The organism is Lawsonibacter faecis (genome assembly GCF_014287675.1).
GTDB classification, from domain to species: Bacteria; Bacillota; Clostridia; order Oscillospirales; family Oscillospiraceae; genus Pseudoflavonifractor; species Pseudoflavonifractor faecis.
On record NZ_JACOPQ010000004.1, the window covers coordinates 229,392 to 287,062 of the forward strand.

Genomic DNA, 57,671 nt, shown 5'->3' on the forward strand with positions numbered 1-57,671 from the left:
GGCACCACCCGGTTGGAGGCGCTGATCCAGTAGGTCCCCTCCATGCCCAGGGGGAGAAGGGCATAAACCGCCAGGAAGACATACCCCGTGCCGAAGTACTCGCCCCAGACCCGCCGAAAGAGGCAGGCGGAGGCGGCGTACAGCGCGGAGATGAGGGCCACGGCGGCAATCATGCAGGGCCAGAAGTGGGACCAGAAGGCATAGTCCATCACAGACGCCAGGGGCCGCGAGGCCAGCAGGCCCATGTCCAGCACGATGCGGGTAAAGCTGTAGAAGACGGGCTGGTTGTACATCTGGATATAGTCGTCCAGCTGGGGGAAATACTCCAGCCCGTAATAGCAGAAGCGGAGGAAGACCAGGGCGAAAATCAGCAGGAAGAGGAGCACGGGGCGCTCCCGTTCCCAAAGCTTTCCGCCCCGCCGGGTCAGGGTGTTTTTCATGTCCGGTCCACCTGCCGCCGGATGCGCAGCATGTCACGGAACATCCGCAGGCTGTCCCGCAGGACGTTGACCTTGGAGTCCCGGTGGTTGACGATGGTTACCGCCTCCTGCTCCACCCGCAGGCCCATACGCTTGGCCCGGAGGAGGACCTCGAAGTCAAAGGCGAAGCCGTCGGTGGTGCATTTGGAAAATATCGCCCGGGCGGCGTCACGGGTGAAGCCCTTGATGCCGCACTGAGTGTCGTAATTCATGCCCGCCACCATGCGGGTCAGCAGGCTGAAGCACTTGGAGGCCATGAGCCGCAGGGGCGGATAATCCCGGTAGCCGTCGCCGTTCAGCTTCCGGGAGCCCACCACCAGATCGGCCCCGGTCTCCTCGAATTTGGAGAGCATGTCCGGGATATTCTCCAGGCCGTAGGCCAGGTCCGCGTCGGTGTGGAACACATACTCGCCCCTGGCCGCCAGCATACCCGTACGCACCGCGCAGCCCTTGCCCCGGTTGGGGCGGTAGCCCAGCGCCCGGACATGCTCGCTTTCAAAGGGCCGCACCAGGTCGGCCATGCCGTCGGTGCTGCCGTCGTCCACCACGATTAGCTCGTACTCCGGATCGATGTCCGCCAGCCGGGCGGTGACGGTGCGCAGAGTCGCCTCAATAATGGCGCTCTCATTATAGGCGGGGATGACCAGTGACAGTTTCACGCCCGCGCCTCCTTCCGTGCGTCCCTGAGGCCGCAAAAATACACGTAATTTGACAATTTACCATTTTATCCGCTGGCCCCCGGAATGTCAAGGAGCCGATGTCCTAATATACATTGCATAATTCTACCCGATATGTTACACTATTTTCCGTATGCGGGGGAAAAATCTGAGTTCTCCCCTTGATTTGGGGTCGCGCCGGCCGGACGGGCACGGCGTTTGGGGTGCAAAGAGTTCTTTTCGCCTGTGGGGACCTTGAATCAGTGCCAAACGTGCGAAGAGAAAGGAACATACAATGGAAATCAACGGCGAGCAGGTAAACGAGGTCGTTACCTATGCGGAAATGAACCTGTCCCCGGAAATTATGCGGGCCATCGACAAGAAGGGCTACATCCAGGCCACCCCGGTCCAGGCCGGGGCCATCCCCTGCTTCATGGAGTGGAAGGACGTGATTGCCAAGGCGCCCACAGGCACGGGCAAGACCTTCGCTTTCGGCATCCCCATGGTGGAGCATGTGAACCCGGAGAGCGACGACGTGCAGGCCCTGGTGCTGGCGCCCACCCGGGAGCTGGCCATCCAGATTCAGGAGGAGCTGCGGGACCTGTGCGAATTCAAGGAGGGGGTCCGCTCGGTGTGCCTCTACGGCGGCGCGCCCATCGACAAGCAGATTACCACCCTCAAGAAGCACCCTCAGATCGTGGTGGCCACCCCCGGCCGCCTGATGGACCACATGAAGCGCCGCACCGTCAAGCTCAGCGAGGTGCAGACCGTGGTGCTGGACGAGGCCGACCGGATGCTGGATATGGGCTTCATCGCCGACGTGACCCGCATCCTCGACCAGATCAAGCACCGCAGGAACCTGGGCATGTTCTCCGCCACCATCTCCCGGGAGGTGATGGACATCTCCTGGGTGTACCAGCGCGACCCGGTGGAGATCACCGTCCAGGCCGACGAGGAGAACCGGCCCGACATCCAGCAGTACCGCATAGACCTGAACGACCGGGGCCAGAAGCTGGACACCATGGTGGCCCTTCTCACCCATGGGGAGTACGAGCGGGCCATCGCCTTCTGCAATACCAAAAACATGACCGACCGGCTCACGGGCCTTCTGCAGATGAAGGGGATCTCCGCCGAGGCCATCCACGGGGACATCCAGCAGCGCATCCGGGAGAAGACCCTGGGCAAGTTTAAGGACGGACAGCTGCGGGTGCTGGTGGCCACCGACGTGGCCGCCCGGGGCCTGGACATCGACGACGTGGACGCGGTGTTCAATTACGACGTGCCAGACGAAATTGAGTACTATATCCACCGCATCGGCCGGACCGGACGCGCCAAGCGCCACGGGGTGGCCTACTCCCTGGTGGCCAATGTCACCGAGGCCATCCGGATGGACGAGATCGCCAAGAATACCAAGTCGGACATCACCATCCTGAAGTATGATAAGCACGGCGCGCTCCTGCCCGCGGACGGCAGCGAGGTGCCCGATCCCAGAAAGTAAGTGGCCCGGCGCCGGAGGAGGCCTCCTCCGGCGCCGGTTTTTGCTTGGGGGCCGGGCCTGGGATGCGGGCGGCTGCACCCCGAAATGCGCCTGCGGGCGCCGCCGCCCCTTTGGCCGCCGAGACGCGTGTTTCCCCACCGCACTATTTTTAAAAATATTCATAGATTCTTAGGATTTCTTTCCAAGCCATGTGATATAATCGCCTCAATAGATTTCGCACGAAAGAAAAGGAGCGACTGGCTTTGGAATATCGGGAACTCTCCTGGCACGAGCGGGGCCGCCTCTGGCTCCGGCTGAGCGTCCGCCTGGCGCTGACGGTGCTGGTGCTGCTGGCTGTCTTTTTCCTGGGGCCGCCCCTGGCCTCCCTCTTCATGCCCTTTCTGCTGGCACTGGTGATGGCCTGGGTTCTCAACCCCATGATAAAGAAAATTCAGCGGCGGCTGCGCCTCTCCCGCGGCGTACTGTCCCTGGTGCTTATCACGCTCCTTTTTGCCATCGCCGGGGGCGTGCTGGCGGCCCTGGTGTACAGCATCGCCACGGAGCTCGCCTCCCTGGCCTCCAACTGGCAGACCATCTGGGCCAGCCTCCTGGATGTCATCCGTGAGCTGGAGCAGTTCCTCTCCGACCTCTTCGCCCGGCTCCCCGACCAGGTGGGCCAGGCGGCCAACGGCCTGCTGGAGGAGCTGGTGGCCTGGCTCCAGGAGACGGTGCCCGGTATGCTGACCCGGGTGGGCAGCGCGGCGGGGTCCTTTGCGTTCAGCCTGCCCAGCTTTGTCATCGCACTGGTCATTTTTATCATGGCCTCCTATTTCATCACCTCCGACTACCCCCGCCTGCGGGTGATGTTGACCGGCCGGCTCTCCCCCGGCCTCCATTCTTTCCTGGGCAATGTGAAGCGCACGGCGGTGGCGGCCTTCGGCGGGTATGTGAAGGCCCAGCTTATTTTGTCGGCGGTGATTTTCTTCATTCTGCTCGTCGGCTTCGTGGTCATCCGCCAGCCCTACTCGGTGCTGCTGGCCTTCCTGCTGGCGGTGTTGGACTTCATTCCCATCATCGGGTCGGGCACCGTCATGGTGCCCTGGGCGGTCATCGACGTGTTCACCGGGGACTGGCGGCATGCGGTGGAGCTGATGGTCATCTGGGGCGTGGTGGCCCTCTTCCGTCGGGCGGCCGAGCCCAAGGTGGTGGGGGACCAGACCGGGCTATCCCCCATTCTGTCCCTCATGAGCATCTACGTGGGCATGAAGCTGGGGGGCGTCCTGGGTATGATTCTGGGGCCGGTGCTGTGCATGGTGGTTCTCAATATCGGCAAGCTTGGCACCCTTGACGGGGTGCTGGGAGATTTGCGCCTGGCCGCCGGGGATATTTCCGCTCTCCTCAAAAACCGTCCCGCGCCGGATGGGAAAAAGACGGACGGGGATGCGGACGGACCGTGAACCGTCTTACGCGGAGACGGGGAACTGCTTGCGCCGCACCGCAGAGAGAACGGAGAATAGGCGCGGCCAAGAGGAGCCGTCGCGCCGTGTACAAGGCAGAAAGCCGCTATCCCTTGGGGGATGGCGGCTTTTCTTTAAAACCGTTAAAGGTAAAGTTCAAACTTCATTTTATGTTTCTTCATTTTTTGGACATAAATCCCGGTTATGATAACACCCGTAGAGAAAAGAGCGGGCCGGTACGCCCGCAGAAAGTGATCCCACTTTTTAAAGGAGCGATTCGTATGTATTACAGCGATTACAATAACCGGCCCGACCCGAACGAGCCCATCGAGACCACCGCCTACCGCGTGGAGGCCGCCGAGACCATGGGCGGCAAGCCCAAGAAGAAAAAGCACATGGGCGCCAAGATTACCGCCCTCTGCCTGAGCTGCGCCCTGCTGGGCGGCTTCGCCGGGAGCGGCGCCATGCTGGCCTTCGGCGGCGGCGGTGGGGGCAGCACCACCGTCTACGAGGGCGACCACGCCCCCACCATCGTAAACGTCTCCAACGTGACCCAGTCCGAGCCCCTCTCCGCCGCGCAGATCTACGCCACCTATGTGGGCTCCACCGTGGGCATCACCACGGAGATCACCACCACCAACATCTTCGGCCAGACCGTCCAGAACGCCGCCTCCGGATCCGGCTTCGTCATCACCTCCGACGGGTACATCGTCACCAACTGGCATGTCATCGACGAGGCGAGCAACATCAAGGTCACCTTTATTGACGGCAAGAGCTACGACGCCAAGCTGGTGGGCGGCGACGAGGAGAACGACATCGCCGTGCTGAAAATCGACGCCGCCGGCCTTACCCCCGTGGTCATCGGCAGCTCCGACGCGCTGGTGGTGGGCGACCAGGTGTACGCCATCGGCAACCCCCTGGGCGAACTGACCTACTCCATGACCGGCGGCATCGTCTCCGCCCTCAACCGCAACGTCACCATGTCCGACGGCCGCAGGATGAACTACGTCCAGACCGATACCGCCATCAACTCCGGCAACTCCGGCGGCGCGCTCTTTAACCAGTACGGCCAGGTGGTGGGCATCGTCTCCGCCAAGCTGTCCAGCAGCGGCTCCGGCTCCTCCGCCAGCGTGGAGGGCCTTGGCTTCGCCATCCCCATTGACGACGTGAAGAGCATGATCACCGACATCATTGAACACGGCTACATCACCGGCCGACCCTATCTGGGCATCGTGGGCCAGAGCGTCAGCGGCGAGGCCGTTCGCTACGGCACCCCCGCGGGCACCTATGTTATGGGCGTGGTGGAGGGCTCCGGCGCAGCCAAGGCCGGCATCCAGAAGGAGGACATCATCACCCGGATTGACGACAAGGAGATCACCTCCATGGACGACCTCCAGAACGCCCAGAAGGACTACAAGGCGGGCGACACCGCCGTGTTCACCCTCTACCGCGACGGGGAGAAGACCCAGGTCACCGTGACCTTCAGCGAGCGCAACTCCGAGATGGAGGCGGCCGGCTCCGCCCTCCAGGAGCAGATCAACCAGGAGCTGCAGGAGCAGTACCAGCAGCAATATCAGCAGCAGCAACAGCAGCAGAGCGGCGGCTATTGGCCGTTTGGCTGGTAATCAATCGAAACAGCGTTCCCGCGAGAGCGGGGACGCTGTTTTTTATGGCATTGAGCGGGGAAAGCTAGGGGAGCGCAGATACCATTCCGCCGCACAAAGTTTTCATTGACAAAGCAAACTGTAATTAATATAATTACAGAAAGGGGGCCGGACAGCCAAAGTGTCCGCCCTGTACCGGAAAAAGGAGAATGACAATATGAATAAGCTTTACGACATCGGGCTGGTGGGTCTTTCGGTCATGGGCCGCAGCCTGGCGCTCAATATGGCGGACCACGGCTTCCGTGTGGCGGGCTACAACCGCAGCCCGGAGGTGACGGACCGGGTGCTGCGGGAGCATCCCCACGAAAACCTGTCCGGGTTTTACAGCCTGGAGGCGCTGGTCTCCGCGCTGGAGCGCCCCAGGAAGGTGTTTTTGATGATCCAGGCCGGGCCGGCGGTGGATGCGGTGCTGGAGCAGCTCCTTCCCCTCCTGGAGCGGGGGGATGTTGTCATGGACGGGGGCAACTCCTATTTTGAGGACACGAACCGCCGGGCCGAAACGCTGGCGGAGGCGGGGATACACTACTTCGGCGTGGGCGTCTCCGGCGGCGAGGAGGGAGCCCGCCGGGGTCCCTCCGTCATGCCCGGCGGACCCCGGGAGGCTTACGGCGCGGTGCGCCCCATCCTGGAGGCCGTCGCGGCCCGGGCGGAGGACGACAAGCCCTGCTGTGCCTACATCGGCCCCGGAGGCGCGGGGCACTATGTCAAAATGGTCCACAACGGCATTGAGTATGCCGATATGCAGCTCATCGCCGAGGCCTATCTCCTGCTGAAATACGCGGGGGGCTTCACCAACCGGGAGCTGGCCGAGACCTTCGCCGCCTGGGACCGGGGGGAGCTGCACAGCTACCTCATCGGCATCACCGCCGATATCTTCACCCGGCAGGACGACCTGGCCACCGGGGACCTCATCGACCACATCCTCGACAGCGCCGGCCAGAAGGGCACCGGCCGGTGGACCAGTATCGAGTCCCTGCGGCAGGGGGTGGACGTGTCCATGATCACTGCCGCCTGCAGCGCCCGGGTCATGTCCAACCACCTGGAGCGGCGGGCCCGGGCGGGCGGGCGTATCGCCGCGGTCCCCGTCACGGGCGTGGATAACAAGTCCGCCTTCGCGGAGACCGTGCGCCAGGCCCTCTACACCGGTAAGATCATCGCCTATGCCCAGGGCTTCTCCCTCCTGGCGGACGCCTCCGGGCGGTTTGGCTGGGGCCTCAATCTGGGGGAGATCGCCTCCATCTTCCGGGCGGGGTGCATCATCCAGGCGGCCTTTCTGGGGGACATCACCGCCGCCTACCGGGCGGACCCGGCGCTGGAGAGCCTGCTCCTGGCCCCCTTCTTCCTGGACCGGGTGAACGAGCGGCAGGAACACCTGCGCCGGGCTGCCGCGGCCGCCGTCCTGGGCGGCATCCCGGCTCCCGCCCTCACAAACGCCGCGGCCTACCTGGACGGCTTCCGGGCCCGCGCCTGCGGGGCCAACCTCATCCAGGCCCAGCGGGACTGCTTCGGCGCCCACACCTATGAGCGCGCCGACCGTCCGGGGAGCTTCCACTACGATTGGAGAAAGACGCCATGAACATCTCCACCAATATCACCATCTTCGGCGGCACGGGGGACCTGACCTTCCGCAAGCTCCTCCCCGCGCTCTACACCATGTTTCTGGCGGGCAAGCTCCCGGCGGGCAGCCGGATTGTGGCCGTGGGCCGCCGGGACTACAGCGACGGGGCGTACCGCGTCCTGGCGGAGGACTGGGTGAAGAGGTTCAGCCGCCTGCCTTACACGGAGGAGCGGTTTGCCGATTTCGCGCAAAGGCTGGTCTATTTTCGGATGGACCTCTCCAATCAGACCGACTATGGGCGGCTGGACGCGTTTTTTGCACAGGATACGGTGGAAAACCACCTCTTTTACCTGGCCGTGGCCCCCAGGTATTTCGCCGTCATCACCGAGGGACTCAAGCGGGTGCGGGGCGCGCGGGCGGGCAAGGTCATGCTGGAGAAGCCCTTCGGCGAGAGCCTGGACGCCGCCCGGACCCTGAACGAGGAGCTGGAGGGCTATTTCGGCCCGGAGCGCATCTACCGCATCGACCACTACCTGGGCAAGGAGATGGTCCGCAACATCCAGGCCATCCGCTTTGCAAACCCCATCTTTACCGACGTGTGGAACGCACGCTCCATCGAGGCGGTGCAGATCTCCGCGTTGGAGGAGGTGGGCGTGGAGACCAGGGGCGGCTACTACGACGCCAGCGGGGCGCTGAAGGATATGGTACAAAACCACCTCTTCCAAATTCTCTCCATCGTGGCCATGGAGCGCCCCGGGGAGCTCAGCAGCGCGCAGATGCACACCGGGCAGCTGGACGTGCTGCGCGCCCTCCGCCCGCCGAAGGAGTACGACATCTGCGATACCCTGGTGCTGGGACAGTACGAGGGCTACCGGGAGGAGCCTCTGGTGGCGGCGGACTCCGCCACCGAGACCTTTGCGGCGATGCGGCTTTTTATCGACAACGGGCGCTGGCGGGGCACGCCCTTTTATATCCGCACGGGAAAGAAGACCGGCGTGCGGCAGATGGAGGTCTCCATCGTGTTCCGGGCGCCCCGGCCCGGAGTGGAGCCCAACATCCTCATCATCAAAATCCAGCCCACTGAGGGCGTATACCTCCAGTTCAACATTAAGCGCCCCGGGGATACCGACGACCTCATCCCCGCCAAGATGGACTTCTGCCAGAACTGCAATCTCATTCACCAGCTCAACACCCCCGAGGCTTATGAGCGGCTCATCACCGCCTGTATCGCCGGCGAGCGGTTCTGGTTCTCACAGTGGGACCAGATAGAGCTGAGCTGGAACTATATCGAGGGGCTGAAGCGGCGACACAGGGAGGCCGGACTGCCGGTCCTGCCCTATGCGCCCGGCTCCCGGGGGCCGGACGCCGCGCAGACGCTGCTGGGCCGGACGGGCCGCCGCTGGTACGAATAGCAGCTTCGCCGGTTCGTTTGCCGCGCCGCCTGATTTGAGGCGGCGCGGCATTTATAAAAATTTAGAACAAATGTTTGCGATTTGCAAAATTCTATGATATACTGCAAGCGTACCAATTTAACCATGCACCCATAAGGAGGGTCTGCCATGAAAAACCTGTCACCCAAACAGCAGCAGATCTACGACTATATCATCGCCTTTCAGGCGGACCACGGCTACCCCCCCTCGGTCCGCGAGATTGGCGAGGCGGTGGGGCTGAAATCCCCCTCCACCGTCCACTTCCATCTGAAGGGGCTGGAGGAGAAGGGCCTCATCACCAAGGCGGAGGGCAAGACACGGGCCATCACCGTGAGCGGCCCCGTGCCCCGTCCCGTGGCCGAGGAGCTGGACGGCCGGGCGGGCCGGGTGCCCGTGGTGGGCAGCGTGGCGGCCGGGTCCCCCATCCTGGCCCAGGAGTGTATTGAGGACTATCTCACCTTCGACACCGGCGGACAGGCCGGGGAGCACTTTGCCCTGCGGGTCCGGGGCGAGTCCATGCTCCACGCGGGCATCCTGCCCGACGATCTGGTGGTGGTGCACCGCCAGCAGGATGCCCACAGCGGCGAGATCGTGGTAGCCCTCTTTGAGGACGAAGCCACGGTGAAGACCCTCCGCCGCAAGGACGGCCATACATGGCTCATGCCTGAAAACCCGGATTACGAGCCCATCGACGGCACCTACGCCGAGATTATCGGCAAGGTGGTCGCCGTCGTCAGAAAGTACTGAGATGCGCCGAGCGTCCGGGAACTCCACAGGGATACGACTTTAGAGTGTCCGCCGTCTGAGACATGGAATGAGGAATCGGATATGACGCCGAAAATAGATCACATTGAAATCACCGTCGCCGATCTGGACCGGGCCGAACGGTTTTACGACGTCCTCCTCCCCCTGCTGGGCTTCGACCTGAAGGACAAGGGACGGGGCGAGTTCCCGGCGTATGAGCATGTGGAGCTCGACTACGGCACGGCGGACTTCAGCCTGGGGCTGGTCTGTCCCCGGCCCGCCCTCCGGGAGGAGGCGGTCTGCCGCCGGAAGCCGGGCGCGCTCCACCACCTGGCCTTCCGGGCAGAGTCCGACGCGGAGGTGGACAGGCTCTACGAGCAGGTGCGGGCCATCGAGGGCGTGACCATCGTCTCACCGCCGGGGCGCTACCCCGAGTACACCCCGGATTACTACGCCTTTTTCTTTAAGGACACCGAGGGCATCAAGCTGGAAATTGTCCATTTTGAAAGGCCCGCGTACTATTGAACGGGGCGCTGGGCGGCGGAGAGGAAAAGAAGCTGCCGGGCGCGGGAAGCGACCCATCAAATAGTGGGGGAATTCCTATGAATTTGGTTGCATTTCAAACGCCTTATGGTAAAATGGGATTGGCGGAGGAGAACGGCGCGCTGGTACACCTCTACCTCCCAAACGAGGGCATGCCCCGCATCGCAGAGCATGAGACGGCGCTCCTGGCGGATGGTAAGGGGCAGCTCATGGAATACTTTGCGGGGAAGCGGACGGTGTTCAAGCTGCCTCTGGCCCCGGAGGGGACCGCCTTTCGCAAAAAGGTCTGGGCGGCCCTGCTGGACATCCCCTATGGCGGGACCATATCCTACGGGGAGCTGGCCCGCCGGGTGGACAACCCCAGGGGCGTCCGGGCGGTGGGCCAGGCCAACCACCACAACCCCATCCCCATCCTCATCCCCTGCCACCGGGTGGTGGGGGCGGACGGGAGCCTCACCGGGTACGGCGGGGGCGTGGAGCTGAAGCGGGCCCTGCTGGCCCTGGAAAAGCGCGCATAGATCGGACGCGCGGACAGCGCGGGATGAAAGGAGCCTTTTATGAAGCAATTAATCGCAGCGGGCAACCTGTTTCTTAAAAAGATGGATCTGACGGATATGGCACTGGTGAAGCTGTGCACCGGCTCCCTGGGCGTCCTGCTGGGCCTGCGGGCCGCCAGGAAGCACCGGAAGGGCGCAGGCTTCGCGGCGGGCGTGATGTTCGTGCTGACTCTGCTGCCGCTGCTGGCCAAGTGGATCAACGCGGTCACCAACGCTGACGAGGAGGACTGAGCGTGGCGAAACGGGAAAAACGTTTTCAGGTGGTGCTGAATGAATCCCCCGCCGGGGGACTTGGCATGGCCACCACCATTTTTCTGGACACACAGACCGGCGTGCAGTATCTGCAGGTCGTCAGCGGTTACGGCGGCGGTCTCACTCCCCTGCTGGACCGGGACGGCAGGCCCGTCATCTGGGATCTGGATCACCTGGAGGATGAGCGGTGAAGCTGGTTTCCTGGAATGTGAACGGGCTGCGCGCCTGCCTGGGGAAGGGCTTTCTGGAATCCTTTGCCGCGCTGGATGCGGACGTCTTCTGCCTGCAGGAGACCAAGATGCAGCCCGGCCAGGCCGAGGTGGACCTGCCCGGCTACGTGCAGTATTGGAACAGCGCCGTGAAGAAGGGGTACTCCGGCACGGCGGTGTTTACACGCGTGAAGCCCCTGGCGGTGACCTACGGCATCGGCTCCTCCGAGCACGACGGCGAGGGCCGGGCCATCACATTGGAGTTTGACAACTTTTTTCTGGTCAACTGCTACGTGCCCAACGCCCAGCGGGATCTGACGCGGCTATCGTTCCGTATGGCGTGGGAGGACGAGCTGCGCGCCTACCTCAAGGGACTGGACGGCAGGAAGCCGGTGATTTACTGCGGGGACCTGAATGTGGCCCATGAGGAGATTGACCTCAAGAATCCCAAGTCCAACCGGGGCAACGCCGGGTTCAGCGACGAGGAGCGGGGCAAGATGACCGAGCTGCTGGCCGCTGGATTTGTGGACACCTTTCGGTATCTCTATCCCGAGGCCGCCGGAGCCTACTCCTGGTGGAGCTATATGTACCATGCCCGGGAGAACAACGCGGGGTGGCGCATCGACTACTTCATCGTCTCCGAGTCCATCAAGGATGCGGTTAACGACAGTGTAATCCACCCCGAGATTATGGGCAGCGACCACTGCCCGGTGGAATTGGATATTTTCTAGTTGCCTCTTTTAAAGTCCCCGGCGCGTACGCGCCGGGGACTTTTTGCACAAAGCGGTACGGCAAAGGAATGGAACGGACTTTACCGGTTACGGGTCCCTCGGAAAGCCCCTGCGGCTTTGTGGGGAGAGGAGGGGCAAGGCAGTGGAATGAGGAATGCCCTCTCTCGCAGGGCGCTTAGAATGGAACGGACTTTGCCGGTTGGGGGCCCCACAAAGCCCATGGGCTTTGTGGGGAGAGGAGGGGCAAGGCAGTGGAATGAGGAATGCCCTCTCTCGCAGGGCGCTTAGAATGGAACGGACTTTGCCGGCTGGGGGCCCCACAAAGCCCATGGGCTTTGTGGGGAGAGGAGGGGCAAGGCAGTGGAATGAGAAATGCCCTCTCCCGCAGGGCGCTTAGAATGGAACGGACTTTGCCGGTTGGGGGCCCCACAAAGCCCATGGGCTTTGTGGGGAGAGGAGGGGCAAGGCAGTGGAATGAGGAATGCCCTCTTCCGCAGGGCGTTGCGAATGGAACGGACTTTGCCCCGACGACGTATTGCGTCTCAGCCTAAAATCCGCTATAATAGCGCTGACAAACTGCCGCAAGACCAATGCTTCCATGAGAGAGGATGCTGTATTTGAGAAGGATACCCTACATCCCTCTGGCCGCAGTGCTGCTGGTGCTGGCGATCCTCTGCGGGGGCTGCGGCCGGAGCGGCGACGCGCAGGCCGGCCCCGCGGTCCTCGGCGCGGAGGAGCGTGCGGAGGCAGCCGCGCTGCTGGACGCGCAGCTGGGGCTTTTGAAGGACGAGATTAACGACACGGAGTATGAGCGCTGCCTCGCCTTTATGGAGACGCTCTATCCCCTGCGCCGGGACCGGCTGGAGCAGGACCGCTACGAGAAGTCGGCCGAGGAACGCCGCATGGTGGAGCGTCTCAACCAGCTCTATGAGCGCTACACCGCTAAATACCTGGGCGACGGCGGCACGTGGGGGTACGGGAATCCCTCCCAGCGGGTTCTGGCCGAGTACCGCGTCAGCGGGGACGGGAGCATCCGGGCGGACGGCTGGAGCCAGATCCGGGAGACCGGCGGCTGGACGGAGGAGGACTATCTGGATCTCTGGGACCAGATGCTCAGCATCCTTCCCGACGGGGCCTGGCGGGATTTCTCCCGCTTTATCGTGTTTACCGACGGCGAAGACGAGACCCTGGCCTACGTGACTCAGGCGGACAGCGCAGGCGAGCGGTGGGAGATTGCCGTGGACCCCGCCGACGCGGAGGACAGCGACTGGTTTATCGAGACGGTGCTCCACGAGTACACCCACTACCTGACCCTCAACGCCGGTCAGGCGGACTACACCAGCCGGCAGACCGGGTCCACCTACAACGAGGAGGGCATGGTCACCTACGCAGACTCCTACCTCAACGCCTTCTATCAGGCGTTTTGGGCCGACTACCTGGACGACCGGCTGGCCAACATGGACTCCTACAACTTCTTTCTCCGGCATGAGGATGACTTCGTTACCGACTACGCCTCCACCGACCCGGCGGAGGACATCGCCGAGAGCTTTACCTATTTCGTCCTGCAGGACAGGCAGAGAGGGGATGCGGTGTGGGAGCGGAAGCTGAATTTTTTTTATGATTACCGGGAACTGGTGGACTTTCGCAGCGAGGTCCGGGCGCGGCTTGGACTGGAATAGAGCCGACCGGCGGACGCAGCGCCACCGGCAATTGCGGTAAGAAGAAATCAAGCGCCGTGGAACCCAGGTTCCACGGCGCTTCGCGCTCTTTAATACCGGTTTACCCACCCGGAGATCAGGAGCGTGGGCACCAGCCACATAACCATGAAGATCAGCAGATTGGCGGGGGAAAGGGAGGAGTAGGCCCCCACAAAGGTGAGGTAAAAGGCCAGCAGCACCCCCACGGCGGAGCCGGCGGAGGCCAGGCCCGCGGTGATCCGCACCGCCAGCCTCAGCCGCTTGCCGCCCACCACCGCCTCGGAGAAGGGGCCCAGCCCCTCCCGGCAGAGGACGGCGGAGAGGACCTCGCTGTGCTCCTGGTCGGGGTCGGACAGCTCCAGCCGCCGCTCAATGGCCGGAAACTCCATCTTTTCCACCGGCAGCTTAAACCGCTGGCGGAGCATGGCGGGGATGAGGTTAAAGTCCCGGGTGGCCAGCACGGGCCCCACCTTGTTGCGGATGAGGGCCGTCAGGGACGGGCGTACCACGCCGTGGAGATTGTAGCTCAGGGCGAAAATCCCGGCCAACTCCCCCTCGATGGCGCAGAATACGGCGTTTTTCACGTTCAGCCCCTGGGGAAGCCCAATCTCCATCAGGTGCATAAAGGCCGCGGAGCCCACCAGCACCTGGTCTCCCCGGATGACGGCGGCCATGCCGCCCTCGTACTGGGCGAAGTGCTCGCTGCGGCGGTAAATCGCGCCCTGGGAGCGGAGCAGATCATGAAAAATCTTATCGAGGCCGCAGCCCGAGTCACGGATGAGGGTGGCCGCGCAGGCCACCACCTTCTCCACCGGGAAGTCCCCGAAGACCTTAATGCCGTTCATGGAGACCGAGCCGGGAGGAAAGAGATCGATATCGGTGAGGAGAATCCCCGCGCCGCCCCCGGTACCCACCACGCCGTCCCACCCGGCGATGGCCGCGCCGCTCTTGGAGAGGCGCTGGCACAGAGTATTCCAGGGGATGCCATAGCAGAGAGCGGCGGAGAAGGAGGCCGCGGCGGTGAGGGTGGCGGAGAGGCACCAGAGCAGATGCTGGGGCTGCTTCTGCCCCAGGGAGGCGGTGATGGAGAAGAGGAGAGCGGCGATGAGGAGCAGCGGCGCGGTGACGCGGAAAATCCGCTGGGCCCCGTCGGGCGCCTGAATCTGGCTGCCGAAGCCCGCAGGCTCGCCGGACCACTTGGCGTAGGCGTCCCGACCGTTCCACTTGCCCTCGTCCAGAGTGACGAGGTAGGGCTCCTGGGCGGAGGCCGCCGTGCGGCAGGCGCTGCGGGAGCCGCGCCGCTTTAAGTAGGTGCCCCACATGGTGAGGCCCAGGGCCAGGGCGGAGATGGCGCAGTAGGGCATCTGCTCCTCCCGCCCGCCCAGGCTGATCATGGTCAGCGCATCGGCCAGGGTGGCCGCGCAGGCCAGGGAGACCAGAGTGTCCATGCCGATGCCCAGCTGGAAAATGCGCAGCAGCCCGGCCAGGAAGGTGTCCACGCCCAACAGCATGGCGCAGCCCAGCATCCCCGCCAGGGTGTATACCCGCAGCTCGTAGGACTCGCCCAGGGGACCGGGCAGGGGGAATTTAAAGAAGGGGGCCAGAGTCAGGTAGAGCAGCGGCAGGGCCAGCAGCAGCACCAGGACGCCCCGCAGGCGCAGGAAGCTCAGACCCCGGTTATAGCGCTTGTAGAGGTCCGCGGGCGGCAGATCAGGGGCCGGAGGCAGGGCACGGCGGGATCTGCGGCGGCGCATGGGCGCGTCAACGTCCTCGCTGTCCACGCCGGGGAGGTACTTCTCCGCCTTGCGGACGTCCTCGTCGTCCTCCACGCCCTCCTCTTCAAACATATGCTCGGCGTAGTCGTCCGCCTTCCGGCGGAGCTTGTTAATCCCGGCCTGGAGGGGGCTCTCCTCCTCCGGCCCGTCCGGCGGAGCGGAGGCGGTCTCCTCCTCGCCGGGGAAGTCCACCACCTTTTCGTCCGGGGCCTTCCCCTCAGAAGGGGTCGGCCGGGGCTTGTTCCGCGCCGAGGGCGGAGAGACGGCGCCCGGCGCGCCGTCCCCGGCCTCCGGTTCCTGCGGCGCAGGCTGGCGGGGCGCGGCCTTCCCCGGGAAATCCACCACATTGTCGATGGCGCCCTCCCGCCTGGGGGGACGGTGCGGCCGGGGCAGATCCTTCTGGGGGATGACCGGCAGGGGTATGGTGTTGTCCATCTCCTCCCCGCCGCCGCGGCCCTTGTACTCGGCCAGAATTTCCTCCAGGGAGAACGCCTCTCCGTCCGGGTGGCCTTTATTCAGTTGGTCGTCCCGGTCTTTCGGCATAAAACTCGTCCTTTGCGATGTGTCGGGTCTTAATAAGATGGTTTGGATGGCGGATACCTACCCCAGCCGCTGGCGGACTGCTTCATAGAGCATAATGGCTGCGGCGGCGCTGGCGTTGAGGGAGTTGAGCTTGCCCCGCATGGGTATACTGACCTTGAAGTCGCACTGCTCGGACACCAGGCGGCCCATGCCCTCCCCCTCGCTGCCGATGACAATGGCGGCGGGGCCCTTCAGGTCGGCCCTGTAGAGGCTGGTATCCCCGTCGGCGGCGGTGCCGAAAATCCACAGGCCCTCGTCCTTCAACTCCTTCAAAAGTGCGGTCAGGTTGGGCACCCGTGCCACGGGCACATGGGCCACGGCCCCGGCGGAGGTCTTTGCCACGATGGCGGTGAGGCCGGCGGAGCGGCGCTTGGGGATGATGACCCCGTGGGCCCCGGCGCACTCGGCCGTGCGGATGACCGCCCCCAGATTGTGGGGGTCGGAGAGCTCGTCGCAGACCACCACGAGGGGGGCTTCTCCCCTCTCCCTGGCGGCGTTTAATATATCGTCCACGCTGGCGTACTCCCGGACGGCCGCCACGGCGATGACGCCCTGGTGGGCGTGGGTGCGGCTCATGCCGTCCAGCTTGCGCCGGTCGGCCTCCACCACCACGACGCCCCTGTCCCGGGCGGTGGAGGCGATATGGCCCAGGGTGGCGTCGGTCTCGCCCCGGGCGATAAAAATCTTGTCGATGGTGGTCCCGGCCCGGAGGGCCTCGATGACCGCGTTGCGGCCCTCGATAATGCCGTCGGCCTCAGCCTCGGCGTCCGGTCTGCGGGGGGTGTTCTCTCTCATGGGGCGTCCTGCCTTTCTTCCACTGGGGTACTGTCCATAGATAGTAGAAGTATACCACAGTTGAGCCATAAGAGAAAGACGAAAATGCGCATTTCACAGGGAAAGATTCCAGCGGCGGCGGGATGGTTTTCATAGAAAGTTTACACCTTTCGCCCCCCTCCTTCCTTGTATTTCATAGTCCGGTGTGGTACAATACGACAAAACTGCAAGGGACGGAAACGCCCTGTTTTCAGCGGTAGAAATAAGGAGGGCAAGCATTTGAAGCCCGATAATCAAAATAACAACGGCAACAAAAACGGCGGCCCAGGCAATAAGAAGAGCTGGATCGGCCTGGTATCCATACTCCTGTGGGCCCTGATCCTCACGCTGCTGCTCCAGTCCGCCATCGGCATGTTCAAGAGCGCCAACACGGTGGAGGTGGACTACTCCACCTTCCGCGAGTGGGTGCGGCAGGACTTCGTTGCGGAGGTGAAGACCGAGAGCAACCAGTACGTTATCACCCTGAAGGACAACGTGGCGGTCACCGAGCAGGACGGCCAGTTCCTCCTCTCCTGGAAGGAGGAGGAGCCCCAGCCCAGCGAAGCGCCCCAGGAGACAACCCCCGCCGATACCGCTGTCCCGGATGCGGCGGTGAACCCCTGGATGAATGGGCAGACCGCCGAGGCCAAGGCGTCCAAGCTGAAATTCGTCACCGCGCCCACCATCTCCACCGACGGCCTCACCGATCTGCTGGATGAGCACGGCGTCAAGTACGGCACCGACATTGTCCAGGAGTCCTCCATGCTGATGAGTATGCTCATCAGCTATGTGGTGCCCATCCTGATTATGGTGGTGGGCATGGTCTTCCTCTTCCGGTTTATGTCCAACAAGATGGGCGGCGCCGGCGGCCTGGGCGGCGTGGGCAAGGCCAACGCCAAGGTCTATGTGGAGAAGAAAACCGGCGTCACATTCAAGGATGTGGCCGGCCAGGACGAGGCCAAGGAGTCCCTGGTGGAGATCATCGACTTCCTCCACAACCCCCAGAAATACACCGAGATCGGCGCCAAGCTGCCCAAGGGCGCGCTGCTGGTGGGCCCTCCGGGCACCGGCAAGACCCTGCTGGCCAAGGCGGTGGCCGGCGAGGCCAACGTGCCCTTCTTCTCCATCTCCGGCTCCGACTTCGTAGAGATGTTTGTGGGCGTGGGCGCGTCCCGTGTCCGCGACCTCTTCAAGGAGGCCAGCAAGATGGCCCCCTGCATCGTCTTCATCGACGAGATCGACACCATCGGCAAATCCCGCGACAACCGCATGGGCGGCAACGACGAGCGGGAGCAGACCCTCAACCAGCTCCTGGCCGAGATGGACGGCTTCGACCCCACCAAGGGCGTCATCCTTCTTGCGGCCACCAACCGGCCCGAGGTCCTGGACCAGGCCCTGCTGCGGCCCGGCCGGTTCGACCGGCGGATCACCGTGGACCGGCCCAACTTGGCGGGCCGTCTCGCCACCCTCCAGGTCCACACCCGGAACATCCGCCTGGCGGAGGACGTGGACCTGAATAAAATCGCTCTGGCCACCGCGGGCACCGTGGGGGCGGATCTGGCCAATCTGGTCAACGAGGCCGCCCTCCGGGCCGTCCGCCTGGGCCGCAAGGCCGTGAACCAGAACGACCTGCTGACCGCCTTCGAGCTGGTTATCGCCGGCGCGGAGAAAAAGGGCAGCGTCCTCTCCGAGTTCGAGAAGCGGCTGGTGGCCTACCATGAGGTGGGGCACGCCATGGTGGCCTACAAGCAGAAGAACGGCAAGCCCGTGCAGAAGATTACCATTGTCCCCCATACCCAGGGGGCGCTGGGCTATACCCTCCACCTCCCCGAGGAGGACAAGAACCTCTCCACAAAGGACGAGCTGCTGGCCCAAATCGCCACCAGCATGGGCGGCCGGGCGGCGGAGAAGCTGGTCCTGGGCGTGGAGAGCAACGGCGCCGCTCAGGACATCCAGGACGCCACCGGCATCGCACGGAATATGGTGGCCCTCTACGGCATGAGTGAAAAGTTCGGCATGATGGCCCTGGCCTCCCGCCGCAACCAATATCTGGAGGGCGGCTACGGCATTGACTGCGCCCAGGAGACCGCCGCCGGGATAGACGACGCGGTGCGGGAGATTATCAGCGGCGCTTACGACAAGGCCATGAAAATCCTGATTGAAAACCGGGAGGATATGGACAGGGTGGTGGCCTACCTCCTGGCCAAGGAGACCATTACCGGCGGGGAGATGACGGCCATCCTGGAGGGAACCGACCCCGCTCTGGCGGAGAATTACGGGGCCTCGCCGGAGCCTCCCGCCCGCCGGGAGTCTCAGAGCCCCATCGCTCTGGCGGGAGATAAGCCCGCGGAGCCGCCCCAAACGGATATCCCGCCCGAGGGAAAGCCGAAGGACGGCGGAGAGCTGCCCCACTGAGTGAGCTTTGAAGAGCGCCGGACCCCGCGGGGTCCGGCGCTCAGCTTGTCAAAGAAGCCCTTTGGGGCTTCTTTGACAGAAGGCTGCATGACGTCTGGGCTCGATTTATTTGGAAACAGTCGCCCCAGCCGTCATGAGAAGCGTTATTTTTGAGGTGCCTGCCCCCAGAAATGACGGATTTTAAATTTATTCCGTCGTCTGCGGACGACGCAGATCTGCGAGGCTTTCTCTGCGGAGGTTTTTTGACACCCTGAAGAGCGCCGCCCCCCGGGGATGAAGTATTTGCATATCGGGACCGATGCTGATATGATGGGGAAAAGAGGTGCTTTGCATGAAAAGAAGTTTCAGAGTATTTGCCCTGCTGCTGACCTGTTCCCTGCTGTGTACCTTGCTCCCCGCCGCGAGAGCCGGGGCGGCGGCCCCGACACCGCCCTCCTGGTGCCGGCTGGAGGAGTACGTGGTGTTTGAAGGGTCCGCAGCCTATGAGCAGGAAAACTGGGAGAAAATTCTTTTCCTTCGGGCGGACGCGGAGGCAGGCGGCGCCACACCCAAAAAAGACGGGGACGCGCAGAGCTTTGAAGCGCTCTCCGCGCTGCTCTCCGCGTTGGACGCCCTCTTCAAGAGCGATATGATTCCCGTCACCGCCGAGGCGCTGGCGAAAGAAATTTCATAGATGACCAATTACCCCGCGCCCCCGGCGGCCATAAAGGCCGCCGGGGGCATATTTTACGGTAAAACCGCCGGGAGACAACCCCGGTTTTCCACCGCTATTTCCCGCCCTGTGGATATTTCCCGAATGAACTTGTATCTTCCCGCCCGCTTTGATATAATTAAGAGTAATTTTGTAATCGAATTCGGGGGCAAGCCCATGAAATACAGACAATGGAATCTGCGCCCCGCCCACCCGGCGGCCCGGGCGGCCATGGAGGCCGTGGGAGTTCCGCCGCTGCCCGCGGCCGTTCTCTGCGCCCGCGGGCTGGACACGGTGGAGAAGGCCAGGGACTTCCTGGCCTCGGACGAGGGGCTTTTAAACGACCCGCTTCTTCTGCGGGATATGGAAGCCGCCGTGGCGCGCATCCGGGCCGCCATAGACGGCGGAGAGCACATCGCGGTCTATGGCGATTACGATGTGGACGGCATCACCTCCACCTGCCTGCTGACCGACTACCTCCGCTCCCTGGGGGCGGCCGTCACCCCCTACATCCCCGACCGGATGGAGGAGGGTTACGGCCTGGGCGCCGCCGCTGTGGAGAGTCTCCACGCCCAGGGTGTGAAGCTCATCATCACCGTGGACTGCGGCATCACCGCCGTGGAAGAGGCCGACCTGGCCGCCTTTTTGGGGGTGGACCTCATCATCACCGACCACCACGAGTGTAAATCCTCCCTCCCTGCCGCCGTTGCGGTGGTGGACCCCCACCGCCCGGACTGCCCCTACCCCTTCAAGTGTCTGGCCGGGGTGGGGGTGGCCCTCAAGCTGGCGCTGGCCATCGCCGGTCCAGCCGCCCAGAGCGCCCTGCTGCGCAAGTACGCCGACCTGGCCGCCGTGGGCACCGTGGCCGACGTGATGAGCGTGGTGGGGGAAAACCGCACCATCGTCCGCATGGGGCTCAGCGCCCTGGCCCACACGGAGCGGCCCGGCCTGAAGGCCCTCCTCCGCGAGGCGGGGCTGGATGAGAAGCCTCTCACCTCGGTGTCCATCGGGTACACGCTGGCCCCCCGTATTAACGCCTCGGGCCGGATGGGCTGCGCCAGCCTGGCCGCGGAGCTCCTCCTCACCGCCGACAGCGTCCGGGGCGCCGAGCTTGCCCAGGAGCTGTGCGCGCTCAACCGGGAGCGGCAGGCCATCGAGCTGGGCATCTTTGAGGAGTGTGTGGACCTGGCCGACGCGCTCCCGCCGGAGGAGCGGCCCGCCCTGGTCCTGTCCAGCGAGGGCTGGCACCAGGGGGTGGTGGGCATCGTGGCCTCCCGCCTCACCGAAAAATACTCCTGCCCCGCCTTTATGATCTGCCTGCAGGACGGCCACGGCAAGGGATCCTGCCGGTCCTTCGGGGGCTTTAACCTCTTCGCTGCGCTGGAGGCCTGCTCCGATCTGCTGGAGGGTTTCGGCGGCCACGAGCTGGCGGCGGGCTTTACCATCCTGGAGAAACAAATACCGGCCTTCCGCGCCCGGATGTGCGCCCTGGTCCGGGAGGCCACCGGCGGGGCGGAGATGGTCTCGGCCCTGGAGCTGGACGCGGAGATCGACGACCCCGGCCTCCTCACCCAGGAGGGAGTATGCTCCCTGGACCTGCTGGAGCCCTACGGCACCGGCAACCAGCGGCCCACCTTCCTGCTCTCCGGCTGCACCGTTGCCGCCCTGAGCGAGGTGGGGGGCGGCCGGCACCTGAAGCTCAAGGTGACCGCCAGGGGCAGGAGCTTTGACGCCATCTTCTTCTCCGCCACCGCGGCGGAGGCCGGGGTGGCGGTGGGGGATCGGGTGGACGTGGCCTTCTACCCCCAGATCAACGAGTACCGGGGCTGGCGGTCCGTCCAGCTCCAGGTGGCCGATCTGCGCAGCTCCCTCACCCGGGCCCAGGCCGAGCGGGCCCTCTACGAGAAATTCCGCCGCGGAGAGGAGCTGACGCCCCGGGAGGCCGCCGCCCTCACCCCCAGCCGGGAGGAGTTTGCCGGGCTGTGGCGGTACCTCAAGGGCCGCAGCGCCGCCGGCCGGGTGGAGGAGACCGCCCTGCGCCTCTCACGGAACGTGGCCCGGACCTACGGCCTGCGGGAGACCTTCATGCGCACCATGGTCTGCCTGGAGGTCTTCGGCGAGCGGGGGCTCGTCCAGGTGGAGCGCACCACCGACCTGCTCCGCATCGATGTGAAGCAGGTGGACGGGAAGGTGGATCTGGAACAGTCGAGCATCATGATGAGACTGCGCAAATTAATTGAGTGAAAAATGAAACGTGATCAATGAAAAAGCAGGGTGGGCCGAGTAGGACTGCTTGTTTTGGGACAATTTATAAAATATGCCAATCTGTGCAGATGAGTTGTGCAAGCTATGGCCGGCACTGCATCGCTTCACCTGTTTCCTCTGCTTTTTCACTTTTCACTTTCCGGAGGTGACCGAATGGACCCCATTTTGGAGCGCTACCAGGCGCTGGAGGATAAAATAAAGGCCTATAACCCAACCCTTGACACCAAGCGGCTGTTTGACGCGTTTACCTACGCCGATAACGCCCACTCTTCCCAGCTGCGCAAGGACGGGTCCCCCTATATCACCCACCCCCTGGCGGTGGCGGAGATCGTGGCGGACCTGGAGCTGGACACCGACTCCATCATCGCCTCCATGCTCCACGACACCATTGAGGACACCGGCGCCACCCACGAGGAGATCGCCAAGCTCTTCGGGCACACGGTGGCCGACCTGGTGGAGGGCGTCACCAAGCTGACCCGGGTGCAGTATACCTCCAAGGAAGAGGAGCAGATGGAGAACCTGCGCAAGATGCTCATGGCTATGGCCAAGGACATCCGGGTCATTCTCATCAAAATCTGCGACCGGCTGCATAATATGCGCACCATGGAGTACCAGTCCCCCAGGAAGCAGAAGGAAAAAGCCCTGGAGACCATGGAGATCTACGCCCCCATCGCCCACCGCTTAGGTATGCAGAAAATCAAGTGGGAGCTGGAGGACACCTCCCTGAAGTACCTGGACCCCATCGGCTACCAGGAGATCGCCGACGAGCTCTCCGCCCGCAGCAGCGCCCATGAGGAGTTTCTCGCCGCCATCCAGAAGAAGATCACCGACCGGCTGGACGAGGAGGGCATTAAATGCACCGTCTACGGCCGGGTGAAGCATATCTACTCCATCTACCGCAAGATGTACGCCCAGAACAAGACCCTGGACGAGATTTTCGACCTCTACGCCTTCCGGGTCATTGTAGACGACATCCCCGAATGCTATAACGTTCTGGGCTGTATCCACGACCTCTTCAAGCCGGTCCTGGGCCGCTTCAAGGACTATATCGGCACACCGAAGCCCAATATGTACCAGTCCCTCCACACCACCGTCATCGGCCGGGAGGGAATTCCCTTCGAGGTGCAGATCCGCACCTGGGAGATGCACCACACCGCCGAGTACGGCATTGCCGCCCACTGGAAGTACAAGCAGGGCATGGCTAACGCCCAGCTGGGCACCGAGGAGAATTTCGAGTGGGTGCGCAAGCTGCTGGAGAACCAGCAGGACGCCGATGCGGAGGAGTTCGTGCGCACCCTCAAGGTGGACATGTTTGCCGATGAGGTCTTCGTCTTCACCCCCCGGGGGGACGTCATCAACCTCCCCGCCGCCTCAACCCCCATCGACTTCGCCTACAACATCCACTCCGCCGTCGGGAACCACATGACAGGCGCCAAGGTAAACGGCCGGATGGTCCCCTTCGAGACCACACTTAAAAATGGCGACATCGTGGAGGTCATCACCTCCAAGTCCGCACACGGCCCCAGCCGGGACTGGATGAACATCTGCAAATCCAACGAGGCCCGCAACAAAATCCGCCAGTGGTTCAAGAAGGAGCGCCGGGAGGAGAACATCGCCACCGGCCGGGCCTCCTTTGAGTCCGAGCTGAAGCGCCAGAGCCTCACCATGGCCCAGATTACGGCCGAGGACGCCCTCCCCTCCATTCTGAAGAAGGTCCGCATGAACTCCCTGGACGAGCTGTACGCCGCCATCGGGTACGGCGGCATGACCGCCGCCAAGGCGGTGGTCCGGGTGAAGGACGAGCTGCTGCGCCTGGGCCGGGTGAAGGAGGAGAAGGCCGCCGCGGAGCGGGCCCTCCAGAGCGAGGTGGTCTTTCCCGCCACATCCCTCCCCGTGGACAAATCCCCCAGGAAGTCGGAGAGCGGCATTGTGGTGGAGGGCCTTGACAACTGCCTCGTGAAGTTCGCCAAGTGCTGTACCCCCGTGCCCGGAGACCCGGTGGTGGGCTTTATCACCCGGGGCTTCGGCGTGTCCGTCCACCGCTGTGACTGCCCCAACGCCGCACCGGAGAAGCGCCGCCCCGAGGAGGCCGGCCGCTGGGTCAACGTGGCCTGGGTGGGCAGCGAGCAGAGCAGCTACCAGACCAGTCTGGAGATCTCCGCCAAGGACCGGGACGGCCTGGCCATGGACGTGACCATGGCCCTCTCCACCGTGAAGGTGAAGGTGGACTCCTTCGCCGCCAAGGCCATGCCCGACGGGTACGCCTCGGTCTCCATCGTGCTCCAGGTCAGGGACCGCGATGAGCTGACCAACGTCATCAACAAGCTGGGACAGATCTCGGGGGTCTATCAGGTGAAACGGGCCGCGGGGTAGCGGGTACCAAGAATGAGAAAGAAAAAATTAAGGATGGGCGGCTGCCGCCGGCCAGGTCCTTTTTCAAACTGTTAAGGAGAATGAAATATGGCTAGAATAGAAATAGCCAATTTTGAGAGCACGCTTTCCCAAGTTTTTCACGGCGGGGAGCGCCTCTGCCGGGAGCTGCGCCTGACCGATGAGGAGGCCGGCTACCTCCGCCGGGCCTACCCCCATGCCTGTATCAAGCCTCTGTCCGGCCCCGTGGGAGGAAAGGCGTGGTATCAGGTCCAGTTGGCCTCTGCCACCGCCTGACCCTGAATTCCTCGATTTTTTCTATGATTGAAAAGGAGCCTTACTCATGTCCGAACTGCCCTTTGTCCCCCTGCTGCTGGGGGCGGATATCAACGTATACAGCATGGCCCGGGCCTTTCACGAGCAGTACGGCTTGAAAACCGTGGCCTACGGCATGTACCCCTCAGGTCCCTGCTTCGGCAGCGGCATCATCGACTACCGGGTGTGTGACAGGAACGACGCGCCCGAGGTGGTGCTCAGGAACGTGTCCGCCGTAGCCGCCGAGTTCCCGGACAAGAAGGTCATCGTTCTGGGCTGCGGAGACAATTACCTCACCGCCATCGCGGAGAATCTGTCAAAATTCCCCGCCAACGTGGTTGCCCCTTACATCGGCCTGAACCTCATGGAGAAGCTCATCCACAAGGAGCACTTCTATGAGCTGTGCGACCAGTACGGCATCGACCACCCCGCCACCTACGTCTACCACAAGGGCCAGGGCCATGACTTCGTTCTGCCCTTCGCCGGCCCCTTTGTGGTCAAGCCCGCCGAGTCCGCCACCTACTGGGACCACCCGTTTGACACCCAGAAGAAGGCCTACGTCCTTCAGACCCGGGAGGAGGTGGACCGCGTCATCGACGATATCTACGACCACGGCTATGAGGACTCCCTCATCATCCAGGACTTCATCCCCGGGGACGACGCCTATATGAGGGTGGTCACCAACTACTCGGGAGAGGACGGGAAGGTCCGCCTCATGTGTGTGGGCCACGTTCTGCTGGAGGAGCACACCCGCCACGGCATCGGAAACCACGCCGTCATCATCACGGAGGACGAGCCTGAGCTGTGCGGGAAGCTCCGTGCCTTCCTGGAGGACATCAAATTTACCGGCTTTTCCAATTTCGACGTGAAATACGACCAGCGGGACGGTAAATTTAAGGTGTTCGAGATCAACTGCCGCCAGGGACGCAGCAATTACTACGTCACCGGCGCGGGCCACAACCTGGCCAAATACCTGGTGGAGGACCGCATCTACCACAAGCCCTCCGCCCTCACCGTGACCAAGAACCGCCACCTGTGGCGGGTGATTCCCCTCAAGGTGGCGTACGACTACATTCCCTCCAGGTACCACGGCGAGATGAAGGCCCTCATCAGCGCGGGCGCGTGGGTCAACCCCCTCTTCTATCCGCCGGACAGGAGCCTTGTCCACAAGCTGCGCATCCTCAAGGACCAGTGGCGGTACAAAGAGCGGTACGCCAGCTCTGGACCGAAGGCGAACTAGGAGGGCAAAATTGAAAAGCATTGACCGGGATTGTTGCCACGGCCTATGAAGTCGGAGTTCCTTTTTAGAACCCCTGATTTTCAGGGACATCCTCCGGGTCGGTGCCGGGATTTCGCTTTTTATTTTACGCGCAAGAGGTTTATTATGAACGAAGCAAAGCTCGGAATCCTGGGCGGCATGGGTCCCCAGGCCACCCAGGATTTTTACCAGCGCATACTGGATCGGACCGACGCCTCCTGCGACCAGGAGCATCTGCCGGCCTTTATTTTGAGCGACACCCGCATGCCCGACCGCACCGCCGCCATTCTCGGCGGCGACGCCGAGGGGTGCCGCCGGCGGCTGCTCAGCGACGCCAGGACCCTGGAGCGCGTGGGCTGCACCGCCATCGCCATCCCCTGCAATACCTCCCATTTCTTCGCCGACGATCTCCAGAAGGAGCTGCGGATTCCCATTATCCATATGGTGCGGGAGACGGTGAATACCCTCGCCGAAGATCCCGATATCCGCAAGGTTGGGATTCTGGCCACCGACGGCACTGTCCGCGCCGGAGTGTACCAGAAGGAGTGCGAGGCCCAGGGCCTCAGAGCGGTCTCCCCTCCCCCGGAGATTCAATACCTGGTCATGTCCATCATCTACGACGAGATCAAGAAGGGCGAAAAGGGTTCCCGGGAAAAATTCGCTGCCATTGACCGCTGGCTGAGGGACGCGGCCTGCGACGCGGCCATCCTGGGCTGTACGGAACTGTCCGTCTACCGCACCTTCCACGGCCTGCCGGAGTTCTACGTGGACGCCATGGACATTCTGGCCGAGCGCTGTATCACATACTGCGGCTACCGGCTGAGGATGGTATAAGGCGGCCGCTATGTGCTGCACAGGGCGAGGGCTGAAACGCGATTAGCTCCAGACTTTCGGGGCGACAGGGCTGCCGACCCCCGGTCCGCTCTGCTGACAACCCCTTCATAAGGCGGCCCCTGAATGTTACCGCCCACACCGGCTGATTCCAGATTCCTAATTACCTTTCCGGAGGTGCCTATGCTCCGACCACACTATCCCCTGGGGGACTACTATCAGATCCTCCAGAAAAACGGCCTTTTGGCCTCCTCCGCGCCCCTCCGGGCCGATCTGACCCGGAGCGTCCGCATGGTCTCCTGCGACTCCCAAACCGTGGTCCCCGGCACCGTGTTCATCTGCAAGGGCGCGGCCTTCAAGGCCGCCTACCTGCTGGACGCGGCGGCCAAGGGGGCCTTTGTCTATGTCAGCGAGCGCGTCTACCCTGAGACGACGCTGCCCTGCCTGCTGGTGAACGACATCCGCCGCGCCATGGCCCTGATGGCCGACCATGCCTGGGGCCACCCCTCGGGCAAGCTGGACATCGTGGGCATCACGGGCACCAAGGGCAAGACCACCACGGCCTACTACCTCAAGTCCATCCTGGATGAGGAGGCCCGCAGCCGGGGCAGGCGGGAGACCGCCATCCTCTCCACCATCGTCACCGACGACGGGCGGGAGCGCCGCCCGGCCAAGCTCACCACCCCGGAGCCTCTGGACCTCCAGCGGCACCTCTTCAACGCGGTGGATGCCCGGGTGGGCCGCCTCACCATGGAGGTCTCCAGCCAGGCCCTGAAGTACCACCGGGTGCTGGGGGTGGAGTTTGCCGTGGGCGTCTTTCTAAACATCGGCGAGGATCACATCAGCCCCGTGGAGCACCCGGACTTTGAGGACTATTTTTCCTCGAAGCTGATGCTCTTCTCCCGCTGCAGGACCGCCGTGGTGAATCTGGACTGCGACCACGCCGACCGCGTGCTGGAGGCCGCCCGGGTCTGCCCCGAGGTCATTTCCTTCTCCCGCAGGGATGAGAATGCCGACGTGTTCGCCGGGTGTATCCGCAAGGAGGAGAACGCCACACTATTCCGGGTACGCACCCCGCGCTGGGCGCGGGAGCTGCGCCTGCCCATGCCCGGGCTCTTCAACGTGGAGAACGCCCTGGCCGCCGTGGCCGCGGCGGAGGCCCTGGGCGTGGGGGCGGAGGCGGTCTATAACGGCCTGGCCTTGGCGAGCGTGCCCGGGCGGATGGAGACCTACCACAGCGCAAGCGGCGGCCTCACCGTCATCGTGGACTACGCTCACAACGGCATGAGCCTGGAGGCCATCCTCTCCTCCGTCCGCAGGGAGTACCCGGACCGGGAGCTGACCGTGGTCTTCGGCTGCACAGGCGGCAAGGGCCTGGACCGCCGGGAGGGGATGGCCGCGGCGGCGGGCCGCTGGGCGGACCGGATTATCCTCACCGAGGACGACCCCGGCCCGGAGGAGGTCGTGGACATCTGCGCCGATATCGGGCGGTATCTTGCGCCCTGCGGCAAGGACTACACCGTCATCCCCGACCGGGAGGAGGCGGTGGAAACCGCCGTCATGGAAGTGTGCCGCCCCTCCGTGGTCATTCTGGCGGGCAAGGGGGCCGAGCAGCAGCAGAAGCGGAAAAACGGCCCGGAGCCCTGCGTCCCCGACGGGATGCTGGCGCAGAAGGCTCTGGCCCGGTTTGACGCCAACCTGGCCGTCTTCAACTGCTTCCCCCTGCTGGGCCAACCGTGATGGCGGTGCTGGACGCCGCCTTTGACGGAAGCGGCGCGGCCGCCTGGGGCTGTGTGGACTTCGGACGAATCCGGCCCGATTTATCCACAGAAAAGCGGGACAAGGTGGAAAAGCTCTGCCCCAATCCCAGGACGGTGCTGGTGGCGGCGTTTCCCTATTTTGCCGGGGAGACTGCCGGGAACCTCTCGGTCTACGCCAGGGGAGAGGATTACCACCTGGTTTTGGGCCGCAGGCTGAATACGGTATGCAAACTTTTGCGGGAACATTACGCCGGGTATTTGTTCGTGCCGGGGGTGGACAGCTCTCCCCTGCCCGAGCGGGAGCTGGCCTTTATGGCCGGGCTGGGCCTGCGGGGAAGTAACGGCCTGCTTATCCTGCCCCCCTACGGGTCCTATGTGTTTCTGGGCACCATCCTCACAGACGCGCCCCTGGAAGTTTCCACATTCCCCCCCGCCGGTGTGTGCATCTCCTGCGGGAAATGCGCAGCGGCCTGTCCCACGGCTGCGCTGGAGGGGGCGGTTTTCCACAGGGAGCGCTGTCTCTCTGAGCTGACGCAGAAAAAGGGGGAGCTCACGGGCGGGGAGGAGGCGCTTCTGCGCAGGCATCCCTATATTTGGGGCTGCGACATCTGCCAGACTGCGTGCCCCTATAATCAGGGCGCCGAAACCGCGCTCCTGTCCCCGTTTTTGACCGATTTGGTGGAGCATCTGCGGCTGAGCGACGTAAGCGGCCTGAGTAACCGTCAATTCAAAGAAAAATACGGTTCAAGAGCCTTCTCGTGGCGCGGCCCGGCGGTTCTGCGCCGGAATTTACAGTTAAAGCACGATTAGATAGAGCAGGGACCGCCCGTCCGGGCGGTCCTTTTGCGTATAAAACCCGCTTTTTTGGTCCAGAATAGGGATACCTTAAAGTAAAGGCGGTATGTTTATGCAGGTACGCGACCTTATGAGCCAGGGCGTGGTGTCCATTACCCCCGGCGAATCGGCGGCCCTGGCGGCCCGGCTCCTCTCCCGGCACAACGTTGGCTCCCTCCCGGTATGCGGCGAGGACGGCCGCCTGCGGGGCATCGTCACCGACCGGGACATCGTGCTCCGCTGCGTGGCGGCGGAGGAGGACCCCTCCAAGGTGCCCGTGCGGGACATCATGTCCCGCAACTGCGCCGTGGTCTCCCCCAACGACGACGCCCGGGAGGCCAGCCGCATGATGGCCGCAGCCCAGGTGCGCCGCCTCCCCGTCACGGAGGAGGGCAAGGTGGTGGGTATGGTCTCGCTGGGAGATCTGGCCGTCAGCCAGGCCTACGATATGGAGGCCAGCAAGGCCCTGGCCGATATTTCGGACAACGTGAAGAAGCTGTGAACACAAACCCGCCGCCATCCGAACTACGGATGGCGGCGGGTTTGTGTTATTCCAGCCAGAGGGGGGTGTAGGTGACGCTGTTTTCGCGGACGCTCAGGTCGGAGAGCAGGGGCTGGGTGTGCTGGGCGGTCCCGTCGTCGAAGATGGCGGAGATGGTCACGCCATCCCCGCCGGAGGGGATTAGCAGTTCCGCCCGGTATTCGGTAGTGCCGGGCAGACGCTCGGCCTCCTGGACGACCGCATTTATCCCGGGGCGGCTGATTTGAAAGGTCACGGTTGTCATTTCCGTGCTTTGCGCGGGGAGAAGACTTACATGAACCCGCATACCGGCCTTTTCCGTGGAAAAATATCGAATGGAGAAATCCCCCACCAGAGGGGCCGAGGAGTCCAGCCCGGGGCGCACGGCCGCCTCGGCGAGTGCGGACACCTGGGTCTCCAGCTGGGAGATACGCGACTCCTGGGCGGCCAGCGCGTCCCGGGCTGTGTCCAACTGGGCCGACTGGCGGGCCAGGACGGCGGAGAGCACCGCCGCAACCACGACCACCGCCGCGAGCGTGAGGGCATGGCTCACGTTTTTCAGCAGCCTGCGGCGGCGGGCCCGGCGGGCGAACTCCGCGGCGGCGGCCTCCTCCTCCTCGGGAGTGGAGGCGGGGCAGTCCACCTGAAGAAGCTCGTTGAGGGAGATGCCGAAGAGCCTGCTGAGGGCGATGAGCTTATCCACCTCAGGCACCGCGCCGTCGGCCTCCCACTTTGAGATGGCCTGGCGGGAGACCTTCAGCTTCTCACCTAGGCCCTCCTGGGAGAGGCCGAGGGCCTTGCGCAATTCTTGTATACGCTGTCCGAGCGTCATGGAGACCGCCTCCTTTCAGATAGACCCTAACAGATCAATTGGCATTTTGGCAAGAAAGCCGCCCTTACCCTGTGTCAACCCCCGGTTGCGGGCCTTGGGGCGCAAGGGATTGCCGGCCCATTCCCCGCCAGAACAGGAGGAGCCCCAGCGTACAGCAGCCGCAGGCCAGGAGCAGGGCGCCGGGGACGCCGCGGTCCGCCAGCGCGCCGTAGACCGGGTAGACGCCCAGGGCGGCCGCGTCCATCAGCATGGCGTTGCAGGAGAGCTGAGCGGCCCGGCCACCCTCCGGCGCGTTCTCGTTCTGGATGGAGAGGGAGAGCGGATTGGCGGCGGCGCGGACCGCCGCCATGAGGAGCACGCCGGACACTGCCGCCGTGGGATTGTCCGTGAGGGCCAGGACAAGGCAGACCCCGGCGGCGGTCAGAAAGAGAAGGCCCCCGGCACGCCGCGTCCCCAGCCGCCCGGTCAGCCGGTGGGAGAGGCCGCCGGCCAGCCCCGCTCCGGTAGCCAGCGCGTAGAGGGGGCCGAACCAGCGCTCGGGGATGCCGGCGCGGAGGTACTGAAGCTGGTTGAGGAAGACGGTCACCTGCTGAGCCGCCTCGGCCAGCAGGCAGAAGGCCAGCAGGATCGGAGCCATTCGCCATGTCTGCCGCAGCGCCGCACGGAAGCCGGCGCGCTCCCGGCGGGCGGGGGGTGTTCCGGCGGGATCGGTGAGCAGAAGGGTCAGGAGCGCGGCGGCGGCATAGGTCCCCACGGTGAGGAGGGCGGCCAGCCGGTAATCGCCCTCCAGCAGGGGCCAGGTAAGTCCGGCCAGAACGGTGCCGGCGACGGTGGCGGCCTCCCAGTGGGAGAAGGCACGGCGGTGCTCGCCCGTACCGCCGCAGCAGGAGAACAGATAGGCCGAGTCGCAGCCGGTGAGGCCGGAGAGCACCACCGAGAGCACAAGGCGCTCGGTCAAAAAGCCGAAAAAGGTCCTGGCCTGCCAGAAGACGACCTTGGACAGGGCAAAGAGGACGGAGCAGATTGCCAGGGTCCGCCGGTGCCCCAGACGGTCGGCCAGAACCCCCCAGGGGATTTCAAGGGCCAGCATCAGCGCCAGGGACAGGCTTTCAATGACGCCCATCTGGAGCAGACTCAGCCCGGCGGACTGGCGGTAGAGCGTGGCGACAGGGCTGTAGAACACAGCGCCCTGGAGCAGCGCGGCGGCGTAAAACAGCCTGATGTTGCGCTTGTTTTCAGACGTAAAAAGACCTCCTTATCTTGAACGCGACAAACGGCCGCCCGGATGGACGGCGGCTGGTTCAAAATAAGGAGGTCTTAGTTGGGACGGCGCATAAAGGGCTCCGTTTCCGGACGCGGAGAGATCCCGCGCGCCCTGGGGTATGGCTCCATTATACGCGGTAAGAGCAGCATTGGCAAGCGAAAGATTGGCCCGGCGGTGCATGGGGAATACCGCGCGGTCCAGGGGGCGGGGGACGGCGGGAGCGTTTGTGACTCGGCAGGGTGAGGACTCAGACGACGAGGCGGCCGGTCATGGGGGGCAGCTCCACGGTGAGTATGCCATCCGCGGGGACAAGGGGTGCGCCGGAGAGAAAGTCGGAGGCGGCCCCGGTCCAGGGGAGGGTGACCGACGCGGGGGCGTCCCCGGCGTTGACGGCACAGAGGACGGCCCTGCCGTCCAGGGTGCGGGTGAAGGCCAGCACATTGCCCTCAGCACGGACGTAGCGGATATCGCCCCGACGCAGCGGGGACAGCTCACGCCGGGCACGGCCCAGGGCGGCAAACCAGGCGGTGAGGGCCTGGTCCTCGCGGCCCCAGGGGAAGGTGCGGCGGTTGAAGGGGTCCTCGAAGCCCTCCATGCCCGCCTCGTCCCCGTAGTAGACGGTGGGCGCGCCGGGGAAGGCGAAGAGCACCAAGGCCCCCAGCCTGAGCCGGGCCAGTCCCCGCCCGCGCCAGTCCGGCCCCAGCCGGGAGGCGGCCCGCCAGTCCCGGCTGCGCTCCTGCCGGGCGGATTCCTCACCCAGAAGGGTCAAAATACGGGGGGTGTCGTGGGTGCCCAGGGAGTTCATGCCGGAGTAGAAAGCGAAGGCGGGGTAGTTCTCCCGCTGGGTCTCCATGGCCTCATAAAATTGCTCCGCGCCCCCTCCGGTCAGGTAGGAGATGAGCGCGTTGCGCAGAGGGTAATTCATCAGGCCGTCGCAGTGGCGGCCCCAGATATGGCGGCGGCGGACGCTGTAGGCCACCTTGTTGGAGCCGTCCTCCCACACCTCGCCGATGATGACCGCATCCGGCTTCTCTGCCCGGGCGGCGGCGTGGATGTCCTGCACCACGTAGTCGGGCAGCTCGTCGGCCACGTCCAGCCGCCAGCCGTCCGCCCCGGCGCGGAGCCAGGCGCGGATGATGCCGTTCTCCCCGGTGATGTAGGAGAGCCAGCCGGGGTCCTGCTTGTTGGTGGTGGGCAGGGAGTAGATGCCCCACCAGGAGGTGTACCGGTCCGGCCAGTGCTGGAAGGAAAACCAATTGCGGTAGGGGGAGTCCTGGCTCTGGTGGGCTCCCAGGGTGGGGTAGGTGCCGTCGCCGTTGAAGTACTTGCTGACGAAGGCCGTGTGGTTGAAGACGCCGTCCAGCATGACCCGCATGCCCATGGCGTGGGCGGCGGCGCAGAGGGTGGTGAAGTCCTCCTTCATGCCCAGCATGGGGTCGATTTTCTCATAGTCCCCCACGCCGTAGCGGTGATTCTCCGGCGCCTCGAAAATAGGGCAGAAATAAAGGGTCTCCACCCCCAGGGACTTGAGGTAGGGCAGTTTCTCCCGAACCCCGGCAAGGCTGCCGCCAAAGAAGTCGCGGTTGCGAATTTCGCCGTTGTGGTCCGGGCGGTACTCCGGCTCCTCCTCCCAGTTCCGGTGGACCCAGCGGCCGCCGGGCATCCCGGCGGGGCTGGGGACGGACAGGCGGCAAAAGCGGTCGGGGAAGATCTGGTAGCACATCCCCTCCCCGAACCAGCCGGGCACGGACTCGGAGCCGTCGTAGACGGTGAGCTGGAATTCAGCGGTCTCGTCGCCGGTGCCGTCCATGCGGATGAGGCGCAGGGAGTACCAGATAAGGCCGATGTAGCCCGCGGTGTCCAGCTTGCAGGTGAAGCAATCCCGGTCCCCGTCCAGTCCGGACCAGGGCATGGGCAGCTCCAGGCGGCGGTTGTCGGCCCCCTCCAGCCGGGCGGTGAGGACGGCCCGGACATAGGCGGCGCTCCGCTCCGGGCGGAGGGTGAAGGAGACCCGCTCCCCCGAGGGGACCGCCCCATAGGGGGTCTTACAGAGGGGCGAGCGGGAGTTGAAGGTGTGTGAGTCTATCAAAAATACCAATCCTTAAATAAAAATGAAGAGAGCAGGGGCTCTCGAAGCAGCGCTTCCATCCCGATATTTCGGGTTTACAGCGCCGCTTCGATAAAGAGCCCGGCATCCACACTCAGGGGAGACCGATTTACTCTTTTTTAACGCAACAGGGCGTTTTCCCCCTCCACCGCCTCCATGGTGTGCTCGGTGTTGAAGTAGTAGGAGAGGATGTCGGCTGCGATGGCGGCCAGCTCGGTGCCCGAGCCGCCCCGCTCCACCACGATGGAGATGGCGATCTCCGGGTCGTCGTAGGGCGCGAAGCAGACCAGCACGGCGTTGGCCTCGGTGTCCTCCCGGCCCACCTGGGCGGTGCCGGTCTTGGCGCCCACGGTGACGGGCAGGTCCTTGAAGTAATTGCGCACGCTGCCCTCGGTGGCCAGCAGGTACATGCCCTGCTTCACGGCCTCCAAATTCTCACCGCTGATGTTCAGGCTGTCCATCAGCTCGGGAGCGCGCTCGTAGATGACCTGGGAGAAGTCGCTGGACTTTACCGACTGCAGGATGTGGGCGGAGTAGTGGCTGCCGCCGTTGACGAGAGTGCCGATATAGTTGGCAAGCTGCAGGGGAGTTGCCAGGGTATTGCCCTGGCCGATGGAGGCGGAAAGCAGGTCGCCGCCGTACCAGGTGACGCCCATTTTTTCGCTGGTCTCCGGCCCGGCCACCTGGCCTACATTCTCCGGCAGCTCAAAGCCGGTGGCCTTCCCCAGACCGAACATGGAGGCGTACTTGTTAATGAGGTCGATGCCCAGACGGTCGCCCATGGTGTAGAAGTAGATATTGCAGGAATTCTCAAGTGCGTGGGCCATATCCTGAGGCGGGTGATACCCGCCGTACTGCAGATAATACCAGCAGGCGGGGTGGTATTCACCATAGGGATATTTCTCCCCCGCCGGGTACTGGAAGCGGCCGGTGTCCTTGATTTTCTCATTGGGGGTGGTCAGTCCCTCCTGAAGTGCGGCGGTGCCCACAACCATCTTAAAGGTGGAACCAGGGGAGTAGGTCCCCATGGTCGCCCGGTTATAGAAGGGGTTGAGGGGATTCTCCGCCGTCTCGTTGTAGAGGGCGGCGTTACTATAGATATTCAGGTCAAAGGTGGGGTAGGAGGCCATGGCCAGGATGCCGCCGGTCTTCACGTCGGAGACCACCGCGGCGCCGCCCTGGGTGTACTCCGAGGGGAGGCCGGCGATGCCCTCGGCCAGGGCCCGCTCGGTGACCTCCTGGAGACGGATATCCAGGGTAAGAGAGACGTTGTCTCCGGGTTTGGGCTCCAGCAGCTCGCCGGTCTCGTGGTCGGTGAGCCAGGTCTCGCTGACCACCTTGCCGGTGGTGTTGGTGTCGATGGCACGCCTTCCGGCCTCGCCCCGGAGGTACTCCTCGAACGCCAGCTCCACGCCGTCGGTGCCCACTGTGTCGTCCATGCTGTACCCGAGGGCCTCGTACTTCTCCCAGTCCTCCGCGGGGATGGAGCGGACTCGGCCCAGGAGATGGGCGGCATAGGCGGTGTTGTACTGGCGGACGGTGGTGGGGTCGATGGACACGCCCACCAGTCCCTGCTCCTTGACGGTGGAGATGAAGTCGATGTCCACGTCCTGAGCGAAGACATAGGAGGAGCGGAGAATGTCCAGCGAGCGGATGCGCACCTCACACAGAACCCCTACCAGGGCGCGGCCGTCCTCGGCGGAGACATTCTCGTCCACCTGGTAGAACTCCCGCATCTTGGCGATAAGGGCGCCGGCGCCCTGGGCGGCGGCATCGGTCCACTTCATCCGCTCCAGAAAGGCCTCGTACCGGGCGCGGCCCGCGTCGGTGAGGGTATCGGTATAGGTAAAGGGCTCCGTCATGGAGATGGGGAGCACCGCATCGGTCCAGGTTACGTTGTGGTCCCGGCAGATGTGCAGCAGCGCCAGGAGATTGGGATTGCGCTCGGCCTCCGCGCCCATGACGCTGGTGTCCAGCGTCACCTGGTAGCTGGTGCGGTTGGAGACCAGCACCCGGCCGTAACGGTCCAGTATCTGGCCCCGGGCAGCCTCCACCGTCTCGGTTTTGGTAATTTTGCGCACCGACTGGGAGCGGAAATCCGCACCGCGGACGATCTGGAGGTCGTAGAGCACCCAGGTGAAGAGGCCCAGAATGACGATCAAAACCAGCAGGATGCCCCGCAGACGGCTGTGAAATTGTTTTGCGTCCATAAAGACCTCCTTTTTTCATTTTCAGTTTAAAACAGCGTTGCAAACTGGGTGCGGTTGTGGACCCAGCGGAAAACCAGGTAGACCAGCGGGACCAAAACCAGGGAGTACAGCACTTCGGGCAGGGCCACGCCCAGCAGGACCTGGAGCGGAGCCACACCAGCCGCCAGCCGCCAGACGACCCGGCACAGGTCGATGATGACGAGGGCGCCGGCCGAGCAGGCCAGACAGCCCGCAAGACTCTGCCGGACCCCGTACTGGGCAATAATCCCCGTCCCCGCGCCCAGAAGGGTCATACCCAGGGTCATGGCCCCGTTGGTGTGGTACACCGCATCGCAGATGACCCCCACGGCCAGGCCAAAGGCCCCGCCCGCAGCCGACCCCTCCAGCACCGCCACCGTCACCGCAGCCACGGGCAGCAGCATGGGCGACACGCCGAAGAATTTAAGCCGGCTGAGGACATAGACCTCCAAAAACCACACGGGCAGAAGGGCCAGCGCGTATATGAACCATTTGGTGAGAAAATCTCTGCGGGTCACGGTTGGCGCCTCCTCATACTGCATACCATGCTGCGCACAATTCCACGGCGGGCAAAGCCGGGGGAAAGCCGACCGCGGGGAATTGGCCGCCCGATGGAATTACTCAACAATGTCGAACGCTTTGATCACGAAAACCTGCTGGAGATCGTCCAGGTCGGCGGCGGGCTTTACCACCGCGTAGCGGCTCATCCCCGAAACGTCGGTATGGACCGACTCGATGGCGCCCACCACCAGACCCGAGGGGTAAACGCCCCCCTTGCCGGAGGTGAGCACTTCGTCCCCGGCCACCAGCTCGGTGTTCTCCGGCAGATACGAGAGCTTCAGGCGGCCCTGGCCCATGAGGGTGAAATCCCCCTCCAGAATCGCAGCCCCGTCGGTGCGGCCGATGAGGCCGCCCAACTCAATGTCGGTATCGATAAGGGTGGTGACGGTGGACCAGTTGAGGCCCGCCTCCGTAATGATGCCCACAAAATTGCCGTATTCGTCCACTACGCAGTCGTCCGGCTCCACCCCGCTGGAGGTGCCCTTGCTGATGGTAAAGGTGGACTCCCAGTTTGAGGCGCCGGCAGCGGTGACCGTGGCGGGCTCCATCTGGAACTCCTTGTGCTTGGTCTGGAAGTTCAGGAGATTTCGGAAGCGGTCGTTTTCCGTGTTGGCCGACTCGGCCTGGCGGATCTCCTCCTCCATCTCGGCAATGCGCTTCTTGAGCTGCTCGTTCTCCGCCAGGAGCTGGTCGTACTGGAAGGAGTAGTCGTAAATTCCCTCCACCCAGTTGACCAGAGAGTTGAGGCCGTTGCGCACCGGCGTGGTTATCACATTCACCGCATTGGAGATGGGGGCGGCCACGCCGCCTGTAAAGGCCGTCACCACCAGCGTAATGAGGGCCAGAAGCACGGCGATAACCAGAATCAGGATTCCATTATGGCGAAAAAAGTCCTTCAAGGCCTTGTCTCCTTATGGTGGGTTGATACGAAAAACGGGCGGCCATCGGCCGCCCCGGGGGAAGCGCGGAGGCCGGGGACAGGAGGCATATGGGGGTTAATCCTGCCCCGCGGCGAGACGGAGGCAGTCGATGCCGAAGCGGGAGAGCATCCGGCCCAGACGGCAGACCGGCAGGCCCATCACATTATAGTAGTCGCCTGAGATGCCCTCAATGAGGAGCGCGCCGTAGCCCTGAATGCCGTAAGCCCCCGCCTTGTCCATGGGCTCGCCGGTGGCCACATACTGCTCAATCTCCTGCTCGGACAGCTCCCGGAAGGTCACGTCGGTGACCTCGTGCTCGGTAAAGCGCTCCCCGCCCAGGAGCACAGTGACGCCGGTGTAGACCTGGTGGCGCACACCGGAGAGGGTGGAGAGCATCTTGAAGGCCTCCAAGTCGTCGCCGGGCTTGCCCAGGACGGTGCCGTCCAGCGCCACAACGGTGTCGGCCGCGATGATAATGGCGCCGTCGTCCACCCGGTCGGCCACGGCCCCGGCCTTCTCCGCGGAGAGGCGGCGGACCAGCTCCTCCGGCGGCAGGCCGTCAAAGGCGCGCTCGTCGATATCCGGGGAGACGGTCTTGAAGCGGGTGATTCCCATCCGCTCCAAAAGCTCCCGCCGGCGGGGGGATTGGGAGGCGAGGATAATGTCCATTGCAGTACGTTCCTTTCTATATAAAAGAGAAAAATGTGCGGGAACAATAGAGACGCCTGCTGCACGAGCTGTCCCGCCTTTTTCCCTTTCCGATTGCTTACTTTCCCGTAGAGCCGAATCCGCCCGCGCCGCGGCCGGTCTCGTCCAGCGCGTCGCAGAACTCCAGCTGGGCCTGGACCACCGGGACCACGGCCAGCTGGGCGATGCGGTCGCCGGGCTGGACGGTATAGGGCGTGTCGGAGAGATTGGTGAGGCCCACCCGAAGCTCGCCCCGGTAGTCGCTGTCGATGACGCCCACGCCGTTGGAGAGGGAGATGCCGTGCTTCACGCCCAGACCGGAGCGGGCAAAAATCAGGGCGACGTAATCGGCGCTGGGCAGGGCGATGGCGATGCCCGTGGGGATGCTCGCCAGGGACCGGGGAGCGAGGACCACGGCCTCGTCCATACAGGCGCAGAGATCCATCGCCGCAGCGCCTGCGCTGGCATAGAAGGGGGCGGGAATCTCTCTGCCGATTTTCGGCGATACGGCTTTTATATTCAGTTTCATAGAACCTCCAAATAGGAAAATATGAGTAGCGAAAAGCAGACCGGCGGGCAGGATATCTGGCCGCCTCACGGGGACAAAAGGCGAAAAAGACGCTCAGAGGGGCGCCGCTCCACAGGCGTATCCGGCTTTTAACCCGCTCTTTTTTATCTTTATTTTAATCTACGTCCCTATAGTACAGCCCCCTGGTATATTCGCCGGGTTCCCAGCCGCCCCGGCCCTGATAACGCTCCAGGACCTGAACGCACTCCCGGGGGTTCTCGGTGGTGAACATGAGCCTCTGGGCCCAGAGGCCGATCCGGGCGTAATCCGCCTGCTTGTCCGCCAGAAAGAGCTTTTTGGAGTTCAAGATCTCATTTCGGCACCCGGGGGCCTTCACCACAGGGAACTGGGCCCCCTTGCGGTCGGTGAGAACATTGCTGTTCTCACAGCCGCAGCGGCCGGTCCGGTTTTGAATGATGCAGCTCTCCATAATCATCAGGGGCAGGCGGCCGTATGCGATGAGCTCTGTGTCCATGGGCTTGGAGATATCGCGGATCTGCGCCAGCTTCAGCTCAAAGGAGATGGTGCCGGAGACGAAGCCCAGGCGCTTGAGCTCCTTGAGGGCCTGGGCGTTGTAGATCTCCAGACCGTAGTCCCCGCGGAGTGTGAAGCCCATGGCCCGGGCGGGGGGCAGCATGCCCAGGTTGTTTACCAGTGCGTCGGTCACACCCAGGGCCTTCACCTGCTCAAGCTGGGCGAGCATCTCGGGACGCTCCCTGTCCCAAGCGATCCGGGGCAGAGAGACGGCCAGCTGGCCGGGCTTGGCCCACTCCGAAAGCTCCGGGTGGGCGGCCAGCTCGGACAGGGGGACGTAGACCAGGGCAGGCTCCAGGGCCAGCAGCTCACGGCTCACCTGCCCGGCCCGGAGGACCGATACTGTCAGTATGGGCGCATTCTTCCGGTTTTCATACCGGGCGCCGGGGTGAAATTCCCCGGTCCGCCAGTGGGGGGGCTCCACACGCCGGGCGGAGAGACCCTCCAGGGCCTCCCGGCGGAGATTGTTGAGCGCGGAGAGGGGCAGGGAGAGCCCGTCCTCCACCAGGGCGCGGACCTTTTCGCAGCGGTAGGGGGTGCCGCCGGTCTTGGAGAGCTGCTCCTCCACCTGCTCCCGGGTGAGGGCACGGCTGCGGGCGGCCTCCGGCGTGGGGCCGGAGACGGTGACCACCCGGCCCGCATCGTCCTCCACCCCCACCTGGGCGCTCTCGCCGGGGCGGATCATGGCGTAGAACTTGACGGGAACCAGGGAATTTTCCTTCTGGTAGAAGTTCCGGGCCTGGGCAAAGAGCTCCCGGGGCTCCTTTGTCTCCTCCCGGACGCCGAACATCTCCGGGCCCTGCTGATCGGTAAAGAAGCCGTCGGTAAAGCCCTGGCGGGAAAAGGCGGCCGCCAGCTGGGCCACCTCCTCGCCGGTGGGCTCCCGGTTTTCCCGGATGGCACGGGCATAGATGGAGGTGACCACGCTGACGTACTCCGGGCGCTTCATACGCCCCTCAATTTTGAGACAGGCGACCCCCATCTGCTTCAGCTCCCGGATGTGCCCGGCCATGGACATATCCTTCAGGGAGAGGGGAGTGCCGTCGGCCCGGCCGCTCCAGCCGTACTTCATGCGGCAGGGCTGGGCGCACAGGCCACGGTTGCCCGACCGGCCGCCGATGACCGAGGAGAGGAAGCACTGGCCGGAGTAGCACATACACAGGGCGCCGTGGGTGAAGACCTCAATCTCAATGGGGGAATTGGCGCAGATGTGGGCGATTTGGTCCCGGGACAGCTCCCGGGAGAGGACCACGCGGGTCATGCCCTGGTCCGCGCAGAGCTTCACGCCGTCCAGGTTGTGGACGCTCATCTGGGTGGAGGCGTGGACCGGCATATCCGGGGCCACCTGGCGGAGCACCCGGAACATCCCCAGGTCCTGGACCAGCACGGCGTCCACCCCGAGGCCGCTGCACTCCTCGGCCACCTTGGCCGCGGCGGGGAGCTCCCTGTCGGTGAGCAGGGTATTCAGCGTCAGATAGACCTTCACGCCCCGGAGATGGCAGTAAGAAACCGCCGCCGCAAATTCCTCCGGGGAGAAATTCTTCGCGTTGCGGCGGGCGTTAAAGTCTCCGTATCCAAGATAGACGGCGTCCGCGCCGGACTGAACCGCGGCGGTTACCGCCTCGGGCGATCCGGCGGGCGAGAGGAGTTCTAACATGGCGACCTCCTGGGAGAGATAATAGAGGGGCGCGGCGGCGGTAACCGCCCCGCCGCGAGTGCGGCGCTGCAAGCGTTTCGGACCGTCCCCGCAGAGCCAGGGCCTTGGTGCCGGGGCGGTTCGCCCACCCCGGGCAGAGAAAAGAGACAGGGGCCCCGCGCAGCCCGCCGCGCGGGGAGCGGCGCCCCTGCCGCAGAACGCTACTTCTTCTGGTTCTGGAGCTTGAAGATCTCCCGCTTGGCCTCGGACAGCTCCATTTTCAGCTTGGTGGCCTCTTCCAGATACTCCTTGAGCTGGCGGCGCAGGTTCTCGGAGGCCTCCACCTCCTTGAAATACTCGTCGGCGACGTTCAGGGCGGTGAGCACGGCCCCGTCCACCAGGGAGACCTTGGCCTGGTCCAGAACCTGCTTCATCTGCGTATCCACATGGGCCGCCACCTTTTCCATATAGCCCTGATCCTCGGTGGCGACGAGGGTATACTCCTGGCCGGCGATGGTAACGGTGACACGGTTTTTCATGGCGGCGCCTCCCAGACATAAAATAATAAAGTATGATACCACAAAACCAAAGGTTATTGTGGTATATGGCATCGTCGGCGGTGCTCCGCGCAGCGGAGGAGCCAACCGCGCCAAAAACATGGTATAATAACCGCGTTGCGGTTATTATACCATACAACACCGGGGCTTGAACATAAATTCTTTATGAATTTTCCTTTTTTTATCCCATTTTATTTGGTATTTACCTGCCGCGCTTTTTCAGGTAAAATAACAGAGCATATCTAGACGATGATGGAGTTTGCTCTTGGAGGAAGGGAGGCGTTTCCATGACTGTCGATCCCCTGATCCCCGGCGGGGTGGTGTCCCTGTCCGGCGAGGCGGCCGACCGGCTGCTGGCCGCGGGCAGCGGGGACGCCGCCCTGCTCTATCTGGCCCTCCTGCGCCGGGGCGGACAGGCAGACCTGAACACGGCCAACCGCGCCCTCAAGTGGAGCGGCGAGCGGCTCGCCGGCGCCTATGACGCGCTGGTGAAGGCGGGGCTGGCGGACAAGACTCCTCCGGCGCCCTCCGTCCCCGTGCTGGAGGGCGCGGATGAGCCGCCCGAGTACCGGGCCGAGGACATCGCCAGGGAGATGGGGGACGGCGAATCGCCCTTTCCCGGCCTGGTGGGGGAGGTCCAGCGGCGGCTGGGGAAAATCCTCTCCACCGCCGATCTCAAGACCCTCTATACCGTCTACGACTACCTGGCCCTCCCCGCCGAGGTCATCTGCCTGCTGGTGAGCTGGTGCGTGGAGGAGCAGGAGCGGAAATACGGCCCGGGCCGCAAGCCCCGGATGCCCCAGATCCGCAAGGCGGCCTTTGCCTGGCGGCGGCTGGGGCTGGACACCGCGGAGGCGGTGGAGGCGTATCTGAGGCGGCAGTCCGCCCTGCACAGCAGGGAGGGCGCCGTCCTGGCCATGATGGGCGTGGCCGGACGCCCCGCGGTGGACGAGGAGCGTAAGTACATCAGCGCCTGGGTGGAGATGGGCTTTGACGACGACGTTATCCGCCTGGCCTACGAGCGTACCCTTTTCAAGAAGCAGAACATGAACTGGGCCTATATGAACGCCATCTTGAAAAAATGGCACGAGAAGGGCCTGCACACCATGGGGGAGGTCCTCTCCAAGGACTCCAAATGGCGGCAGGCGGCCGCCGCCGGTCAACCGGACGCCGGGCGTGTCAACGACGACATCCAGTGGATGCAGGAATTTTTGGCCAGGGAGAAGGCCGGAGAGGAGGGAAAGTAAATGGCGTATGAGCCAAGCGTCCTGCGCAGAGCCACCGCCCGGCTGGAGGAGACGCGCAGGCGCCGGGGCGAGGAGCAGGCGGCCCGCCAGCGGGAGATTTACCGCCGCATTCCCCGTGTGGCGGAGATCGACCGGCAGCTGCGCCGGACCATTGTGGGAATCATCGCCGCCTCCCTCCGCTCCGGGGACGACCCCGCGCCCGCCATCGAGTCGGTGCGGGAGAAGAACCTGCACCTCCAGGCCGAGCGGACCCGGCTCCTGCTGGAGCAGGGGTACGGCGCGGACGCCCTGGACGAGAGGCCGGCCTGCCCCAAGTGCGGTGATACCGGCTGGCGCGGGGCGGAGATGTGCGAGTGCCTGAAAACGCTGTGCACCGAGGAGCAGATCAGGGGTCTGTCCCGCCTGCTGGATTTGGGCGGGCAGTCCTTTGACGCCTTTCAGCTGGAGTACTACTCCCCCCTGCCCTGCCCCGGAAGGAACGCCACCCCAAGGAAGAACATGGAGCTGGTCTATGAGATCTGCCTCAATTACGCCCAGAAATTTGGGCGCTTTCCCGTCCGCAACCTCTTTCTCAGCGGGCCGCCGGGGCTGGGGAAGACCTTCCTCTCGGCCTGCATCGCCCGGGAGGTGTCGGAAAACGGATTCTCCGTGGTTTACGACACCGCAGTCAACATCTTCGCCCAGTACGAGGCGCAGCGCTTTTCCCGGGACATAGACGACAGCCGGGAGGCCAGGGATGAGACCCGGCGCTACCGGGTGTGCGATCTGCTCATACTGGACGATCTGGGCAGCGAGATGACAAGCCCCCTGATACAGTCGGCGCTCTACACCCTCATCAATACCCGGCTGACGGCGGAAAAGCGGACCGTTATCTCCTCCAACCTCTCCATTGAGGATGTGCGGCGGCGCTATTCCCCCCAGATTGCCTCCCGGCTGGAGGGGGAATACAGGGTGCTGCCCTTCTTCGGGGACGATATCCGGCTGCTCAAGAAGCAAAAAATTTGAGATGACAAAAAGTGCGGGTGATCATTCACCCGCGCTTTTTCATGCGCTCGCCAATTGGGAGGCGTTTCTTTTTCGACAAGATTATGCTATACTGGTCGGCAAGAGAAAGAGAAAGGGGCCGAAACCCATGCGTGAAGAGCACGCCGCCGGAAAGCCGCTCACCGCCACGGTGGAGGAGCGAATCATCCAGATCATCAAGGAGGGCGATCTCCAGCCGGGCGATCGGCTGGAGAACGAGCACGACCTGGCCCGGCGATTGGGTGTCGGCCGGGGTACGGTGCGGGAGGCGATCAAGGGCCTGGTGTCCCGCAACGTGCTGACGGTGCGCCAGGGCTCGGGGACCTTTGTGTCCCACCGCCACGGCGTGCCCAACGATCCCCTGGGCCTCACCCTTTTAAAGCAGGATCGCCAGCTTGCGCTGGAGCTGCTGGAGGTGCGCCTCATCCTCGAGCCGGAGATCGCGGCCCTGGCCGCCACCCGGGCCACCGACGGCGACCTCAGGCGGATCGTCTCCCAGTGCGACCGGGTGGAAAAGCTCATCCTGGCGGAGGAGGAATACCAGCAGGAGGACGTGGAATTCCACCGCCGCATCGCCCAGGCCAGCCGTAACCGGGTGACCAGCACCCTGGTTCCGGTGATCCACTCCTCCTCCAGCCTGAATATCGACCTGACCCACAACGAGCTGAGGGAGAACACCGTGCGCTACCACCGGGCCCTGGCCGAGGCACTCCGCCGCAGAGACCCCCTGGGCGCCCGGTACGCCATGGTCCAGCACCTGGCGGAGAACCGCCGCTATATCCTCGCCCCAGGGCCTGGGGATAAATAATCCCCGTTGAGAAACGTTCTCAGACGGAGGACTGGCGGACAAGTGGACGGATGAGAGACAAAGTCATCATACAACTTTGTGAATAGAATGTGAAACGAATAACGAAATATTTCGCATGGTAAATCGGTTTCATTAGCTGTAATAGACAAATAAGAATATAATATTTTTGCTATACAGACAAAAATGTGCATACATTTAAATTTGTAATTGACTTTTAAAAAGGCGTGATGTAGGATGATTTCGCAGGCAGGAATACACAAACCCGGAAGCGAGGAGATGCCGGTGGAGGAACGGATTCGGACGAAAGCAGTGACCATCGACCAGGTGGCCCGGCAGGCGGGCGTCTCCAAGACCACGATCTCCCGCTACCTGAACGGCAAGTATGAGTCCATATCGGCGGACACCCGGGAGCGCATCCGGGACGTGATTGAGGAGCTGGACTATCGTCCCAACCGGATTGCCCGGAGTCTGAAGGCGCGCAACAGCCGCATGATCGGCTGTGTGGTCAGCGACATCAGCAGTCCCTTCTCCTCCATCATCGTCAAGGCCATCAACAGTGTGTGCGTCCGCACAGGGCATCAGCTGCTGGTGGTGGACAGCGGAGACGACCCCGTGCGGGAGCGGGACGGCATTCAGGGACTGCTGGAGAGCCAGGTGGACGGCCTCATCGTTAACACCACCGGGCAGAACGACAAGTACCTGCTGGAGCTGCGCGGGCAGGGGGTGCCCCTGGTGCTGGCGGACCGCTGCCTCTCTGCGGAGGGGATGCTGGACACGGTGGCAACCGAGAGCTACCACAACACCTACGACTGCATCAAATTCCTGCACGGGCTTGGGTACCGCCGGGTGGGCTTTTTCACCCAGGGCAACGAGTTTGTGGCCCCACGTATCCTGCGTTACCACGGCTACTGCGACGCCATGCGGGACTGCTTCGGGCAGCCAGGGGAGAGCTTTCAGCTCGATCTGGACGACCGGGCCGGCTGTGCCGAAGTGTTGCAGCGGTTCCGCGGCCGGTATCCGGGAGAGCGGCTGGCGGCCTTCGCGGTCAACGGCGTGACCATGCTCCACCTCCTCCAGGCCATCCAGGACACGGGAATCGCCATGGGTGCCGACTTCGGGGTCTGCGGCTTCGACGACTGGGGCTGGGCGGACCTGATACCGCCGGGCATCACCACCATCACCCAGGACTCCTGGCAGGTGGGAGAGCGGGCGGCGGAGCTCCTGCTGGAGCGCATCGCGGGCGAGGGACCCGAGGGGCCGGTATACGAGGAGCTACCCAACCGGCTGACGGTGCGCGGTTCTACGGTAAAGGGCCCGTAAAAAGCGGAATAAAAAATCCGGTATTTTTTTGCTTGTTTAGTTAACCGGTTTCAGCAATCGGTTTCATTCATAATATACTTTAATCTGACGACGGTTGTTCCCGGTCCGCGGACCGGACAGCATAGAAGAAGAAACCAATTTCAAGGAGGAAATGTCATGTTTAAGAAGAAATCTGCCCTTGCGACGCTCCTGGCCGGACTCATGATCCTCTCCCTGGCCGCCTGCGGCAACAATGACACACCCGCCGGCGGCTCCGGCTCCCCCGCGCCCTCCCAGTCCCAGAGCGCCGACGGCGCCAAGGTGGGGCAGACCGTCCTGAAATGTTCCTTCAACCAGACCATTGAGAACCCCGAGGCCAAGACCCTGCTGAAGCTGAGCGACGACCTGTACGACGCCACAGAGGGCCGCTACTCCATCGAGGTCTATCCCTCCGAGCAGCTGGGCAGCCAGCAGGAGTCCCTGGAGCTGGTCCAGTCCGGCGCCATCGACATGGCCCTGGTCGCCAACTCCATCGTGGAAGGCGTGAACAGCGACTTCGCCATTATCGGCTGCCCCTATGTGTACGACAGCATTGAGCATCAGCAGAAGGTGTTTGAGTCCGGCAAGCTGGACGAACTGTTCGCCACCACCGAGGCCTCCGGCTTCACCGTCCTCTCCGCCTACAGCTTGGGCGCCCGCTGCGTCTACGGCAACAAGCCCGTCACCTCCCCCGAGGATCTGAAGGGCATGAAAATCCGCGTCATGCAGTCCGACACCATGATTAAGATGATGGACACCATGGGCGGCATCGGCACCGCCATGGCCCAGGGCGACGTGTACTCCGCCATCCAGGCCGGCACCCTCGACGGCGCCGAAAACAATATCATCACCTACACCGACCTGCTGCAGTACGAGGTCGCCCCCTACTACTCCCTGACCAACCACCTGATGATTCCCGACGAGCTTATCATCAACACCAAGCTCTTCGAGGGCATGAGCGCCGAGGACCAGGCCGCCTTCAAAAAGGCCGCCGCCGAGTCCGTCCCCTATATGTTCGACCTGGCCGCCGAGCTGCGCCAGACCTACTTCGACAAGTGCGAGAACGAGCTGGGCGTCACCATCACCGAGGTGGACGTGGCCCCCTTCCAGGAGAAGATGGCCGACTTCATCAACGACGTCGCCAACCGCAGCGATATGACCAAGGCCGTCTATGAGGCCATCAAGTCCGAGCGCTGATTTGTCAATAGCCAGAATACTCTTACGTAACAGCAAGAGGCCCGCAGGCTCCTGCGGGCCTCTTCTGGACGAAAGGGCGTAAAAACACCTGGAGTAAGAGAGAAGGAGGTCCCCTATGCAAGCACTCACCAGCATCAAACGGGTTGCGGATAAGGTCATCGAGTGGCTGTGTATCGCCATTCTGGCCGTCATGACCATTCTGGTCACCTATCAGGTCGTCACCCGATATGTCTTTGATGAATCCAGCGCCATCTCCGAAATTTTGGCCCAGTACCTCTTTGTCTGGATGGTCATGTTCGGCAGCGCCTATGTCTTTGGTTTGAAGGAGCATCTGGACATTACCGTCCTCAAGGACAAGATGCCCCCCGCCCTCCTGCTGATTGTGGAGATCCTCACCAACGTTGTCCTGGTGGCCTTTTCCACCGGGGTTCTGCTCTACGGCGGCGCCCTGGTCACCAACCAGCAGATGGGCACCGCCGACGCCGCCCTGCAGATTCCCATGGGGGTGATCTACTGCGCCATCCCCGTCTGCGGCGCGTTTATCCTGTTCTACGCCATCTATAACGTCTGCAAGGCCGTCTACGACTACAAAAACGGCCTGCTCCGCGCGGCCGGCACCGACGACGCCGGCACCACCATGTAGGAGGAGGTAAAAATATGGAACAAGCTGCAATCGCCGCCCTCGTCATGGTGGTCGCCATCGTGATTATGCTGGCCCTGGGCTTCCCCATCGGCCTGGCCATCGGCGCGGGCGCCGCCGCCGGCATCATGGTCATTCTGCCCTTTGAGCAGGCCATGATGACCGCCGCCAAGCGCACCTTCACCGGCGCCAATTCCTTCTCCCTGCTGGCCATCCCCTTCTTTGTGCTGGCGGGCAATATTATGAACAACGGCGGTATCGCCAAGCGGCTCATCGGCTGCGCCAAAATCATCGCCCACAAGCTCCCCGGCGCGCTGGCGCAGACCAACATCGTGGCCAACATGCTCTTCGGCGCCATCTCCGGCTCCGGCGTGGCCGCGGCCTCCGCCATGGGCGGCATCCTGGGCCCCATGGAGGAGGAGGAGGGCTACTCCAAGGAGTACTCCGCCGCCGTCAACATCGCCTCCGGCCCGACCGGCATGATGATCCCGCCCAGCAACATCATGATTGTCTACTCCACCGTGGCCGGCAGCGTCTCCATCGCCGCCCTGTTTATGGCGGGCTACATCCCCGGCATCCTCTGGGGCGTGGGCTGCATGATTGTGGCCGGCGTCATGGCCAAGAAGCGGGGCTACGTCTCCAAAGAGAAGTATAATGCCCGCCTCATTCTCAAGACCCTGTGGCAGGGCATTCCCAGCCTGCTGCTCATCGTCATCGTCATCGGCGGCATCCTGGGCGGCGTGTTCACCGCCACCGAGGGATCCGCCATCGCCGTGGTCTACTCCCTGCTGCTCAGCTTTATCTACCGCAGCATCAAGGTGAAGGACCTGCCCAAAATCCTCCTGGCCAGCGTGAAGACCACCGCCGTGGTGGAATTCCTGGTGTGCGTCTCCGCCATCATGAGCTGGGTCATGTCCTTCGCCAAGATCCCCCAGATGATCTCCGACGCCATGCTGGGCATCAGCAACAGCCCGATCATCATTCTGCTCATCATGAACGTCATCCTCCTGCTGGTGGGCACCTTCATGGACCCCACCCCGGCGGTGCTGATCTTCACCCCCATCTTCCTGCCCATCGTCCAGTCCTTCGGCATGCACCCTGTGCACTTCGGCCTGATGATGGTCATGAACCTCTGCGTGGGCACCCTGACGCCGCCGGTGGGCGCCATCCTCTTCGCCGGCTGCCGGATTGCCAACGTGAAGATCCAGCAGGTAATAAAACCGCTGCTGCCGTACTTCGGCGTGGTGGTGGTGGCTCTGCTCTTCGTCACCTTCGTGCCCTTCCTGTCCATGATTATTCCCAACCTGCTGGGTCTCACCAAATATGCGGGCAGCATGTTCTTCGTGGGCTTAGGCTGACGAACAAAATCCGGCGGTCTGACGAAAGGATACATAGGCTATGGAACACAATCCCAAAATTATTATCTGCGACTGCGACCACAAGGATGTGGACACCGAAAAGGCGGTCTTTGACGCCGCGGGCATGGATTTCAGGTGGCTCCACTGCATGAGCCAGGATGAGGTCATCGAGCAGTGCCAGGGGGCGGTCTGTTTCCTGAACCAGTACGTCCGTATGGACGAGAAGATTTTTAAGGCCATTCCCTCCCTCCGGATGGTGGTCCGCTACGGCGTGGGCGTGGACAACGTGAATCTGGCCGACGCCACCAGGTACGGCGTTCAGATCTGCAACGTGCCCGACTACGGCACCAATGAGGTGGCCGACCAGGCCCTGGCGCTGATGCTCTCCCTCACCCGCAAGACCTACATGATCGGCAACATGACCAGGGCGGGCGTCTGGAACTACATTGAGTCCGTACCCGTTCACCGCCTCTCCACCCGCACGGTGGGCATCCTGGGCGTGGGCCGCATCGGCGCCGCCTTCGCCCGGCGGGTGCACACTCTGGGCTGCCGGGTGGTGGCCTACGATGTGCGCTACGGTGAGAGCGGCCGCGTCTTCCCCGACTTCATCGAGTTCAAGCCCACCATGGACGAGGTGCTGGCGCAGGCGGACATTCTCTCCCTCCACTGTGCCCTCACCGAGGAGAGCCGGGGCATGATGAATGCCGCCGCCTTCTCCAAAATGAAGGAAGGCGCCTTCTTTATCAACGTGGCCCGGGGCGGCCTGGTGGACGAGGACGCCCTGGAGGGCGCGCTCTCAAGCGGCAGGCTGGCTGGCGCGGGCATCGACGTGGTGAACGCCGAGCCCCTCTCCGGCGAGAGCCCCCTCTTCCGGCACGAGAATGTGGTGGTGACCCCCCACATGGGCTGGTACTCGGAGGAGTCCGCCGAAGAGCTCAACCGCAAGTGCGCCGAAGAGGTGGTCCGCTTCCTCCGGGGCGAGGCGGTCCGCTGCCCGGTCAATCAACTTTAAAATCTATCTATTGTCCGCGGGAGGCAGTTTATATGAAGGCAATCGTCTATGAAGGACCCAGCCAATTGGCGGTCAGGGATCTGCCCAGGCCCGAGCCGAAGGAGGGCTGGGCGCTGGTAAAGGTGCTCTGCACCGGCATCTGCGGCACCGATCTGCACATCTACCAGGGCCTCCACCCCAGGGCCAAGGCGCCTCTGGTCATGGGCCATGAATTTTCCGGCATTCTGGAGTCCGACGGCGTGCCCGGCATCGCCAAGGGCAGCCGCGTCACCGTCTACCCCCTCCTCTCCTGCGGCCGCTGCACCCCCTGCAGGGAGGGCAACGGCCACGTCTGCAACACCTTGGGTCTGCTGGGCATCGACTGCGACGGCAGCTTCGCCGAGTACGTCCAGGCGCCGGTGGAGAGTATCGTCCCCCTGGCCGACCATATCTCCGACGAGCTGGGCGCCTTTGTGGAGCCCGCCGCCGTGGCGGTCCACGCCCTGCGGGAGCGGGGCTACACCCCCGGCGACAACGCCGTGGTCTTCGGCTGCGGCACCATCGGCATGGTCATCGCCCTCACCCTGCGGGTGTTCGGCTGTCAGGACCTGCTGATGATGGAGACCGACCCCGCCCGCGCCCAAATGGCCCGGGACATGGGCTTTGAGGTCCAGGACCCCGCCAAGGTGGGCAATATGGGCGACTACTGCAGGAGCCGCACAGGCGGCGACGGGTACGACTGGGTCTTCGACTGCGCGGGTGTTCAGCCCGTGGCCGACGTTCTGCTGGACGCGGTGAAGGTCAAAGGGCGCATTCTGGTGGTGGCCTCCTACTCCAAGCCCGCCGCCATGCCCTTTTTCTACGGCATGGCCAAGGAGGCCGAAATTCTGTTTACCCGGGTCTACCGTTTCAAGGACTTCGCCCTGGCGGCCCAAATCGTGGGCACGGACCCCAACTATGAGAAGGTCATCACCCATGTGCTCGCCGCAGATGAGGCGCAGAAGGGCTTCGACCTCCTGACCACCAAGGGCACCGGGGCCGTCAAGGTCCTGTATCGCTTCAGCTGAGGGGGGACGGAGATGAAGAATCCTTTTGATCTCACCGGCAGGCGGGCCCTGGTCACCGGCGGGGGCCGGGGGCTGGGCCGGGGCATGGCCGAGGGCCTGGCGGAGGCCGGGGCCAGGGTGGTCATTCTCGGCTCCAGCAGCGCGGTAATGACCACGGCAGAGGAGCTGCGGGCCAAGGGGCTGGACGTCGCCGGCCTCCAGGGCGACCTGTCCGACCGGGCGGGCCTGCCCGCCCTCTTTGAGAAGGCGGTGGAGCTGCTGGGCGGCGGGATCGACATCCTGCTCAACAACGCGGGCGTCCAGCGCCGCAGCCGCTGCGAGGACTTCGCCCTGGAGGACTGGGACGCTGTTATTAACGTGAATCTGAACGCCGTCTTCGTGCTGTGCCAGCTGGCCGGGAGGAAGATGCTCGCCCAGGGCGGCGGCAAAATTATCAACCTGGCGTCCATGCTCAGCTTTTTCGGGGGCTTCACCGTCCCCGCCTACGCGGCCAGCAAGGGCGGCGTGGCCCAGCTCACCAAGGCGCTCTCCAACGAGTGGGCCGGCAGGAACATCCAGGTCAACGCCATCGCCCCGGGCTATATGGCCACTGAGATGAACACCGCCCTCATGGGTGACGAGGGCCGCAGCACCGAAATCCTGGGGCGTATCCCCGCCCGCCGCTGGGGTACCCCGGAGGATATGAAGGGCATCGCGGTCTTCCTGGCCAGCCCCGCCTCCGACTACGTCAACGGGGCGGTCATCCCCGTGGACGGCGGCTATCTGGCGAAATAAAGGAGTGCATGAAGATGGACGTGAAAGAGCTGGGCTTTGAACTGGCCCATATCGGCATCAATCAATCCGATGCGGAGGAGGGCCGGCGGACTGCCGACGCCCTCTGCGCACTGTTCGGCTTTGAAAGCCGGGAGACCGACGGCTCCTACTTTGTCAACGAACAGTTTGAGATTATGAAGAAGCCCTTCCTGGGCGAGCTGGGCCATATCGCCATCCGCACCACCGACACCGAGAGGGCCATGGCTTACCTGCGGGAGAAGGGCATCGGCTTCGACGAGTCCACCGCGGGCCGGGGGGACGACGGCAGAGTCCGGGTCATCTACTTTGACAGGGACATCGCCGGCTTCCGCTTCCACCTGGCCCAGAAATAAAGGAGGACATTGATATATGGATATCCGGTATTCCACCGGCCCGCAAGATGTAAAGCGTTACACCACGGAGGAGCTGCGGAAGGAATTTTTGATTGAGAACCTCTATCAGCCGGACCGGGTGACGGCCGCCTACTCCCACGTGGACCGCATGGTGGTGCTGGGCATCATGCCGGTGGAGCAGGCCCTCCCCATCGACCAGGGCATCGACGTGTGGGCCAACTTCGGCACCCGCTACTTCCTGGAGCGCCGGGAGGCCGGGGTCTTCAACCTGGGCGGCCCCGGCGCCGTCGAGGCCGACGGCGAGACCTACAGCCTGGACTTCCAGGACTGCCTCTACATCACCAAGGAGACCAAAGATGTGGTCTTCTCCAGCAGGGACCCCCGCAACCCCGCAAGGTTCTATCTGGTCTCCGCCCCCGCCCACAAGGTCTGCAAGACCACCTTTATCTCCATCAAGGACGCCAACAAGCGCCCCTGCGGGGCGGAGGAGACCGCCAACAAGCGGGTTATCAACCAGTTTATCCACCCCGACGTGCTGGAGACCTGCCAGCTCTCCATGGGGCTGACCCAGCTGGCCCCCGGCAGCGTCTGGAACTCCATGCCCTGCCACACCCACGAGCGCCGCATGGAGATTTACACCTACTTTAACGTGCCGGACGGCAACGTGGTCTTCCACATGATGGGCCAGCCCCAGGAGACCCGTCATCTGGTTATGCAGAACTTCGACGCGGTCATCTCCCCCTCCTGGTCCATCCACTGCGGCTGCGGCACCAGCAACTACACCTTTATCTGGGCCATGGGCGGGGAGAACCAGGCCTTTGACGACATGGACAACATCGATATCCCCGACATTCGCTGAGAAAGAAGGATAAGTACCATGATTACGGACAAGAGCTTCCGCCTGGACGGCAAGGTGGCCCTCATCACCGGCGCGTCCTACGGCATCGGCTTCGCCATCGCCTCCGCCTACGCTTCCATGGGCGCGACCATCGTCTTCAACGACATCAGCCAGGAGCTGGTGGACAAGGGCCTGGCCTCCTACCGGGAGGCGGGGATTGCCGCCCACGGCTATGTCTGCGACGTGACAAATGAGACCGCCGTGCAGGCGCTGGTGGCCAAAATCGAGGCCGAGGTGGGCGTTATCGACATCCTGGTCAACAATGCGGGCATCATCCGCCGCACCCCCATGCTGGAGATGGACGCCGCCGACTTCCGCAAGGTCATCGACGTGGACCTGAACGCCCCCTTCATCGTGTCCAAGGCGGTGCTGCCCGGCATGATGAAAAAGGGGAAGGGCAAAATCATCAACATCTGCTCCATGATGAGCGAGCTGGGCCGGGAGACCGTCTCCGCCTACGCGGCCGCCAAGGGCGGGCTGAAGATGCTGACCCGGAATATCTGCTCGGAGTTCGGCGAGCACAACATCCAGTGCAACGGCATCGGTCCGGGCTATATCGCCACCCCCCAGACGGCGCCCCTTCGGGAGCGCCAGGCGGACGGCAGCCGCCATCCCTTCGACCAGTTCATCGTGGCCAAGACGCCCGCGGCCCGCTGGGGCACCACCGACGATCTGATGGGCCCAGCCGTATTCCTGGCCAGCGAGGCGTCCGACTTCGTCAACGGCCACGTCCTCTACGTGGACGGCGGCATCCTCGCCTACATCGGCAAGCAGCCTTGACCCCCGCCTGCCTGAAAACAGATTCTTTTGGAGAGAGGAGCATCTCCCATGGAAATGAAGAAAATTCTGACGGCGGGAGAGCCCATGGGCCTGTTCATCGCCCAGGAGGAGGCCCGGCTGGAGAAGGTCAAGCACTTCTCCACCTCCGTGGCGGGGGCGGAGTTCAATGTGGCCGTGGGCCTGACCCGGCTGGGCCACAAGGTGGGGTATCTCACCAAGGTGGGAGAGGACCCCTTTGGCCGCCAGATCATCAACTGCATGAATGAAAACGGCATCGACACCTCCCTGACCCAGGTGGACCCGGACCACCGCACGGGCTTCATGCTCAAGAGCAAGACCAGCCGGGGCGACCCGGACATCTACTACTACCGCAAGGGCTCGGCCTCCTCCACCATCTCCCCCGAGGATGTGGAGAACGTGGATCTCACAGCGTGGGACGCCGTTCATCTCAGCGGCATCCTCCCCGCCACCTCCGAGACCGCGCTGGCCGCCACCCACCGCCTGATGGACGGGGCGAAAAAGGCGGGCATCCCCATCTTCTTCGACCCCAACCTGCGGCCCCAGCTCTGGTCCAGCCGGGAGAAGATGGTTGCGGAAATCAACAGAATGGCCGCCCGGGCAGATTACGTCCTCCCCGGCGAGAACGAGGGGGAGATCCTCTGCGGCAGCCGTGAGGCGGAGGCCATCGGGCGGTTCTACCTGGGGCTGGGGGCCAGGACCGTCATTGTGAAGGTGGGGGCCGACGGCGCCCGGACCTTTACGGGGGAAGGCTCCTTCCACACCCCGGCCTACCCGCCGGAAAAAATTGTAGACACCGTGGGCGCGGGCGACGGCTTTGCCGCCGGAGTCATCAGCGGCGTGATGGAGGGTCTGTCCCTGGAGGAGGCCGTCCGCCGGGGCAGCGCCATCGGCACCATTCAGATCATGAACGTCAGCGACAATGAGGGCCTGCCCACCCGGGCGGAGCTGGAGGCGTTTATGGCGCGCCACAGCCGGAAGGCCGTGTGAGGAGGAAGGTCAAGTATGGATATGGTTGAACTGCTGCGCAAGGTAGCGATTGTGCCCGTCATCAAGATGGACTGTCCGGAGCACGCCGTGCCCCTGGCCAGGGCCATCCGGCGGGGTGGGCTCTCCGCGGTGGAGATCACCTACCGCTCCGACGCGGCCCAGGAGTCCATCCGGGCCATCGCCGAAGAGGTGCCCGACCTCTTCGTCTGCGCGGGCACTGTGCTCACCCCCGAGCAGGCGGAGCAGGCCGTGGAGGCCGGGGCCAGGGCCGTCATCAGCCCCGGCCTGAACCTGGATACCGTCCGATGGTGCATCGCCCACGAGGTGCCCGTTATCCCCGGCTGCGCCACTCCCACCGAGGTGGAGATGTGTATGCGGGAGGGGCTGAGCCTCCTCAAGCTCTTCCCCGCCGGGATTGTGGGCGGCGTGGGGATGCTCAAGGCTCTGGCCGGGCCCTACGGGACCGTCCAGTTCATGCCCACCGGCGGCGTGAAGCCGGGCAATGTGAAGGAGTACCTGAGCCAGAAAAACGTGGCCGCCTGCGGCGGCACCTGGATCGTTCCCATGGACCTGCTGGAGGCCGGGCGTTTTGACGAGATCGAGGCCCTGGCCCGGGAGGCCGCCCAAATCCGCGACGAGGTGCGGTGAGATAAGACGCAGGAAGCGGGCGGAGCCGATGGTAATCGGCTCCGCCCGCTTCCTGCGTTTGGATTGGAACGGGGCCCCTGCGAGGGGGCGGAGAGCAACTGCAAAGCCGCCGTGGACGGGCGGTGGCCGCTACAGCAGCCCCTTTACCGTGAGCATGGAGCTGGGGCGGAAGATGTGCAGCAGGGGCTTGAGGTCCTTCTCCCCCACCTTGACGCAGTTCTCCCCCATGATGCAGCAGTCCATCCAGAAGAGGTAGGCGCACACCTCGAAGGAGTCGCAGAGGAATGCGGGGACGAAGTCGGTCTGGACCAGATAGAAGGGCAGCCGGTTTTTCCGCAGGCCGGTAAAGCCGCCCTCCACCCTGCGGTTGCCGTAGACCACCCGCAGGGGCGGCGGGGAGCCGGGCAGGGCGCAGACGAAAATTTCCTTCCCCCTTTCGGGGACGGCGGGCTCCTCCGCGCCGGAATCGTAGGTGCACTCGGAGTCGTGAAACTCCAGCGTACCCTCCGCCGTGCGCTTCATATCCTTGGAGAGGAACACCCGCCGGGCCGTCTCCTTCCCGTCCCGGACATACCAGTCCCAGAGCTTGAGCTGGTCGAAATGGAAGGTCAGCTCCGTACCCTGGTAGCTGTGGGCCACCGGAAGCACCGCCGCTTCATCCTTGGAGGGGTAGGGCCTGGGGTCCCTGGCGCTGGCGCGGAGCAGGCGCCGCCACTCGTTGCGAAACTCATTGGCAAAGCCGCACCTCTTCAGCCAAAGTGAGTCGAACAGGGGCGCCATGGATGCGTATACTGCCTCGTAGTCGCGCTCGCTCATGCCGATTCATCCTCCTTTTATCTGTCTGCCCTCACTGCAGCAGCCTCTGGTACTCCTCCGGCGCGGCCACCCGACCCACGGCGGAGAGGGAGACCTGGCTGAAGTCGAACATCTGCCGGGAGAGGGCCTGGACATCCGCCGGTGTCACCGCGTCGTAGGCGGCGATGATGTCGTCCACCTCCATGACGCGGCCGGTGATAAGCTCGCTCCGTCCCAGGTTGGACATATGGGCCTGGGTGGACTCCAGCCCCATCAGCACGTTGGCCTTGGACTGCTCCCTGGCCCGGTCCAGCTCGGCCTGGGTGACGCCGCCGGCGGTGAAGTCCTTCACCGTCTCCACAATGGTGGCGAGGGCCTCGCGCTCGGTCTCCTTGCCAAGGGCGGTGTAGATGGCGTACATCCCGGTGTCCGCGTGGCCCGCGCCATAGGAGTAGATGGAGTAGCAGAGGCCCTTCTCCTCCCGGACCCGCTGCCACAGCCGGGAGGACATCCCCCCGCCCAGAATGGAGGAGAGGAGCTGGAGGGCGTACCGCCCCTCGTGGCCGTAGGGCAGGCCGGGGAAGGCCAGAGTCAGGTGGTTCTGCTCGATGGCCTTTTTCTTCACGACCACGGAGGGCTGGTAGACGGCCTGCCTGGGTTGGGGGCTGGTCCCGGGGGCGAGGGCGGAGAAGCGGGCCTTCAGCTCCTCCACATGCCGGGGCGTAAAGCGGCCCGCCAGGGAGACCACAATGTCGCCGGGGAGGTAGTGGGCGGACATATAGTCCCTGAGCCATGCGCCGGTCATAGCCTCCAGGGTGGCCTTCCGGCCCAGGATGGGCCGGGCCAGGGAGTTTCCCTTGTAGACCGCCGCCGCCAGACGCTCGGCGCAGAGATCCTCGGGGTTGTCCTCATACATGCCGATCTCCTCCAGGATGACGCCGCGCTCGGTCT

Annotated in this window: 53 protein-coding genes (2 of these 53 cut by a window edge); 37 read left to right on the top strand and 16 right to left on the bottom strand. The window is 63.8% G+C overall.

The genetic code is table 11. From position 1 onward, the window contains the following. Together H8S62_RS06855 and H8S62_RS06860 are read right to left on the bottom strand one after the other, a co-directional pair. Positions 1–440, bottom strand: the beginning of a protein-coding gene (locus H8S62_RS06855; RefSeq protein ID WP_186918840.1) for a hypothetical protein. The gene continues 1,108 nt to the left of window position 1, outside the view; the window shows 440 of its 1,548 coding nt (coding positions 1–440); its start codon is at positions 438–440; its stop codon lies beyond the left edge, outside the window. Then, positions 437–1,138 (bottom strand): glycosyltransferase, encoded by a 702-nt coding sequence (locus H8S62_RS06860; RefSeq protein WP_186918841.1) that lies wholly within the window; start codon positions 1,136–1,138, stop codon positions 437–439. Before H8S62_RS06860 ends, H8S62_RS06855 begins: the two co-directional genes overlap by 4 nt. Positions 1,139–1,430: 292 nt before the next feature. Between H8S62_RS06860 and H8S62_RS06865 the strand changes: the two genes are divergently transcribed. The 12 genes from H8S62_RS06865 (at position 1,431) to H8S62_RS06920 (ending at position 13,436) form a co-directional block, all read left to right on the top strand. Next, positions 1,431–2,633: a DEAD/DEAH box helicase gene (locus tag H8S62_RS06865; protein ID WP_186918842.1), complete on the top strand. Its 1,203-nt coding sequence runs from the start codon at positions 1,431–1,433 to the stop codon at positions 2,631–2,633. A 242-nt stretch (positions 2,634–2,875) separates the two neighbouring features. After that, on the top strand, positions 2,876–4,069 hold the full coding sequence (gene ytvI / locus H8S62_RS06870) for a sporulation integral membrane protein YtvI (RefSeq protein ID WP_186918843.1): 1,194 nt from the start codon (positions 2,876–2,878) through the stop codon (positions 4,067–4,069). A 281-nt stretch (positions 4,070–4,350) separates the two neighbouring features. Beyond that, on the top strand, positions 4,351–5,694 hold the full coding sequence (locus H8S62_RS06875; protein WP_155150366.1) for a S1C family serine protease: 1,344 nt from the start codon (positions 4,351–4,353) through the stop codon (positions 5,692–5,694). Positions 5,695–5,890: 196 nt separating this feature from the next. Next, positions 5,891–7,309: a decarboxylating NADP(+)-dependent phosphogluconate dehydrogenase gene (gnd, locus tag H8S62_RS06880; RefSeq protein ID WP_155152901.1), complete on the top strand. Its 1,419-nt coding sequence runs from the start codon at positions 5,891–5,893 to the stop codon at positions 7,307–7,309. Next, entirely contained in the window at positions 7,306–8,703 is a 1,398-nt protein-coding gene (gene zwf / locus H8S62_RS06885) for a glucose-6-phosphate dehydrogenase (RefSeq protein WP_186918844.1), read from the top strand. The genes gnd and zwf overlap by 4 nt, the downstream gene beginning before the upstream one ends. A gap of 147 nt (positions 8,704–8,850) precedes the next feature. Continuing rightward, positions 8,851–9,468, top strand: a complete 618-nt coding sequence (gene lexA, locus H8S62_RS06890; protein ID WP_155150359.1) for a transcriptional repressor LexA — start codon at positions 8,851–8,853, stop codon at positions 9,466–9,468. 81 nt (positions 9,469–9,549) lie between these two features. Beyond that, positions 9,550–9,990, top strand: a complete 441-nt coding sequence (locus H8S62_RS06895) for a VOC family protein (protein ID WP_186918845.1) — start codon at positions 9,550–9,552, stop codon at positions 9,988–9,990. 77 nt (positions 9,991–10,067) lie between these two features. Then, positions 10,068–10,526: a methylated-DNA--[protein]-cysteine S-methyltransferase gene (locus H8S62_RS06900; RefSeq protein WP_186918846.1), complete on the top strand. Its 459-nt coding sequence runs from the start codon at positions 10,068–10,070 to the stop codon at positions 10,524–10,526. A 39-nt stretch (positions 10,527–10,565) separates the two neighbouring features. Beyond that, on the top strand, positions 10,566–10,796 hold the full coding sequence (locus H8S62_RS06905) for a permease of phosphate ABC transporter (protein ID WP_155150353.1): 231 nt from the start codon (positions 10,566–10,568) through the stop codon (positions 10,794–10,796). A 2-nt stretch (positions 10,797–10,798) separates the two neighbouring features. Beyond that, entirely contained in the window at positions 10,799–11,008 is a 210-nt protein-coding gene (locus H8S62_RS06910) for a DUF6440 family protein (RefSeq protein ID WP_173023892.1), read from the top strand. After that, complete coding sequence (locus H8S62_RS06915; protein ID WP_186918847.1) at positions 11,005–11,757, top strand: exodeoxyribonuclease III; 753 nt, start codon at positions 11,005–11,007, stop codon at positions 11,755–11,757. The genes H8S62_RS06910 and H8S62_RS06915 overlap by 4 nt, the downstream gene beginning before the upstream one ends. Positions 11,758–12,374: 617 nt before the next feature. Beyond that, positions 12,375–13,436 (top strand): zinc-binding metallopeptidase, encoded by a 1,062-nt coding sequence (locus H8S62_RS06920; protein ID WP_423788667.1) that lies wholly within the window; start codon positions 12,375–12,377, stop codon positions 13,434–13,436. An 89-nt stretch (positions 13,437–13,525) separates the two neighbouring features. Here H8S62_RS06920 and H8S62_RS06925 read toward each other — a convergent pair whose 3' ends face one another. Both H8S62_RS06925 and rlmB read right to left on the bottom strand, forming a co-directional pair. Continuing rightward, entirely contained in the window at positions 13,526–15,772 is a 2,247-nt protein-coding gene (locus H8S62_RS06925) for a hypothetical protein (protein ID WP_186918849.1), read from the bottom strand. A gap of 57 nt (positions 15,773–15,829) precedes the next feature. After that, positions 15,830–16,606 carry a 23S rRNA (guanosine(2251)-2'-O)-methyltransferase RlmB gene (rlmB, locus tag H8S62_RS06930; RefSeq protein WP_186918850.1) on the bottom strand — a complete coding sequence of 259 codons (777 nt, stop codon included), beginning with the start codon at positions 16,604–16,606 and terminating at the stop codon, positions 15,830–15,832. 258 nt (positions 16,607–16,864) lie between these two features. Between rlmB and ftsH the strand changes: the two genes are divergently transcribed. The 10 genes from ftsH (at position 16,865) to H8S62_RS06980 (ending at position 29,865) form a co-directional block, all read left to right on the top strand. After that, positions 16,865–19,039, top strand: a complete 2,175-nt coding sequence (gene ftsH, locus H8S62_RS06935; protein WP_173023584.1) for an ATP-dependent zinc metalloprotease FtsH — start codon at positions 16,865–16,867, stop codon at positions 19,037–19,039. A gap of 331 nt (positions 19,040–19,370) precedes the next feature. Then, the gene (locus tag H8S62_RS06940) at positions 19,371–19,712 is read left to right on the top strand and encodes a hypothetical protein (RefSeq protein ID WP_186918851.1); all 342 of its coding nucleotides are present in this window, start codon (positions 19,371–19,373) and stop codon (positions 19,710–19,712) included. A 195-nt stretch (positions 19,713–19,907) separates the two neighbouring features. Continuing rightward, positions 19,908–21,974 carry a single-stranded-DNA-specific exonuclease RecJ gene (gene recJ, locus H8S62_RS06945; RefSeq protein ID WP_155150341.1) on the top strand — a complete coding sequence of 689 codons (2,067 nt, stop codon included), beginning with the start codon at positions 19,908–19,910 and terminating at the stop codon, positions 21,972–21,974. Positions 21,975–22,148: 174 nt separating this feature from the next. Beyond that, positions 22,149–24,368, top strand: a complete 2,220-nt coding sequence (locus tag H8S62_RS06950; protein WP_155150339.1) for a RelA/SpoT family protein — start codon at positions 22,149–22,151, stop codon at positions 24,366–24,368. 87 nt (positions 24,369–24,455) lie between these two features. After that, a complete protein-coding gene (locus H8S62_RS06955) occupies positions 24,456–24,662 on the top strand; it encodes a hypothetical protein (protein ID WP_155150336.1) in 207 nt (68 codons plus the stop codon). Between the two features lie 46 nt (positions 24,663–24,708). Further along, the gene (locus H8S62_RS06960; protein ID WP_155150334.1) at positions 24,709–25,920 is read left to right on the top strand and encodes a carboxylate--amine ligase; all 1,212 of its coding nucleotides are present in this window, start codon (positions 24,709–24,711) and stop codon (positions 25,918–25,920) included. 144 nt (positions 25,921–26,064) lie between these two features. Further along, positions 26,065–26,772, top strand: coding sequence for a cysteate racemase (gene cuyB / locus H8S62_RS06965; RefSeq protein WP_155150332.1), 708 nt, complete (start codon positions 26,065–26,067; stop codon positions 26,770–26,772). Positions 26,773–26,952: 180 nt separating this feature from the next. Continuing rightward, positions 26,953–28,509, top strand: a complete 1,557-nt coding sequence (locus H8S62_RS06970) for a Mur ligase family protein (RefSeq protein ID WP_186918852.1) — start codon at positions 26,953–26,955, stop codon at positions 28,507–28,509. After that, the gene (locus H8S62_RS06975; protein ID WP_155150328.1) at positions 28,509–29,339 is read left to right on the top strand and encodes an epoxyqueuosine reductase; all 831 of its coding nucleotides are present in this window, start codon (positions 28,509–28,511) and stop codon (positions 29,337–29,339) included. The genes H8S62_RS06970 and H8S62_RS06975 overlap by 1 nt, the downstream gene beginning before the upstream one ends. Positions 29,340–29,436: 97 nt before the next feature. Further along, on the top strand, positions 29,437–29,865 hold the full coding sequence (locus H8S62_RS06980) for a CBS domain-containing protein (protein WP_155150325.1): 429 nt from the start codon (positions 29,437–29,439) through the stop codon (positions 29,863–29,865). A 46-nt stretch (positions 29,866–29,911) separates the two neighbouring features. Here the strand turns inward: H8S62_RS06980 and H8S62_RS06985 are convergent, their stop codons facing one another. The 10 genes from H8S62_RS06985 to H8S62_RS07030 all read right to left on the bottom strand — a co-directional run bounded on the left by H8S62_RS06985 (position 29,912) and on the right by H8S62_RS07030 (position 41,759). Continuing rightward, positions 29,912–30,715, bottom strand: a complete 804-nt coding sequence (locus H8S62_RS06985; RefSeq protein ID WP_186918853.1) for a helix-turn-helix transcriptional regulator — start codon at positions 30,713–30,715, stop codon at positions 29,912–29,914. A gap of 64 nt (positions 30,716–30,779) precedes the next feature. Then, positions 30,780–31,898: an MFS transporter gene (locus H8S62_RS06990; protein ID WP_186918854.1), complete on the bottom strand. Its 1,119-nt coding sequence runs from the start codon at positions 31,896–31,898 to the stop codon at positions 30,780–30,782. Between the two features lie 328 nt (positions 31,899–32,226). Then, positions 32,227–34,068, bottom strand: a complete 1,842-nt coding sequence (locus H8S62_RS06995; RefSeq protein WP_186918855.1) for a glycoside hydrolase family 13 protein — start codon at positions 34,066–34,068, stop codon at positions 32,227–32,229. 137 nt (positions 34,069–34,205) lie between these two features. Continuing rightward, the gene (locus H8S62_RS07000) at positions 34,206–36,296 is read right to left on the bottom strand and encodes a penicillin-binding transpeptidase domain-containing protein (RefSeq protein WP_155150317.1); all 2,091 of its coding nucleotides are present in this window, start codon (positions 36,294–36,296) and stop codon (positions 34,206–34,208) included. A 26-nt stretch (positions 36,297–36,322) separates the two neighbouring features. Further along, the gene (locus H8S62_RS07005; RefSeq protein WP_186918856.1) at positions 36,323–36,832 is read right to left on the bottom strand and encodes a rod shape-determining protein MreD; all 510 of its coding nucleotides are present in this window, start codon (positions 36,830–36,832) and stop codon (positions 36,323–36,325) included. Positions 36,833–36,931: 99 nt separating this feature from the next. Beyond that, positions 36,932–37,774 (bottom strand): rod shape-determining protein MreC, encoded by an 843-nt coding sequence (gene mreC, locus H8S62_RS07010; RefSeq protein ID WP_186918857.1) that lies wholly within the window; start codon positions 37,772–37,774, stop codon positions 36,932–36,934. A 96-nt stretch (positions 37,775–37,870) separates the two neighbouring features. Further along, positions 37,871–38,464: a Maf family protein gene (locus H8S62_RS07015; protein ID WP_186918858.1), complete on the bottom strand. Its 594-nt coding sequence runs from the start codon at positions 38,462–38,464 to the stop codon at positions 37,871–37,873. 97 nt (positions 38,465–38,561) lie between these two features. After that, complete coding sequence (dut, locus tag H8S62_RS07020) at positions 38,562–39,011, bottom strand: dUTP diphosphatase (RefSeq protein ID WP_186918859.1); 450 nt, start codon at positions 39,009–39,011, stop codon at positions 38,562–38,564. Between the two features lie 154 nt (positions 39,012–39,165). After that, on the bottom strand, positions 39,166–41,241 hold the full coding sequence (locus H8S62_RS07025; protein ID WP_155150307.1) for a U32 family peptidase: 2,076 nt from the start codon (positions 41,239–41,241) through the stop codon (positions 39,166–39,168). A 200-nt stretch (positions 41,242–41,441) separates the two neighbouring features. After that, entirely contained in the window at positions 41,442–41,759 is a 318-nt protein-coding gene (locus H8S62_RS07030) for a cell division protein ZapA (RefSeq protein ID WP_155150305.1), read from the bottom strand. A 305-nt stretch (positions 41,760–42,064) separates the two neighbouring features. Between H8S62_RS07030 and H8S62_RS07035 the strand changes: the two genes are divergently transcribed. From H8S62_RS07035 to eda, 15 genes are all read left to right on the top strand, one after another. Next, entirely contained in the window at positions 42,065–43,024 is a 960-nt protein-coding gene (locus tag H8S62_RS07035) for a DnaD domain protein (RefSeq protein ID WP_186918860.1), read from the top strand. Next, positions 43,025–44,029 carry an ATP-binding protein gene (locus tag H8S62_RS07040; RefSeq protein ID WP_155150301.1) on the top strand — a complete coding sequence of 335 codons (1,005 nt, stop codon included), beginning with the start codon at positions 43,025–43,027 and terminating at the stop codon, positions 44,027–44,029. A gap of 127 nt (positions 44,030–44,156) precedes the next feature. Beyond that, positions 44,157–44,855 (top strand): FadR/GntR family transcriptional regulator, encoded by a 699-nt coding sequence (locus H8S62_RS07045; protein ID WP_155150299.1) that lies wholly within the window; start codon positions 44,157–44,159, stop codon positions 44,853–44,855. 282 nt (positions 44,856–45,137) lie between these two features. After that, complete coding sequence (locus tag H8S62_RS07050) at positions 45,138–46,175, top strand: substrate-binding domain-containing protein (RefSeq protein ID WP_173023582.1); 1,038 nt, start codon at positions 45,138–45,140, stop codon at positions 46,173–46,175. Positions 46,176–46,331: 156 nt separating this feature from the next. Next, the gene (locus H8S62_RS07055) at positions 46,332–47,390 is read left to right on the top strand and encodes a TRAP transporter substrate-binding protein (RefSeq protein ID WP_155150294.1); all 1,059 of its coding nucleotides are present in this window, start codon (positions 46,332–46,334) and stop codon (positions 47,388–47,390) included. Between the two features lie 115 nt (positions 47,391–47,505). Beyond that, on the top strand, positions 47,506–48,033 hold the full coding sequence (locus H8S62_RS07060) for a TRAP transporter small permease (protein WP_155150292.1): 528 nt from the start codon (positions 47,506–47,508) through the stop codon (positions 48,031–48,033). 14 nt (positions 48,034–48,047) lie between these two features. Continuing rightward, positions 48,048–49,388 carry a TRAP transporter large permease gene (locus H8S62_RS07065; protein ID WP_155150289.1) on the top strand — a complete coding sequence of 447 codons (1,341 nt, stop codon included), beginning with the start codon at positions 48,048–48,050 and terminating at the stop codon, positions 49,386–49,388. A 40-nt stretch (positions 49,389–49,428) separates the two neighbouring features. Next, complete coding sequence (locus H8S62_RS07070) at positions 49,429–50,400, top strand: C-terminal binding protein (RefSeq protein ID WP_186918861.1); 972 nt, start codon at positions 49,429–49,431, stop codon at positions 50,398–50,400. A 32-nt stretch (positions 50,401–50,432) separates the two neighbouring features. Further along, positions 50,433–51,446: a zinc-dependent alcohol dehydrogenase gene (locus H8S62_RS07075; RefSeq protein WP_186918862.1), complete on the top strand. Its 1,014-nt coding sequence runs from the start codon at positions 50,433–50,435 to the stop codon at positions 51,444–51,446. Between the two features lie 12 nt (positions 51,447–51,458). After that, entirely contained in the window at positions 51,459–52,220 is a 762-nt protein-coding gene (locus H8S62_RS07080; protein ID WP_155150284.1) for an SDR family oxidoreductase, read from the top strand. A gap of 14 nt (positions 52,221–52,234) precedes the next feature. Then, positions 52,235–52,591 (top strand): VOC family protein, encoded by a 357-nt coding sequence (locus tag H8S62_RS07085; protein ID WP_186918863.1) that lies wholly within the window; start codon positions 52,235–52,237, stop codon positions 52,589–52,591. 16 nt (positions 52,592–52,607) lie between these two features. Further along, positions 52,608–53,450: a 5-dehydro-4-deoxy-D-glucuronate isomerase gene (kduI, locus tag H8S62_RS07090; protein ID WP_155150280.1), complete on the top strand. Its 843-nt coding sequence runs from the start codon at positions 52,608–52,610 to the stop codon at positions 53,448–53,450. Between the two features lie 18 nt (positions 53,451–53,468). Beyond that, on the top strand, positions 53,469–54,269 hold the full coding sequence (locus H8S62_RS07095) for a gluconate 5-dehydrogenase (protein WP_155150278.1): 801 nt from the start codon (positions 53,469–53,471) through the stop codon (positions 54,267–54,269). A gap of 48 nt (positions 54,270–54,317) precedes the next feature. Continuing rightward, the gene (locus tag H8S62_RS07100) at positions 54,318–55,277 is read left to right on the top strand and encodes a sugar kinase (RefSeq protein ID WP_206672197.1); all 960 of its coding nucleotides are present in this window, start codon (positions 54,318–54,320) and stop codon (positions 55,275–55,277) included. A 15-nt stretch (positions 55,278–55,292) separates the two neighbouring features. Continuing rightward, a complete protein-coding gene (gene eda / locus H8S62_RS07105; protein ID WP_186918864.1) occupies positions 55,293–55,925 on the top strand; it encodes a bifunctional 4-hydroxy-2-oxoglutarate aldolase/2-dehydro-3-deoxy-phosphogluconate aldolase in 633 nt (210 codons plus the stop codon). A 129-nt stretch (positions 55,926–56,054) separates the two neighbouring features. Here the strand turns inward: eda and H8S62_RS07110 are convergent, their stop codons facing one another. Next, a complete protein-coding gene (locus H8S62_RS07110) occupies positions 56,055–56,741 on the bottom strand; it encodes a hypothetical protein (RefSeq protein ID WP_186918865.1) in 687 nt (228 codons plus the stop codon). Between the two features lie 31 nt (positions 56,742–56,772). Then, positions 56,773–57,671: the 3' portion of a M16 family metallopeptidase gene (locus H8S62_RS07115; RefSeq protein WP_155150272.1), read on the bottom strand. It continues 349 nt past the right edge of the window; the window shows 899 of its 1,248 coding nt (coding positions 350–1,248); its start codon lies beyond the right edge, outside the window; the stop codon is at positions 56,773–56,775.

Excerpts from the sequence above, each read along its gene's own strand:
- cuyB (WP_155150332.1), top strand. The coding sequence starts at position 26,065 with ATGAACGAAGCAAAGCTCGGAATCCTGGGCGGCATGGGTCCCCAGGCC.
- gnd (WP_155152901.1), top strand. The coding sequence starts at position 5,891 with ATGAATAAGCTTTACGACATCGGGCTGGTGGGTCTTTCGGTCATGGGC.
- H8S62_RS07080 (WP_155150284.1), top strand. The coding sequence starts at position 51,459 with ATGAAGAATCCTTTTGATCTCACCGGCAGGCGGGCCCTGGTCACCGGC.
- eda (WP_186918864.1), top strand. The coding sequence starts at position 55,293 with ATGGATATGGTTGAACTGCTGCGCAAGGTAGCGATTGTGCCCGTCATC.
- H8S62_RS06980 (WP_155150325.1), top strand. The coding sequence starts at position 29,437 with ATGCAGGTACGCGACCTTATGAGCCAGGGCGTGGTGTCCATTACCCCC.
- lexA (WP_155150359.1), top strand. The coding sequence starts at position 8,851 with ATGAAAAACCTGTCACCCAAACAGCAGCAGATCTACGACTATATCATC.
- zwf (WP_186918844.1), top strand. The coding sequence starts at position 7,306 with ATGAACATCTCCACCAATATCACCATCTTCGGCGGCACGGGGGACCTG.
- H8S62_RS06905 (WP_155150353.1), top strand. The coding sequence starts at position 10,566 with ATGAAGCAATTAATCGCAGCGGGCAACCTGTTTCTTAAAAAGATGGAT.
- recJ (WP_155150341.1), top strand. The coding sequence starts at position 19,908 with ATGAAATACAGACAATGGAATCTGCGCCCCGCCCACCCGGCGGCCCGG.
- H8S62_RS07030 (WP_155150305.1), bottom strand. The coding sequence starts at position 41,759 with ATGAAAAACCGTGTCACCGTTACCATCGCCGGCCAGGAGTATACCCTC.
- H8S62_RS06960 (WP_155150334.1), top strand. The coding sequence starts at position 24,709 with ATGTCCGAACTGCCCTTTGTCCCCCTGCTGCTGGGGGCGGATATCAAC.
- H8S62_RS06955 (WP_155150336.1), top strand. The coding sequence starts at position 24,456 with ATGGCTAGAATAGAAATAGCCAATTTTGAGAGCACGCTTTCCCAAGTT.
- H8S62_RS07035 (WP_186918860.1), top strand. The coding sequence starts at position 42,065 with ATGACTGTCGATCCCCTGATCCCCGGCGGGGTGGTGTCCCTGTCCGGC.
- H8S62_RS06975 (WP_155150328.1), top strand. The coding sequence starts at position 28,509 with ATGGCGGTGCTGGACGCCGCCTTTGACGGAAGCGGCGCGGCCGCCTGG.
- H8S62_RS07045 (WP_155150299.1), top strand. The coding sequence starts at position 44,157 with ATGCGTGAAGAGCACGCCGCCGGAAAGCCGCTCACCGCCACGGTGGAG.
- H8S62_RS07015 (WP_186918858.1), bottom strand. The coding sequence starts at position 38,464 with ATGGACATTATCCTCGCCTCCCAATCCCCCCGCCGGCGGGAGCTTTTG.
- H8S62_RS06925 (WP_186918849.1), bottom strand. The coding sequence starts at position 15,772 with ATGCCGAAAGACCGGGACGACCAACTGAATAAAGGCCACCCGGACGGA.
- H8S62_RS07055 (WP_155150294.1), top strand. The coding sequence starts at position 46,332 with ATGTTTAAGAAGAAATCTGCCCTTGCGACGCTCCTGGCCGGACTCATG.
- H8S62_RS06940 (WP_186918851.1), top strand. The coding sequence starts at position 19,371 with ATGAAAAGAAGTTTCAGAGTATTTGCCCTGCTGCTGACCTGTTCCCTG.
- H8S62_RS07025 (WP_155150307.1), bottom strand. The coding sequence starts at position 41,241 with ATGTTAGAACTCCTCTCGCCCGCCGGATCGCCCGAGGCGGTAACCGCC.
- H8S62_RS07065 (WP_155150289.1), top strand. The coding sequence starts at position 48,048 with ATGGAACAAGCTGCAATCGCCGCCCTCGTCATGGTGGTCGCCATCGTG.
- H8S62_RS07085 (WP_186918863.1), top strand. The coding sequence starts at position 52,235 with ATGGACGTGAAAGAGCTGGGCTTTGAACTGGCCCATATCGGCATCAAT.
- H8S62_RS07040 (WP_155150301.1), top strand. The coding sequence starts at position 43,025 with ATGGCGTATGAGCCAAGCGTCCTGCGCAGAGCCACCGCCCGGCTGGAG.
- H8S62_RS07000 (WP_155150317.1), bottom strand. The coding sequence starts at position 36,296 with ATGGACGCAAAACAATTTCACAGCCGTCTGCGGGGCATCCTGCTGGTT.
- H8S62_RS06875 (WP_155150366.1), top strand. The coding sequence starts at position 4,351 with ATGTATTACAGCGATTACAATAACCGGCCCGACCCGAACGAGCCCATC.
- H8S62_RS06865 (WP_186918842.1), top strand. The coding sequence starts at position 1,431 with ATGGAAATCAACGGCGAGCAGGTAAACGAGGTCGTTACCTATGCGGAA.
- H8S62_RS07110 (WP_186918865.1), bottom strand. The coding sequence starts at position 56,741 with ATGAGCGAGCGCGACTACGAGGCAGTATACGCATCCATGGCGCCCCTG.
- H8S62_RS07075 (WP_186918862.1), top strand. The coding sequence starts at position 50,433 with ATGAAGGCAATCGTCTATGAAGGACCCAGCCAATTGGCGGTCAGGGAT.
- rlmB (WP_186918850.1), bottom strand. The coding sequence starts at position 16,606 with ATGAGAGAGAACACCCCCCGCAGACCGGACGCCGAGGCTGAGGCCGAC.
- H8S62_RS06900 (WP_186918846.1), top strand. The coding sequence starts at position 10,068 with ATGAATTTGGTTGCATTTCAAACGCCTTATGGTAAAATGGGATTGGCG.
- kduI (WP_155150280.1), top strand. The coding sequence starts at position 52,608 with ATGGATATCCGGTATTCCACCGGCCCGCAAGATGTAAAGCGTTACACC.
- H8S62_RS06895 (WP_186918845.1), top strand. The coding sequence starts at position 9,550 with ATGACGCCGAAAATAGATCACATTGAAATCACCGTCGCCGATCTGGAC.
- H8S62_RS07060 (WP_155150292.1), top strand. The coding sequence starts at position 47,506 with ATGCAAGCACTCACCAGCATCAAACGGGTTGCGGATAAGGTCATCGAG.
- H8S62_RS07070 (WP_186918861.1), top strand. The coding sequence starts at position 49,429 with ATGGAACACAATCCCAAAATTATTATCTGCGACTGCGACCACAAGGAT.
- H8S62_RS06985 (WP_186918853.1), bottom strand. The coding sequence starts at position 30,715 with ATGACGCTCGGACAGCGTATACAAGAATTGCGCAAGGCCCTCGGCCTC.
- H8S62_RS06950 (WP_155150339.1), top strand. The coding sequence starts at position 22,149 with ATGGACCCCATTTTGGAGCGCTACCAGGCGCTGGAGGATAAAATAAAG.
- H8S62_RS07100 (WP_206672197.1), top strand. The coding sequence starts at position 54,318 with ATGGAAATGAAGAAAATTCTGACGGCGGGAGAGCCCATGGGCCTGTTC.
- H8S62_RS07095 (WP_155150278.1), top strand. The coding sequence starts at position 53,469 with ATGATTACGGACAAGAGCTTCCGCCTGGACGGCAAGGTGGCCCTCATC.
- H8S62_RS06970 (WP_186918852.1), top strand. The coding sequence starts at position 26,953 with ATGCTCCGACCACACTATCCCCTGGGGGACTACTATCAGATCCTCCAG.
- dut (WP_186918859.1), bottom strand. The coding sequence starts at position 39,011 with ATGAAACTGAATATAAAAGCCGTATCGCCGAAAATCGGCAGAGAGATT.